Below are 55,978 nucleotides of genomic sequence, written 5' to 3'. Positions count from 1 at the left end.
CGATGGTCGCGTCGGATCGTCATGGGCTCGGAAGGAGTCTGAATCATGGTTGCTCGGATTGCCGTCGTCTACTATTCCGCGACCGGAAACGTGCATGGCATCGCGCGGTCGTTCGCCGAAGGAGCCGCCGAGACAGGCGCCGATGTCCGGCTGCTGCGCGTGGCGGAGACCGCGCCGGCGCATGCCGTCGAGCGCAACCCCGACTGGCGAGCACATTTGGACGCCACCGCCCACCTGCCACTGGCCACACTGGATGACCTGGTGTGGGCCGACGGATACGCCGTCGGCACCCCTACCCGGTTCGGTAACGTTGCCGCCCAATTGAAGAGCTACCTGGACACCACGGGTGGGATCTGGGAGGCCGGCCATCTCGCCGGCAAGCCGTTCACCGCGTTCACCAGTACCGGGGAGCGCCACGGCGGGCAGGAGTCGACGCTCCTCGCGCTCTACAACGTGGCCTATCACTGGGGCTCGGTCATTCTTCCCACCGGCTATGTGGACTACGACATCATTCACGCGGCCGGCGGCAATCCCTACGGGATCAGTAACGTCTCCGGCGACGGCGAGCCGACCAAGGATCAGCTGCGCGCCGCGCACTTCCAGGGTGGTCGGCTCGCCCGCGTCGCCGCCGCACTGGCGCCGCTGCGCGTCGCCTAGGCCAAAGGAGTCTCAATGACCGAGTCAAGCCGGTCGCGTCACCGGTGGGGCGGAGGTGAACGTTCCTCTGTCACGCGGCATCGCCCGCACCACATCGACGCGGCGGCGCGCGAGCGGCATGACCACCTGGTCGTGTACGCGCTCTTCAGAGCGTTTGAGTAGGTAGTCGTTGCGGGCTGCGCCGGGACGCATCCAGGCGGTCTTGGCCGCTTTGAGGAAGAGGCGCCGCTATCGCCGGTCGTAGTTCTTCGGACGGTGCAGACTGCCGTGACGCCGAACCGATTCGCGTGGAGCCGAGGCCAGGTTCTGCGTGGGCGGCCAGACGCCTGCGTCGGGCTACCTCGACAGGTCACCCACGATCGCGATGGACTCGGTCCCCAGGATCGGCCCCATGCCGGGCAGGGAACCGATGATCTCGACGCGCGGGTTGGCGTGGAAGCCCTCACAGGTATGCCCGTCGATGTCCTTGAGCCGCGCGTCCAGGTCCAGCGGACGGGGCGCCGACTCGCGCTCCAACGCCGCAAGCCCGCCTCTGCCCCGGCAGACCGGTGTGCTGGGCTTGGACGACGGCCATGGCCGCGATCCGGGCGCCGCGCTTCGTGCGGCGCTTCAGCCAGGCGCCGTCAGGCACTCGACGCCGACACGGCGCACCCCGGACGGAGTCTGGTACGCGGTCGGCATGATGATCCGCCCTTGGCGACCTAGTGGTCGAAGCGCAGGCTGATGCCCTGCAACCAGCCGGACTTGGTCGGCGATCAGATCGGCGCGGTGACCGGCCACCAGCCGCAGCTGGTGACCGGTTCGGCGGGCGGGGCCAGCGGGTCAAATCAAGGCGCATCTGGGCGGTGTCGGCGATGTCTACCCCTCACCGCAGTTGGCCCTCCGGTTCGCCTTGCGGGCCGGAATCAAGGCCACGCCCGGCCTTGGGCAACCAGCAGCGTGGCGGCCGTGCCAGCGATGTCCGCCGCCCACACCGCCTGGTCGGGCAGTTCGACGGCGGTGCCGATCAGCTCCAGAATCGCGGCCTCGTCATTGACGACCTTGTGCGAAGACACCAGGACGACCGTCCGGTGGTGATACCGGCCCAGACCCGTGTCCTTGCCTCGTGCGAGTGTCCTGCTCCATTCTGCATCGTCGTGGTCTACGGAGCACTCCGCCGCCAAGTCCCTGATCAGCGCTGCCCGCAGCGGTCGAAGCGTTCTGGAAGATCGGGCGGCCATTCCTTGCAAACCGCCGACGGCAAACCGCCATCAGCCGCACCCGGTCCCCGAGACCACCAACCCTTTTAGGGAACATCATGCGAACTAAGCCCCAACACGCCGATGTGTTCTCGCCCCCTGTTCTCTGCCTCGCGGTAAGCGCGTTCGTCATGGGCACCGCCGAGTTCGTCATCACAGGTCTCCTGCCCGACGTCGCGGCCGGCCTCGGCACCTCACTCTCGGCAACGGGCATGCTGATCTCGGCGTACGCGCTGGCGATCGTCGTGGGCGGCCCCGTCTTCGTGGCGATCGGCACGCGACTGCCGCGGCGCCGACTGCTCATGTCCGCCGCGACGGTGTTCGTCATCGGCAACGTGTGCGCGGCACTCGCTCCGAGCTTCCCCGCGCTGGTGGCGAGCCGCGTCCTCAGTGCCCTCGGGCAGGGAGCGTTCCTGCCGATCGCAACGGTGGTCGCCGCGGAACTGGTCGCCCCGCGACATCGATCCCGCGCGATCGCGCTCGTGTTCGCCGGAGGAACGGCGGCCAATGTGGCCGGCACCCCCCTGGGCACACTGCTGGGGCAACAACTCGGCTGGCGGGTCACGTTCTGGGCGGTTGCCGGGCTCGCCGCAGCGGCCCTCGTCCTGAGCCGGGCCACCCTGCCGGTCAGCCCACCACCGGCGACCCCGCCCACCCTGCGCACTGAGCTCGGCGCTTTCGGCCGAGCGCAGGTCTGGTTCACGCTGACGATCGGCATGGCCGCCTTCGGCGGTCTGTTCGCCATGCTGACCTACGTCACGCCGCTGCTCACCTCGGTCAGCGGCTTCACCGAGTCCGCCGTCGCGCCCCTGCTCGCCCTCTTCGGGCTCGGGCTTCTCGTCGGCAACGCGCTCGGCGGGTGGGTCGGCGAGCACGCCCCGCTACGTGCGCTCGGGGTGGCCCTCGCCGTCCTCGCGGCCGGCCTCACCACCCTCGCCGCCGGCGCATCCCACCCCCTGCTCGCGGCATCGGCATTGGCCCTGGTCGGTGCCGCCGCCTTCGCGGTCGTCGCACCGTTCCTGACCAGGCTCGTCGACCAGGCCGTCGAGGCGCCGCTGCTCGCCGCCGCAGCCGGCGGCTCGGCGGTCAATCTCGGAGCCGCGGTCGGCTCCCACCTGGGCGGCATGTCGCTGCCTCACCTTGGTTTTGTCGGGCCGCCCACGGTCGGGGCGGTCATTGCATCGGCCGGGCTGGTCGTCGTTGTCGGCGCCGTGGTCCACTCCCACTGGAAGGAGCGTGAGAACAGCGGCTCTGTCGCTCTTCCGGCAGTAACGGAAAACCAACCTCCGAGAGAAGGACGCGGTGGCACCGAAGGTGAAAACCGGCTCGGCCGTACAACCGTGCGCCCCGGTCAAGCCGCAGACCGCGGATGAACGAGTGCAAACGGGGCAAGTCCCCTCCTTCCACACTGTCCTTACCCGACGAGTACAGGATCACCGCCCTGCGCTACTTCGTGCTCAATGCCACCGGCCACAAGAGCCACGCAACGCCGCTTCGCCCCGACTCGGCAACCCGCAGGTGGACGGGTGGGTCACGACGTCCGTCTCGGCTGTGTACGGGGGTCCGGCGGAAGGCCCAGGACTCCGGCGGCCGGGAGACCAGCGCCGATCATCGCCAGCAGCGCGGCGGCATTGCGAGGTGACTGGCCATGATGCTCCTCCTGTTCGGTTCCAGGGCGAGGCGAAGCGGCGGAGCACGAACACCGCGCACTGGTTCGACATCTCCGCCGCCCGCCGCGACCTGGAGCGGGCGTCGGCGCTGATCTGGTCACGCCCCCGGAACTGGTGTTCACCAGCAGCGCGCGGGCGTGCACCAGCACCAGCGGGTCGTTGTCCACGTGCACGACCTTCGACTCGGGGGACCACGTCCACCAGGTAGTACTCGCCCAGGGTCGTTCGGCTGGCCGATACAACGACCAGCATCGTCGTACCGCCGGCGAGTACCGTGACACGCCACTTGGCGGCCAGGCCCACGCTGATCACGAAGGTGTTGCACGTCACGTGCCCGCTCGGGTAGGCCCAATCCTGGGGGGCACCGGCGGCCCCGGACGCCGAAAGGCCACCTGCAGGCGCAGTGTGGCGAGGCAGACCGCGAGCAACACCCCGCACCGTGGGAGGCCGCCACAACAAGCCGACCACGGTGGCCGTCAAAACGGCGATGTCGGCTAGCGTTCCGACGTCGTCTCAGGCCGCGAGTACAGGTGGCCGACGATCCAGGAGTCCAGTGGAGGAACGCGATCGCCGCGGCGCGAGATCTATCAGGTACCTGCCGGAGGTGTTCACGAGTGGCCCTGACCCAGGGTGATGTGGCCGACTTTGAGTCGCTTCCCGCAGCGGGTGTGATCGTTTCCCAGATCGAGGCATCGGCGAGGTGTCTGGTTATTGCGCGTCTGGTCGAACATCCGGCGGCAGGCGCCATGTGCCCGCTGTGCGGCCGTTTGATAGATCATCAGGGTTGGGCGTCAGTCACTGATGTCGGAGGCGCTTGACCTTGGGCGCGGCGGCCGACGGCGAACTCGCCGCGAGCAGGTCCTCTTTGACGCGTTCGGGGCCGGGCTTTCATGCCAGGTTGAACGTCGGCCAAGCGGTCGGAAGGTCGTGATCGAGGCTCACGTGCCGCTGTGTTCGGGGTCTGCAGGCCTGTGACCCGGTCTTTTGTGTACCGGTCTCTACCGCCATCCAGGTGGCTCGAATGTCCCGATGATGCGGCCGCGGCCCACCGTTTTCTCGGCGATGGCGGCCAGCCCCTCCCGAAGCGGAGCCCCATGTGCCAAGGCGACCCGCTCACTGAGCGCGTAGACCGTGAAGCGATAGCGGTGCCGCTCACCTCTGGGCGGGCACGGCGCGACATAGTCGGTCCCGTCACTGGTGTTCAGTGACTCCACGGCCTTGGCGGGCCTGGCGCCCTCGATGACTTGGCTGGTGTTCCCATCGATGTTGGCGACGACCCAGCTCACGTACCCGCCGGTCGAGGTGTCCAGGACGTCGGCCACGATCGCGAACGCGGTGGTCGTGCCCGGCGGGGCGCCTGACCACCGCAGCGGCGGGGTCTGGCCGGACCCGCCGTACGCAGCGCACGCGTACCGCGCGGGCAGGGCCTGGGTGTCCGCGAACGCCGGACTGGTCACGGTGAGTTCCGCGGTCTCCACACTTCCGAACAGCGCGGAGTCAGTGAGCCCGCATCCACCCGCCAGCATCGCCGCCCACGTCAGGGCGGCCCCCCTCATCAGCGCATGTGGACGCACCCGTCCCCGGCCGGTGACCGGACGAGGTCTCCGCCACGTCATCGGGAACCGATGATCAGGTGCGGTCGCATGTGGTCACCACCTCGGACGTAGGGCATAGTCTCCAAGCGAGGTTATTATTACATTAGTAGTAGCGTAGGGGTTGAGACTCTTGAGGCGGAGAGCGCTTGGACAACTGGAGTCGGAGGTGCTCGCGGCGCTGGCGGCGCTGGGCGGCACGGCCGGAACGGCGGAACTGCAGGCCCGGCTGGAGGGGCATTCCGCGTACACCACGGTCAACACGATCCTGTTCCGGCTTCACGAGAAGGGGCTGGTCACCCGCGCCCGCGTGGGACGCCACTACCGGTACCGGCTCGCCGTCGACGAGTCCGAGCTCGTGGCCGACAGGATGCACGACCATCTGCGGCACGCCAGCGATCCGGGCACCGCGCTGAGCCGGTTCGTCCAGGCGCTCAGCAACGACGAGGCGCGCAAGCTGCGCGAGATCCTCAACCGATCAGGAGATGCGGAGTGAACTGGTTCACCTTCCTTCCCGTCGTCCTCATGGCGGCGCTGAGCATGACCCTCGGCAGGGTGCCGTTACCGCTGCACCCCACCTGGTCGGCGCGGCTGCTGGCCACCACCGGCGCGATGACCGTCATGGCGGTGCTCGGCACCGGCGTCTTCCTCACGGTCAACTACGGCGCGACACTCGCTCCCGGCGCCGCCGCCCACATGCCCGAGTGGGCGTTGTTCGGGGACGACACCCCCGTCCCGGCCATGGCGGGGATACCCGCGACCCTGCTGACCGTCGCCGGCGTCCTGGTCATGACCCATCGGGTGGTCCGGCTGGTGACCGACCTTCGCACCGCCCAGTCGGAGGCGCAGAAGCCGCTGGAGACGGCGGTCCCGATAGCCGTCGCAGTACCCGGACGCCGCGGGGGCGTGCTGCTGTCACGAGGGCTCCTGAACGCCCTGACCCCCAAGGAGCTCCAGGTCGTCTTCGAGCACGAACGCTCCCACCTGCGACATCATCATCATCGTTATCTGGCGGCCGGCGTCATGGCCGCGACGCTCCTCCCTCCCCTGAGGCCGCTTGACGGGAGACTGCGCCTGGTGGTGGAGCGGTGGGCCGACGAGGACGCAGCGGAGGCCATCGGCGACCGCGCCCTCGTCGCCCGCACGATCGCCAAGGTCGCCTTGGCCCAGTCACCGGGGGATGTCTCCGAGCCGACGACCGCCTTCGCCCAGTCCGGTGTCGTCCAGCGTGTGGAGGCACTGCTGGGACGCCCGCCCGCCAAGAACACCGTCAGCGGTCCGCTGCTGTTCGCCGGCAACGGCTTCCTCACCAGTTCGCTGACCGCCGCCACCCTGCATCTCGACCACGCGATCACCTCCACCCTGCTGGCCGTGCTCGCACTCAGGTGAATCCCCACCGCGGCCGGGGGCGTTGAGTCAACGCCGGGCGCGGACTGATCAGCGTTCCAGGACGTGACGACGGTGACGCATCGGCCGAGCGCGGTTCACCGGTCTCACAGGTCGAATTCCGCCGGTTGCAGGCCCACGACGAAGCACGCCTCACGGACGACGGCCTTCTCGGTGTCGTCGAAGTCGCCGTCGGCGCCACCGATGATGATGCCGATCTGGATGACGGCCCTGGCCTCGGACGGGTTCTTCTTCACCCTGCCGATGTCCTGGAGGACCGAGACCTTGCCGAAGGCGAAGTCGGCGGTGAGCTTGGACACGTAATCGTTGAAGCGGTGCTGCAGGTCATCGGCCGGGAAGTTCTGCAGCACCTCGTTGCCGGCGATGAGGGACGCGGTCCGCTGCCTCTCGGAGGGATCGACACTGCCGTCGGCTGCCGCGACCAAGGCGCACATCGCCATGCTGGCATCTCGGAACGCTCCGCTCTTCAGTTCGTTCTTCTTACTGAGAAGCTGCGACTGCATCTGCTGCGTGGACTCGCGCAGTTTCTTCCACAGAGCCATCGGACTCTCCTCCCGTGACGTGTCCGGCTTCCTGGAGCCTAACTGATCTGCTACAAGTGTAGTAGCACATCGGGCGGCCCGGCCGGCACGGCCGGTGAGCCACCGAACAGCCGATACGGAAGGAAACACAGCATGGGCGTCAGCCTGTCCAAGGGCGGCAACGTCTCCCTGACCAAGGAGGCGCCGGGACTCTCGGCGATCACTGTGGGACTCGGCTGGGACGTGCGCAGCACGACCGGCGCCGACTTCGACCTGGACGCCAGCGCACTGCTGCTGGACGAGTCGGGCAAGGTGCCCTCCAACCAGCACTTCGTGTTCTTCAACAACCTGCGCAGCCCGGACGGTTCCGTGGAGCACACCGGCGACAACCTCACCGGGGAAGGAGAAGGGGACGACGAGCAGATCAAGGTGAACCTGACGGCGGTTCCGGCCGAGGTCGCACGCATCACCTTCCCGGTATCGATCCATGAGGCCGACGCACGCGGGCAGAACTTCGGCCAGGTGCGCAACGCCTTCATCCGCGTCGTCAACCAGGCCGACGGCACCGAACTGGCCCGCTACGACCTCACCGAGGACGCTTCCACCGAGACCGCCATGGTCTTCGGCGAGCTCTACCGCAACGGCGCCGAGTGGAAGTTCCGCGCCATCGGCCAGGGGTACGCCTCAGGTCTGTCGGGAGTGGTCAAGGACTTCGGCGTCGACGCCTGATCCCAGCCGCACACCCACGTTCGGCCCGCCGTCCAAGTGCGACGTGGATGCGAAAACACGCACGATCCCCTGCTCAGCGCCTGTTCAGCCCTCACGCGCATGCGCGGGCAGCGACGACGGAGGCACGCCTCCTCCTGGAGGATCGGGACTCTCCAGGAGGAGGCATCGATTCCTACGCGCACGAGCGGGCGGGCGTCCGGACGTCCACGACGTCGCGCCGGTGAAGTGACGGCAGCGGCCATCCTCACCGCTGCGCCGACCGCACGCCTATCCACATCCGGATCGACAACTCACGTCGCCCGCCGCCGCGGCACATGCCACTCAGAACGAGTTCACTCCTCCTCGAAGCTCTCGGTGGCTTCCTCGTAGGCCTGCTCGTAAGCGTCCTCGTAAGCGTCCTCGACCGCTTCCTCCACCGCCTGCTCGTAGACGGCGGCCTGGTAGGCGTTCGCGGCCGCGGCGTCGGCTTCCGCCGCCGCATCCTCGTCGCCGTCCTCATCGTCATCGTCGTCCACCAGTTCGTTGACGACCGCCCCGGCCACGAACCCGGCCGCCACGCCGCCCACGGCACCGGCGGCGACCCCGCCCCAGCCCGGTCCATGACCGTGATCCCCATGACCGTGCTGGTCGTGGTGGTGGACATCGTGGCCCCCATGGTGCCGGCTCGTCACAGCCTGCAGCCAGCGTTCCAGCTCGTGCTCCCATGCCAGGTGCAGGGCCTCCCCGTGTGCTACATGGAACCGCCCGAACACGTCGTCCCCCTCGGAGAACACGGTTTCCGACCGGTCGGCCTCCAGGATCACCGCGAGCTCGTGCGGGCTCGCGACGAAGGTGAGCTCCACCTCCTCGATCCGCCCCGCGTAGTGCGGCGGGGCGAGGAACTCAATCTCCTGGTAGAAGGGGAGTTGCTGGTGGACGCCGGCAATGTGCCCCTGCTCGACGTCGGCGCTCTTGAACGCGAACCCCAGAGCCCCGAAAGCGTCCAAGACCCGCTGCTGGGAGGGCAGCGGGTACACCGAGAGCGAATCAAGGTCACCCGTGTCGGCAGCCCCCGCGACCCGGAGCTCCGTGCGAACCCCGACACCACACCCGTGCAGATGCTGACCGTAGAGGTCGGTGAGAGGCAGCTCCCACGGCAAGGGCATCTGAAAGGGAATCGCCTGGTACTGCCCGGCCCCCAGCAGGAAGGCGTCCGTGATCGCGCCGCGGTGGAACTCGCGGACGCCCTCCCCCTCATGATCCTCGTGCTCGTACTCCACCACGGTGGCGAGGCTCAGATCGAGCCCGTGCACGTGGACGTCGTGCTCTCCGCCCTGAAGGCGCACTTCCCCGGACAGGTACTCGCCTGGGCGGCACATCGAGACCGCCGGCACGGTCTCGATGGAGGGCCCGCCCACACCGAAGGCACCCAGCAACTGCTTGAACACCATGGAGGTTCTCTTCTCATGTTCTGTTGTCAGAGCGCGGCGGCACCGGCGGCACCATGATGAGCCGACGCGCACATTTTCTACTACAGTTGTAGCAGAAACGTTGGTCTCCGACCGTGTCCTCCCCGCGACCGCAGACGACAAGGCCGGCGCTCTCCCCCGCCACGCCAGCGAACTCTGGCCCACTCGCTACGCCGCGGCCGGCTCCGATCCGGCTGGATCCCCCGTCAACGGTCTCCACCGGGGACACGCCCTTCCAGGTACGGAGCGGAGGCGTTGAGCACGAAGCCGGGCCCTCCAGTCAGTGCTCAAGGTCGTGTCACGCAGGCCGGGCGTGGCAGCGCACCGCCTAAAACCCATGCATGGTGCCCTTGCTGCCGACCGCACCGCTGGAGTCCTTGGTGCCTGCGATGGGAAGCTCCGGTAACGAGAGCGCCGGGGGAAAGCAGGCGATCGATAGCGTTAACCAGCCTCAAGGGCGCCTGCCACACGGCCTGGTCGACTGCGTTCGGGAGACCGTCCAAGCCGTGGGCGCGGGCGATGCCGACCAGACCACTGGTATATCCCTGCCCCAGAGCGCGAAAGCGCCAATGCCCTGCCCGCCGGTACACCTGAGCGAAAACCAGGGCGATCTGGGTAGAGAAGTCTTCGCAAAGGTCATAACGCACCATTTCGTCATCCGTGATCGCGTCCAGGACTCGGATGAAGGCGCGGCGGACATCACCGAAGGAGCAGCCACGCCGAGAGGCTTCGTCGAACCACCCCACGAAGTACATTTCGGCAGTGGCCGCCGACAGCGCGTCCAAGCCGACGTGGAACCGCAGCCCCACAGGGAGGCCGACGGCGCCGCCGGGGGTCCCGGCGTACATGGGGCTCATCGGGTGCCATCCGACCGGCGGATCGTCACCGTCTCCGACCACCAGCGCCGCCCCCTCGAACGGGGCATCGCGACCGGGTGCCGCGACCAGCCCACCCATTTCGATCAGCAACGCCCCGGGGGCGGCACCGCCGTACAATTCCACGCTGCGCCCCTTGTGCAGGGTGAGCCCCACCGGCACTCCCAGGCAAATTATTACATGTGTAGTAGTTTGAGGGTAGACCCTCAGGGTCGCAGACGCGATCACCATCCTGATCGCGCGGTGAGATTCAGCGCCGTGTGCCTTCTATCAGCCCACCTCATCGTCAGCCCGAATGCTGTACGCCGCAGGCCACCTGACGCGGTCCCTTCACGGCGGCTCGGATGCGAGGCCATATCGGCAACGGACGCCGTGCGAGCAGGACTTTGTTCGGGACGCGCGCCGTTCCCGATCTCGCCGATCCACCCGTGCGTCGCGACGAGGTGACCGGCCCGGCCGAAGGCGTCATCAACCTGTGCGTCTCCCGCGTATCCGCCTGGTTCGAGGGCGATCAGCGGCGTAATCGCCAGTGGCCTCCGGGATCACTCGCGGATGCGCAGGGAGGCCTTTCACAGGATGGGCAGTCCGAGGGCGTGGTCGAGTTGCCAGGCGGCCGAGGCCAGCAGGCCGGCGCCGAGGCCCGCGCCCATGAGGATGACCGGCCCGGCGACGGAGTTCTTGTCGGGCGCAGCGGTCAGCAGCGCTTGCACACGCTGGACGACGCCCGAATCGGCGAACGTGGGAAGGGGCGGCGTGGCGGAGTCGGCCGAGGAGCGGGCCAGGGCGACCTGGGCGATGGTGCGGGCCACGAGCTTCCGGTCGCCGACGGCTTCGGCGGCGTCCTCGTCGGCCCACCGCTCCAGGGAGAAACGCAGCCGTGCGTTCAGGCGCCGCAGCGGCGGGAGGGTGCCCGCGGCCAGCGCGCCGAGCGCCAGGTACCGGTAGTGGCGGTGGCGCAGGTGGGACGCCTCGTGCTCGAACACCACCCGCAACTGTGACCGGTCCAGCCTGCGTAGCAGGCCGCGCGACACCAGAACCCCGCCATCGCGCCCGGGCACGGCGACCGCCAGCGGGACATCGGACTCCACCACCCCTTGCGAGGTTTGCTGGGCGTGGCGGACCTCGGCCGCCCAGCGGGCCGACAGTTTGGCCACGGTCAGGGCGCTCAGGCACGTCAGGACGATGACCGGAACACCGAGAACCGCGTGCACGGGCTGATCGTCCCCGAACAGCGCCCATTCGGGCAGCCGCTCGGCCGCATGCGGGAACAGCGTCGCGGCGTAGTTGATGGAGATGAAGACCAGGGTCCCGATGGTGGCGGCCATCGCGCTGACCGCGGCGGTCAGCAGCAGCCGGGCCGACCAGGCCGGGTGCAACGGCAGCGGCACCACCCCCAGGGCCACGGCGACCACGAGCGCCATGACCGCGGGCAGGAAGGTCAGCCAGATCACGCGGTCTCTCCAGATCGGGGCTGGGGTTTGTCCAGGACGGCGCGCAGGGCCTCTTCTTCCTCTGCGGTCAGGTTCTGCACGAACCGGCTCAGCACACTGGACAGGTCGCTGGCATGGCGGAGATGGTCTCGCATGCGGTCGGCCACCAGCCGGGACTGGTCCACGGCCAGCCTGTACAGGTAGTGGCGCCCCTGACGCTCACGGGTGACCAGGCGCTTGGCGTGCAATCGGAACAAGATGGTGTTGATGGTGGTGTAGGCGGGCTCGCCCGGAATCTGCTCCCGCAACTCGGCGGCGCTGACGGGGTCGACGGCCGCGGCGAGCGCGGCCAGTACCTCGGCCTCCAGTTGTCCCAGTTGCCGTCGCGTCACCCGACTGCACCTCCATAGTTCCCGATCGCGTCCGCCGCAGCCGGCCTCACAACGGCCACACCGAACACAAGCCTAATCACGCGACGGCGTCACTCGGAGCGCATCATCAGGGACGGTGACGGCGTGAGCAAAGGGCACAGATCAAGGGGGTGTTTCAATCTCGCGGGCCGGGGTGTCAGATGAAGGATGGACTTCGCGCTGGTCGCAGTGCCGGTGTTACTGAAGCGGTGTTCGCAGGCGGCGGGTTCGCTGCGGCAGCTTTCGAGCTCACGGAGGTCGCGCGGAAGCGGCCGACCGCCGAAGCTGAGCCCGTCCCCGGCCTGCCGACCCGACAGAAGTCACGGACTCTGATGGGCCAAGGAGACGGGGGGCGGCAAGCCCGAATGAGGTGCGGGTAGGGGCGGCGGTCCTCAGGAGCCGACCGTCGTACCTGTGCAGGGCGCGGCGTCATGCGGCGGCACCGCCCGCCCCGATGACGAGAGTCAGGTGAGCTCGTCTTCGCTGAGCACACAACGCAGGAGGCGTTCCTCCTCGGGACTCAGGGATCGAACGAAATGGTTCAGTGCGTCCCAGGGATCGCTGGCGTAGCGCAGGTGGCCGCACATCCGATCGGCGACCAGTCCCGGCTCGTCGACCACCGCCTGGTAGACGAAACACCGCCCCCGCCGCGTCCGGGACACCATTCGCTTGCCGTGCAAGCGGGCCAGTACCGTGCTGACGGTGGTGTAGGCAGGTTCGCCGGACACTCGAGCCTGCACGTCGGCCGGCGACAACTCCCCCTCGGCACCGGCGAGCACCGCCAGCACCTCGGCTTCCAGTTGTCCGAGCGGCCTGCGAACCGCAGATGAACTCTTCACTACCAAACCATGCCGCAATGGGGTGGAACCTAACCATAACCCGCTTACGCCCGCCCCCGAAACGTGCATGACAGCCGACGGGCACCGTGATGAGAGAAGGTCGAACCGACCGATCACGCTCAGTTCGACGGCCGACCGGCGATCCGGCAACGACACCGAGGCACAACCGGCGGGCAACCGCCCACCCTCCACCTGGAATGTCAACCGTCCCACCGCCCGGCGATGACGTGCGCAGGCCGCCGCGACGTCCGCGAGCACCATGTGGACCTCACCCGCACGGCGGCCTTACATCACCGGAACCTTTCTGCTACAAGTGTAGTAGCAGGGCGGTCACGGTGGAAGCGAAGGCCTCCGGGCCGGACGGATCCCGCCGGGCGAAAGATCTAGCGTGTCCGGCGCCAAGGCCGGCTCGCCGAAGGTGAGGGGTAGCGACCGTGTCGGTGTCGTTGGTGAAAGGCCAGAAGATCTCGCTGGACAAGTCCGGGAGCGGCCTCAGTCGTGTACGGATGGGCCTGGGCTGGGACGCGATCAAGAAGAAGGGCCTGTTCGGCAAGCGCGACCAGGAGATCGATCTGGACGCCTCCTGCGTGCTGTTCGCCGGCGACGGCATCGCGGACGTGATCTATTTCGGCAAGCTGACCAGCGAGGACGGCTCGGTGCGGCACACCGGGGACAACCTCACCGGAGAGGGCGACGGCGACGACGAGTCGGTGATCGTGGATCTGAGCGCGGTGCCCGCGCACGTGACCTCGCTGGTGTTCACGGTCAGCTCGTTCAGCGGCCAGACCTTCAACGAGGTCGAGAACGCCTTCTGCCGTCTGGTCGACGAGACCACCAATGCCGAGATGGCCCGGTTCACCCTCACGGGCGGCGGCACCCACACCGCCATGGTCATGTCCAGGCTCTACCGGCACGACTCGGCCTGGAAGATGAGCGCCATCGGTGAGCCCTGCGAGGGGCGCACCCTGAAGGACATGCTGCCCGCGATCGCCGCGCACGCCTAGGTCGGCACAGGCCGATCGAAGGGCCGGTCGGGCCGCTCGCGGGCATCGTTCCGCCCGGCCACGGTCAGCTTTCGGCCAGGACGATCACCGCGCCGTCGGCGGCGAGCGTGAGTGGTGCGCTCTTGTCAGGGTTGAGGACCGCCACCGGTCCCCCAGGGCACGTTCGCCGCGGCGGCCGCGGGCTTGAGGTAGATCTCCGAGCCCTCGGAATCGAGCAGGTCCATGTAGACCTCATGCAAGTGCCGGTCCTCGCTGTGCTGGGTCAGCACCTGGTTGATCGGCTTCTCGCTGACGATGCAGTAGGGCTCGGCGCGCTCGGGGATGCCCGGCGTCGGTCGGCACGATGACGTGCCGACCGACGTCCAGGCCCTCCAAGGGCGTGCGGTCGGCGGGATCGCGACGCTGGATCCAGCCAGGATCGCTCGGCCAACTGGGCACCGCCGCTGGTGGACGGGCGGTCTAGGTGACCGTGGGGTGAGATGCCGAGCAGGGTGTTCACCCGGTAGTGGCCGACCGCAGACGGGCACCGGGCGGCGCGCTGCGGTCGCACGTCCCGACAGGCAGTCGCCTGCCCCGTCAGCGGAGTGGCTTCAGAAACGTCGTTTTGATCCAACGCCGCGGGTTGATCGGCTCCGAGGCAGGAGACGGGCTTCGGGGCCGACCTCGGCGATGGCGCGGGCGCCAGGTCTGTGCGGCCAGCAGCAGGCTGCGCGGTTTGGCCCGGTCGTCGAAGCGGCCGTGCGCGCCGTGGTCGCGGTCGGTGTCGCGTGGTTCCCAGAGGTTGCCGGGCTTGTGCGGTGCCTCTGGTTCGCTGGTCTCCTGGGAGCGGTATCCGGCGCGGCCGAGGTAGCGGTCGAGGAGGCCGGGAATGATCTTTTCGGCGAGCAGTGTGGCGACGGTGGAGCCGCCGACCCAGCGTTCGCGGCGGCGCGGGTGGTCGGCGGCGTGGACGATGGCGCGGGCGGCGACCTCGGGCTGGTAGATGGGCGGCACCGGTTGCGCGCGTCGTGGCAGGCGCGAGCGCACCCAGTCGAACTGCGGGGTGTTGAGCGCGGGCAGTTGCACCATGGTCACCTTGACCTTGCTTCCGTCGTGCAGGAGTTCGGTGCGCAGGGATTCGGTGAAGCCCTCGATGGCGTGCTTGGCGCCGCAGTACGCCGATTGCAGCGGGATGCCGCGGTAGGCCAGGGCGGAGCCGACCTGGACGATGACTCCGGTGTCACGCGGTTTCATCCGGGCGAGCGCGGCGCGGGTGCCGTTGACCGTGCCCAGGTAGGTGACCTCGGTGGCCCGGCGGTACTCCTCGGGCGTGACCTGGTCGAAGGGCGCGAAGACGCCGGTGAACGCGTTGTTCACCCAGGCATCGATGGGGCCGAGTTCGCGTTCGACGCGTTCGGCCGCCGACTCCACCTGGGACGGGTCGGCGACGTCCACGGTCAGTGGCAGGGCGGTGCCGCCCAGTTTCTCCACGTCGGCGGCCGCGGCCTCCAGCCCGGCGCGGCCGCGGGCGAGCAGCGCGACGCGGGCCCCGCGCGCGGCGAAGGCGCGGGCGGTGGCCCGCCCGACCCCCGCGCTGGCACCCGTCACGACGACGACCTGATTGCGCACTGTTTCCTCCCTATCTACCTTGATCGATGTCCTGGGCGTGCCCGGTCGCGCCGGGCCCGCCCCCTGGCCGCCCGTCGAGGCGGGCGGCGCATTCCAACAGGAGTGCGTGCACGAAGGCCTGGGGGAGGTTGCCGCGCATCTGCCGTTGCGCCACGTCGTACTCCTCGGCCAGCAGTCCCGCCGGCCCGCACGCGGCGCGGTTGCGCTCGAACCAGCGCAGCGCGGTGGAGACGTCGCCCTGTTGATGTGCGGCGAGCGCGGTGAGGAAGCCGCAGAGCAGGAACGCCCCTTCGGCTTCGCCGAGCGGCCGGTCGCCGTGCCGGAATCGGTAGGCGTACCCGTCGTCGGTGAGTTCGGCGAGGTAGGCCCGCAGCGTGCGTCGGGTGTGCGGGGCGTCGGCGGGAACGGCGCCGCGGATGGCGGGCAGCAGCAGCGCGCCGTCCAGGCGCGGGTCGCCGGGCGCACGCTGCCAACGGCCCGTGCGGTGCGTCGCACGGGCCATCGTGTCGGCCGCGATGGCGTCGGCCAACGCGGTCTTTCCATGGGCGCGCAGTCCGGCCACGCAGTTCAGGCGGCTGTGCGTCCATTGCCGGTTCTCCAGTTCCCAGATGCCGGCGTCCGGCTCCCGCCAGCGCGCCTGGACGGCCGCCGCCGCCGTCCGGGCCGCGCCGCGGCCGTCGGCATCGAGCCGGTCGCGCCGGGCCGCGGTGTCCAGCAGCAGGAGGGCGTCGCCGAAGCAGTCCAGTTGGAACTGCCGGGACACGTGGTTGCCGACCTGGTCGTAGCCTCCGGGGTAGCCGGGGAGGCCCAGGCGGCGCTGATCGGGCACGGGCCTGCCGGTGAGGGTGTACGCGGGCGCCAGGTGCGGCCCGTCCTCGTGCAGCCGCGCCGTCACGAACCGCACCGCGTCGTCCAGGAGGGGGTCCGCTCCCGCGGCGGCCGCCGCCAGGCCCGCGTAGCACTGGTCACGGATCCACACGTAGCGGTAGTCGTAATTGCGGCCGGCCTCGCTGCGTTCGGGCAGGCTCATGGTGGCCGCGGCCACCATCCCGCCGCCGTTGCCGGTCAGGCCGCGCATGACGGCGTAGGCGTGCCGCGCGTCCCGGTCCGCGATCGTGTGCAGGCGCGGCACGACCCGGCTCCACGCCCGCTCGGTGGCGCGCCAGGCATGGTCGGCATCGGGAGGGGCTTCCCGGAGCGGCCGGTCGGCGATCTCCAGGACCAGGTCATGATGTCCCCCCGCGGGGACGGTCAGGTCCAGTTCAATGCCGTCTCCGGCCTTGGCGGCACCCGCGCCGGTCCAGCGGAACCACAGCCCGCCGGCCTCGGCCTCCCACGTACCGGCCCGGTCAGGACGGTCCTCGCCGCCGTCTGGGCGACCGGTTCCGCGGAACCTCGGGCGGTGCGCGCCGAAGCCGGGGCGCGGGTCGCAGACGACGTGGACTCGCGCGTCGCCCTTCTGGGCGAGGATTCGCCGGAGCAGCACCGCGCGGCCGGCGTCGCCCGGGAACGCCAGCGCCTCGCGGCACTCGATGATCGCACCGGTCGTCACCCACCGGTTCCGCCAGATCAGCGAGCCCGGCTCGTAGAAACCGCCCCACACGAATCGCCCCCGCGGCGTGACGGCGTAGATCCCGGCGCCGCCGATCAGGGAGGCGAACACCGCGTCGCTGTCCCAGCGCGGCGCGCACATCCAGGGGAACTCCCCGCGCGGCCCGGCGAGGACGCCGCGCTCGCCGTCGGCGAGGAACGCGTACTCGCGCAGGACCTGCGGCGGATACCGGTCGCCGTTCATGCGACCCGGTACTCCTGCGCGTCGGCCCGGCGGAACTCCAGCCCGAGCCCCGGGGCGTCGTCGCGCGGGCGCACGGTCCCGCCGGACGGGTCGAGAGCGCCGTCGAAGAGCATCGACTCGATGCGGACATGGTCGTGGAACCACTCGATGTGGCGGGCGTTGGGGATGGCCGCCATGGCGGCCGCGTGCAGGTGCGGGGCGCAGTGTGCGGACAGCTCCCTGCCGTGGGCGCGGGCGAGGGCGGCGACGCGCAGGAACTCGGTGATCCCGCCGACCCGGGTCACATCGGCCTGGAGGCAGTCGACCGCGCCGACCAGCCGGGCGAAGTACGGCAGGTCGTAGCCGTACTCACCGGCCGCCACCTCGCAGGACACCGCGTCGCGCACGGTGCGCAGGCCGCCGGTGTCGTCGGAGGACACCGGCTCCTCCAGCCATCGCAGCCCGGGGGCCTCCGCGGCGATGCGCACGGCCTGCTTGGCGTTGTAGGCGCCGTTGGCGTCGGCGTACAGCTCGGCGCCGGCGCCGATGACGCCGCGCGCCAGGTGGAGGCGCTCCAGGTCCCGGTCCTCCCGCGTCCCCCAGGCCTCGCCGATCTTGATCTTCACGCGGGGGATGCCCTGGTCGCCGGTCCAGCGGGCGAGCTGTTCGCGCAGTCGCGTCGCGTCGTACGTCGTGAACCCGCCTGAGCCGTACACGGGCACCTCGTCGCGGACGGCCCCCAGGAGGCGGTGCAGTGGCAGACCGAGCCGGCGCGCCTTCAGATCCCACAGTGCGCAGTCGACGGCAGAGATCGCCATGGCGCACATCCCGGGACGCCCGGCGTTGCGGACGGCGCGACACATCCGCTCGTGCGCCGCGGGCGGGTCCAGGACGCCGGTGCCGCGGACCGCCGGCTGGAGCAGGGAGGCCACCGTCTCGGTGATGGCGGCCGGCCCGTAGGTCCAGCCGATGCCGGTCGTCGCCTCCGCGCTCGCCTCGATCAGGACGAGCGTGGTCGAGGTCCATTCCAGGGTACCGTCGGCCTCGGGGGCGTCGGTGGGGATCGTGTACGCGGCGGCGGCGAGCGTGATCACAGCAGCTCCGCGAGGAGTTCGGCGAGGTGCCGGGCCCGCGCGCCGGTACCGGCCGCGATCTGGGTGCGGCAGGAGAACCCGTCGGCCAGCACGGTCGTGTCCGGGTCCGCCGCCCGCACCGCCGGCCACAGCCCCAACTCGGCCGCGCCGACGGAGACCTCGTAGTGGCCGCGTTCGAAGCCGAAGTTGCCCGCCAGGCCGCAGCAGCCCGCGTCCAGCACATCGGCCTGGACGCCCGCGCGTCTCAGCACCTCGGTGTCGGCGTCGAAGCCCCAGATGGCGTGCTGGTGGCAGTGCGGCTGGGCGAGGGCGGTGCGGCCCGTGCCCGGCGGTGGTGCGGTGATCGCCTGCGGCGCCCGGTCGAGGAGGAACTCCGCCAGCGAACGGGTCTGCCCGGCGAGGCGTTCGACGTCCGGATCGCCCGCCAGCAGCTCGGGGGCGTCGGCGCGGAACACCGCCGTGCAGCTCGGCTCGAGCCCGATCACCGGGACCCCGGCGCGGAGCCGGGGCGCGAGCGCGCGGACGGTGCGGCGCAGCACGCGCTCGGCGGTGGCCAGTTGCCCAGTGGAGATCCAGGTGAGCCCGCAGCACAGCGGAACGGGCGGCATCTCCACCCGGAACCCGGCCGCCTCCAGAACGCGGACGGCGGCCTCGCCGATCCCGGGATGGAAGTTGTTGGTGAAGGTGTCCGGCCACAGCACGACCGGCGGCCCGTCGACCCGGGACCCGGAGAACCGGTCGGTCAGCCGCCGCCGGGCGAAACGTGGCAGCTCCCGGCGCCTGTCGACCCCGCCGGCGCGCTTGACCGCCCGGTCCAGCAGCGGCGCGTGCGTGAGCGCGTTGACGGCGCCGGGCGCCAGCGCCGCGACACGCGCCCAGAGCGGGAGCCAGCCCATCGAGTAGTGCGAGGGCGGGCGGATCCGCCGCCGGTAGTGGTGGGACAGGAACTCCGCCTTGTAGGTCGCCATGTCCACCCCGACCGGGCAGTCGCCGCGGCAGCCCTTGCAGGCCAGGCACAGGTCGAGGGCCTCGTGGACGTCCTTGGAGCGCCACCCGCCGGTGACGACGGCGTCCTCGCCGCCGCCCGGCATGCCGCGCATCATCTCCATCAGGAGCCGGGCACGCCCCCGCGTGGTGTGCTTCTCCTCGCGGGTGACGCGGTAGCTGGGGCACATCACGCCGCCCGATGAGGCGCGGCACTTGCCGATGCCGACGCAGCGCGCCGCCGCGTGGGTGAACCGGTCGTGGTCGCGGGGGTAGGAGAAGCGGGTCCGCGGCTCGGCGGGGTGGTAGCCGAGGTGGTCGAGGTTCTCGCCCAGCCGGTACACGCCGGGCGTCCTGGACGGATCGGCCGCCTCCAGGGGCGAGGCGACCTTGCCGGGGTTCATCCGGTCGCGCGGATCGAAGATCCCCTTGTAGCGTCCGAACAACCGTACGATCTCCTCGCCGAACATGATCGGGAGCAGCTCGCCCCGGGACTGGCCGTCCCCGTGCTCGCCCGACAGCGACCCGCCGTAGGACGCCACCAGGCGGGCGGCCCGCTCGACGAACCGGCGGTAGACCGCGGCGCCCCCGGGGTCCTCCAGGTCGAACGGGATCCGCGTGTGGACGCAGCCCTGCCCGAAATGGCCGTACAGCGACGCCGACCCGTAGCCGAACTCCTCCAGCAGGGCTCGGAAGTCACGCAGATAGTCGCCGAGCCGTGCTGGCGGCACCGCGGCGTCCTCCCAGCCCTCATGGGTGTCGCGGCCGCCGGGCGGGTACGCGGTCGCGCCCAGCCCCGCCTCCCGGACCTTCCACAGCCGCTCCTCCTCGGCCGGGTCGTCGAGGTAGGAGACACGCGTGTCGTGTTCGGAGCGGTGCATGTCCTGGAGGAGGCGTTCGGCGCGTTCGTCGGCCTCCTCGCGGGTGTCGCCGCCGAAGCGCACCATCAGCCAGCCGGACCCCTTCGGCAGTTCCTCCAGCACGCCATGCCCGGCGACGTGCTCGACGCGGGCCAGGTCGATGAGCGTGTCGTCGATCCCTTCCAGGGCCAGCGGATCGTGCCGTGCCACGGCCGGGACGGCGTCGCCCGCGGCCGTCACGTCGGCGAAACCGAGCACTACGAGTGACTGGTACTTCGGCACGGGCACCAGCGAGATGTGGGCCCGCAGGGCCGTCACGAGCGTCGACTCGCTGCCGACGAGCGCGCGGGCGAGGTCGAAGCCGTTCTCGGGCAGGAGCGCGTCCAGGTTGTACCCGGACACCCGCCGGGGGATGTCGGGGTACCGGGTGCGGATCAGCGCCAGATTCTCGTCGACGAGCCCGCGCACGGCACGGTAGATCTCGGCGCGGCGCCCTCCCTCGGCGAGGATACGTTCGTACTCCCCCGCGCTGGTCGGCCCCACCCACATACGAACGCCCTCGTAGGTCAGCACCTCCAGCCCGACCACCGAGTCGGCCATCTTCCCGTACGCCTGGGCGGAGGCACCGCAGGAGTTGTTGCCGACCATCCCGCCGATCGTGCACGTGTCGTGGGTGGACGGCCTGGGGCCCACCATCAGCTCGTGAACCGAGAGTTCCCGATTCAGATCGTCGAGGCAGGCGCCGGGTTCGACGACCGCCCGCCGCCGCCGCGGGTCGACCGACAGCAGCCGGCGGCAGTACTTGGACCAGTCGATCACGATGCCGGTGTTGCAGCACTGGCCGGCCAGGCTGGTCCCGCCGCCCCGGGAGAGCACCGAGGCATCGTGCTCGCGGCACACGGCCACCGCCTCGACCGCCGCGTCCACGTGCCGCGGCACCACCACGCCGATCGGGGCCTGCCGGTAGTTGGAGGCGTCGTGGGCGTAGGCCGCGCGCGACCCGGCGTCGAACCGGACCTCGCCGTCCACCCGCGCTTCGAGATCACGCTGGAGCGCCGTACGCATACGGGTCACCTACCCGGGTCCCCGGTTTCCATCGCGTGGTCCGGGAAAGGGGCCCCAAAGAGCCGCTGTCAGCCCGAAAGGATCTGATCATGGCGCCCACGGTGGGGACTACCTGCTGACACGCCTTCGGCAATGGGACGTGGACCACCTGTTCGGCTACCCCGGCGACGGCATCAACGGGATCGTGGCCGCGCTCGGCCGGGCCGATGACCGCCCCCGGTTCGTCCAGGCCCGGCACGAGGAGATGTCGGCGTTCGAGGCGGTGGGATACGCCAAATTCTCCGGCAAACCCGGGGTGTGCCTGGCCACCAGCGGGCCCGGCGCGATCCACCTGCTCAACGGCCTCTACGACGCCAAACTCGATCACGTCCCGGTGGTGGCGATCGTGGGGCAGACCGCGCGCACCGCGATGGGCGGCAACTACCAGCAGGAGGTCGACCTGCTGAGCCTGTACAAGGACGTCGCCTGCGCCTACGTGCAGATGGCGACCGTCCCGGCGCAACTGCCCAACCTGATCGACCGGGCCATGCGCATCGCCATCGCCGAACACGCCCCCACCGCCGTGATCATCCCCTCCGACCTGCAGGACGAGGACTACCAGCCGCCCGCGCACGCGTTCAAGAACGTGCCGTCCTCGGCCCCCGGCCACACCGCCCCGCTCACCCGCGCACCCGACGAGGAGATCGAGCGCGCGGCCGGGATCCTCAACGCGGGCTCGAAGATCGCGATCCTGGTCGGCCAGGGCGCCCGCGGCGCCGCCGCCGAAGTCATGGAAGTCGCCGAACGCACCGGCGCGGGGGTGGCCAAGGCCCTGCTGGGCAAGGACGTCCTGCCCGACGACCTGCCCTACGTCACCGGCGCGATCGGCCTGCTGGGCACCCGCCCCTCCTACGAGCTCATGCGCGACTGCGACACGCTGCTGATCGTCGGGTCCAACTTCCCCTACACCCAGTTCCTACCGCCCTTCGGCCAGGCCCGCGCAGTGCAGATCGACATCGACGGCCGCATGATCGGCATGCGCTACCCCACCGAGGCCAACCTCGTCGGCGACGCGGCCGAAACACTGCGGGCACTGCTCCCCCGCCTGAACCACCAACAGGACCGCTCCTGGCGCCGCACCATCGAGGACAACATCGCCCGCTGGTGGGGCACGGTCGAACGCCAGGCCAAGGTGGCCGCCGACCCGATCAACCCGATGCTGCTGTTCTGGGAACTCAACCAGCGGCTGCCCGACGACGCCATCGTCACCGCCGACTCCGGCTCGGCCGCCAACTGGTACGCCCGCGACCTGAAGATCCGCGGCGCCGTCCGCGGCTCCCTGTCGGGAACCCTGGCGACCATGGGACCCGGCGTCCCCTACGCCATCGGCGCCAAGTTCGCCCACCCCGACCGCCCCGCCATCGCCTTCGTCGGCGACGGCGCCATGCAGATGAACGGCCTGGCCGAACTCATCACCATCAAACGCTACTTCTCCGACTGGGCCGACCCCCGGCTGATCATCGCCGTCCTGCACAACAACGACCTCAACCAGGTCACCTGGGAACTGCGCGCCATGAGCGGCGCACCCAAGTTCGAGGAATCCCAGACCCTCCCCGACGTGGCCTACGCCGCCTTCGCCCGCTCACTGGACCTGGAAGGCATCGAGGTCGAAAAGCCCGAGGCGATCGGCCCCGCCTGGGACCGCGCCCTGACCGCCGACCGACCCGTCGTCCTGGACGTGCACTGCGACCCCGACATCCCCCCGATCCCGCCCCACGCCGAGTTCGAGCAGATCAAGGACGCCGCCGAGGCCATCATCAAGGGCGACCCCGACGCCGTCGGCGTGGTCAAGAAGGGCCTCAAGACCAAGGCGCAGGAACTGTTCCCGGGGAGTGGAGGCTGACCTCGGACGGTTCAGGCCAGGGCGACCAGCTGGACCGCGATGATGATGTCGACGCCTTGGGCATAGGCGACCTTGTCCAGCTTGAGGTGGACGAAGTCCCAGACTCCGCGCAGGAACCAACCCGCGGCCACGATGTGGCGGGGCGAGGCCCAGACCGGCCAGGCCCAGGGCGGCGATCATGCCCGGCGCCTGAGCCTGGAACGCGGCCGACCGGCGGCGTCCCTGACGAGGATGACCAGCACTGCAGCCGCCACGACAACGTCCAGGCTCCGCAGGTCGGCGAAGGCGCCCAGCAGAACGGCGCGCACCGCCCACGTCGCTCGCCGCCATCGGAACTTCGCGACGACCAGGTACAGGAGGGGCAACAGCGGCAGGTCCCCGGCCAGGGCGACCACCTCCTCGTCCGACCCGCCGCCGCTCAGCCTGGGAGCCGCCAAGGCGACGGCGAGCCCGGCCGGCCACAAGCGCCGGATCGGCATCGGCGCACTCCGGGGCGAGGCGGGCGTTGATCCGCGATCTTCATCATGCCGGCCATGACATACCGGGCTGGCGTATCTGGATGGACTCCCGGGCCGCGCATGCGGGGCTCCGGGCCAGAAGGACGGCTGATGATCTCATGGCCGATGAGGCCGCTGCTCCACAGCCCGAACCTGATCCGCGAGACGAGGCGGCACGTCCCTGGGGCGCTCGCCCGGCAGGCCCGTTGTCCATGATGGTGATGCCCGCCTGGAAGTGGCAGGCCGCCCGGTGGCGGGGACCCGGATCACATAAGTCGACTGTTTCGCTTTCCGTGGCCCTTTGCTTAGTGGATACGGGGTGGCCGATGTTTCCGGCGGGGTTGGCGTGCCCGCTGCGGCATACGGCGAGTACGGCCGCCGCCGAAACCGGGCCGGGCCGTTCAAGATTGCAAGATTCGCGCTGACCGGCCCTGACGGTTCAGAGGTATCGTTGTACGATTTATTAATGGACCGTAAGGGCGGCCAGGGGTCCCACGTGGGGTCGCTGACGCAGCAGGATTTCGTGACGCTGCTGGAGTTCCGTACGAGGCTGCGGCGTTTCCTGGCGTGGAGTGAGCAACACGCCAGGGAGGCCGGAGTGACTCCGCGGCAGCACCAACTGCTGCTGGCGATCAAGGGCCACACCGACCCCCGCGGTCCGACGGTCGGTGAACTGGCGCGCTACCTGCTGCTGCGCCACCACAGCACGGTCGAAATGGTGAACCGGGCGGAGGAAGCGCGGCTGGTCGCCCGGTACCGCGATGTCGACGACGCGCGGGTGATCCGGGTCCGGATGCGGGTCCACGGCGAGCGTATCCTGGCGGCGCTGACACGCCAGCATCTGATCGAACTCGGCGAACTGGCCCCCGTCCTGGACCACCTCGCCGCCCTGCTGGACAACCTCGGCACGCCCAAGCCGCAGGCAGGCGGGCCGAGGTGCCCCGCCCCCGCGACCTGACCCGTGTTCTCCCGGTTCTCCGTGGGACGCCGCGTGTCGCGGCCGGACGTCGGCGATGCGACGCCTAGCCGCGACACGTGTGATCAGTCCGGCGATCACGCTCCCGTGACGGTCATCGGTGCGAACGTGCCGGGAGCGCCGCGGCCCCGATGCCCAGCACCACGATGAGCGCGCCGACGATGACGTTGCTGATGATGGTCCCGCCCTTGGGAGAGGCCCCGGACACCACCCAGGGCGCGATGATCGTCCACACACCGATGAGCGGAACGGTCCACGCCACCCCGTGGGTGCGGCCGAAGGCCGCGGCCAGGCCCATCGCCATCGCGGCCACGGCAAGACCCGTGATCAGGTTGTTCACCTGCAGATCGCCCGTGCCCCCGAAGCGCCCGAACCCCAGGATCCAGGGCGACAGCGCCAGGTACAGGCCACTGAGAATGATCAACCCGTCCAGCGCCCGCGCGGCGGGCTGCTCAGCGGCCATCTCGTAGTGGGAACGCAGTTCTACCAGATCGGGATGTGCTCCGATGCCCGCGGTTCGGGAAGTCATGAGCTCCCTCCATTCCACGATCGAATGGCGTCTTTCACTCGGCGCCCCGCCTGGAGCCCCGGCCCGCTCGCATCACCTGACGATATCCATCTCTATCGCCCAGCGATATAATACACCGCGGGGCCGGGAACCGAGAAGAGCGAAGAAGCCCGTAGACCAATAGCCCCTGACTGTTGACAGAGTGACATGAAATGGCGATGTGCTTTTTGTGGCCGATAATACGCATGTTGCCGACGCAAGTGGGGGTTCCTGGGCCGGGCCCCGCCGAGCAAGGCGCGGATGACGACCGCATTCGTCCTTTGGGGAGGCGGGAGCCTGGGGCCGTCCAGGTCGGCATGCTCCGCGCACTCACCGCCGACGCTTCGACCGCCCCGACAAGAGGGCGTCGAGGAACTGGCGTGCTCGGTCGGCAGCCACGACGTCCACCCGCTGAACCTGCCGCAGACGCTGCACGCGCCGGTGCGCAACCCTGTCCATGCACTGAAAGGGGCCGGGCATCGGCATCGCCAACGGCACCTTCGCCTTCCGCCCGTTCACGCTCACCGAGGCGATGGGGTCGGCCGTCAGAACCACCTGTCCAGTTCCTGACCTGGGCTCATGCGGCGCGGTGGCAATCGTTGATCGCGCCTGTGACCACTGGCCTTCCCGACCGGCGTTCGGACGGCGTTGACGTCGGGGCGGGTTGAGGCCGGCGTGTGGCCTCCAGGCGCCGGCGTCTGGGCAGCATGGTGATGGTCCACAACCCTTCGGCCATGAACACCTCTGCGAAGGCGGCGGTGAAGAACGGGTCTCGGTCGCGGATCAACCCACGCAGCCAGCCGACACTCTCGCCCAGGTCCATGGCCAGTTAACGGGCTTGCCGCACCACCCACACCCCGCTCGCATGTGCGGGTCACTCCGGCCAAGTGCAGCCGCCGGGTGCCGTGCTCGATGAACACCAGCACCCACAGCACGCTTGAGCAGGACGGTCTCCAGTACCTGTACCGCTCGAATATTGAGTTCGGTTTCTACGGGACCGGTTCGGTCTCACCTGCACGGACGTTCCCGGCTCCACACGTCGCCTCACCCAAGGCGACGGCCGCCCCTGGCCTCCGAGACGGCATCAGGGCAGGCCGACGGCGGTTGGAGTCCCGCCCGCGCCCCCAGAGCGGCTCTCTCAAACCACCTTTGCGATCCGGCACTCAATGCCCGCCGGGCCCACCGATGCCTGAGCCGCTGTCGCACCGCTGAACGTCGTGGTGTCACGGACATCGAACGTCCGCTCCCCGATACGCTGCTTGGTCGCGGCATCGAGCACCTCAACGGTCACCTTGAACCGGGAAGAGTCGCCCTTGATGGTGCCGCTGATCGTGACCGTCCCGGCGCCCCCGACGGTGTTCACCTGGCAATCGACCTGGGCGTCGTAGGACTTGCTGCCGAGCCGGGGCGTTCCCTCCCCAGAGAGTGCCGGGACAAGCAGGCCAAGCACAGCGATCAAGCCGGTGACACCCATGATGACCGCGGCGATGATGAGCGCCTTCTTGTTTCTGCGCCGCCCGCCCCGACCGTAGGGATCTTGGGCGAGGGTCCATTCGTGCGTGGGCATCTGACCTCGTTCAAATCGTTCCGAATGATCATATCCCCCCAACCCGGACGAACGGCCGGACACCGAGCCCTCGGAGCTGGGGCAGGGCGTCCGCCGCCTGTGCGAGTACGTTCAACGCGCGGTCTTCGGAACTCGCGGTGCAGTGGAGCGACAATGGCCTCGGACGAAAGCCCGGACGACAACGCACTCGCGGCGGCCATCGACGGCGCGGACGCCCCCGGTTCGACACGCTGGAGGACGCCGAGCGGCTCAACGGCCTCGGCCGGGTGGAGCGCGACCGGGCGGCCGTAACGCAGCGGCGTGTCCTGCTCACCCTGCACGGTGAGCGGGTCCGGCTGCCGAAGGCACGGCCGCGCCATGGCTCAGCAATCCGGGCGCGGACACCAGCAGCTGGCGCGGCCTGCGGGCGGTGCCCTAGGCCCGTTGGCGTGCGCCGCCGCCTCCACGGCGGGGCCGAGCAGCAGCCAAGCGGGACGGCGTCGCGAGGTCGTCCACGTGGAGCCGGAGACCGCCACGCTCCACCGCCGCCTCCCCGATTGAGGGGGGTCATGCGCATCCGCAGCGGCCCGCGACGAGCATGCTGCGCGCCAGCAGGTTCGCCGCGGCCGACCAAAGACCAGCCAACTCGGCCTCGGTCACCTCCCGAAGACGGGCGGGCAATGTGACCAGACCACGATCAGGCTCATCCCCTTGTTCACGATCACCGCCGACAACTCGGCGAACCCTGACAGGCCGATCAGCAGCGGCAATCGGAACTCAGGCCCGCCCGACAACCACACCACCACGCCGCCCACGAACACCTGCGGCGCCGACCGCGTCCTTAGAGCCGGCGCTGCCTCGTCCGTCGCCCCCTGTGCCACCACGGCGTCGAGTTGTTCGGGCCTGGATCACGGTCAGCGCAAGAAGGACATCGGCACACGCCCCGACCTCCAACACACCCCTGACCAGGGGAATTCTCGACCGTCGAACCCCTCGACGGTGTCCGTGGTCACGCGTTCGGAGCCATCTGCGGAATGATGTCCGGGGGCCCGATGACGGAGAGAAGCTGCAGTTTCTCGTGGCTTTCGCTGCCGGGGACGGCGGTGTAGACGAGAAGGATGTGCGACTGCTCGGGGTCGAGAAGTGTCTGGCAGGTCAGTTCCAGAGCGCCGACTTCGGGGTGCATGTAGCGCTTGACGCCGTTGTAGTGGATGCCGATTTCGTGCTTGTTCCAGATGGCACGGAATTCTTCGCTGCGGGCGAGCAGGAGTTCCATGAGGTGAGCGGCCCGTGATTCGGGGCCGCGGAGTGTGACCATCGCGCGCAGTCCGGAGGCGAAGACGCGGGAGTGCAGCGCGTGGTCGTCGGGGTGGTACAGGGCCCGGGTGGCCGGGTCGGTGAACCACCGGTAGCCGATACTGCGGGCCGGGCCGGTGTATCGGGTGGTGTCGCCGGTGAGTGCGACGCCGAGCGGGGTCTGCCGGAGTGTCTCGCCGAGCTCGGTGACGATCTCGGCGGGGGTGTCGGTGAGCCGGTCGAAGATGCGGAGCATGCCGGGACTGATGTGCTCGCTGGTCGCGCCCCTCGCGGGCGGGTTGTGCCCGGCGAGGCGGAACAGGTGGTCGCGCTCGTCGAGGGACAGGTGCAGGCCCTGCGCGATCGAGGCGATCATCTGCTCGGACGGGTGCGGTCCGCGCTCCCGCTCGAGCCGGCTGTAGTAGTCGGTGGAGATGTGGCAGAGCGTGGCGACTTCTTCGCGGCGCAGACCGGCGGTTCTGCGCCGTTGCCCGCGCGGGAGACCGACGTCCTCGGGTTGAAGCGACTCTCGACGGCGGCGCAGGAACTCGGCGAGCCCAGCTCGATCGATCACGGCTGCTTCCTCCCTCGTTCCAGTGCCTTTCATCCTGCCACCGGTGCCGGATGGCTGCCTGGGATTGTGAATCCCCCCTTCGGGTCACGTTCGGCTGGGTCCGGCCTGCCTGGGATCGAGAGGCCGTGGATGTCCCCGTGGATCCGGCGCAGCATGAGATCACATCCACTTCCGGAGAAACCAGGAGCAGCACATGGCACGCACACGACCGGACATCACCGTTCCCGACCTCTCCGGGAAACTCGCCGTCGTCACCGGCGCCAGCGATGGTGTCGGACTGGGCCTGGCGACCCGCCTGGCCGCCGCCGGTGCCGAGGTCGTCATGCCCGTCCGCAACCGTCGCAAGGGCGAAGCGGCGGTCGCGAAGATCAAGCAGCAGCGGCCGGAAGCGAACCTGTCCCTGCGGGACCTCGACCTGTCGTCGCTGGGCTCGGTCGCCGCGCTGGGGGCGACGCTGCTCGGCGAGAACCGTCCGATCCACATCCTCGTCAACAACGCCGGCGTGATGACCCCGCCGGACCGGCAGGCCACCACCGAAGGGTTCGAGCTGCAGTTCGGCAGCAACCACCTGGGGCACTTCGCTCTCGTCGCCCATCTGCTGCCCCTGCTGCGCGCGGGACGCGCGCGCGTGACCTCGCAGATCAGTGTCGCCGCGAACGAGAACGCCATCAACTGGGACGACCTGAACTGGGAGCGGTCCTACCACGGCCGCCGCGCGTACAGCCAGTCCAAGATCGCCTTCGGCCTGTTCGGGCTCGAACTGGATCGGCGCAGCCAGGCCGGAGGCTGGGGGATCACCAGCAACCTCTCCCACCCCGGCATCGCCCCGACCAACCTCCTGGCCGCGCGCCCCGAGGTCGGCCGGGCACGAGACACCACCGCCGTGCGCGCCATCCGCATGCTGTCCCGCCGCGGCATCCTCGCCGGCACGGTCGACACCGCGCTGCTTCCGGCCCTGATGGCCGCCACCTCGCCGGACGCACGCGGCGCCCGCCTGTACGGTCCCAGCGGTCTCGGGCACCTGAGCGGCGCGCCCGCCGAACAGGCCCTCTACTCCCGGCTTCGCAGCGAGGACGAGGCCAGCCGCATCTGGCAGATCTCCGAGAACCTCACCCACACCTCCTTCCCGGTCGACGAGGGTGCCCGGCCCAGCCTGGGATCGAAGAGCCCTGACAGTCGTCGGGCTCGGTGAGAAGGGTGGGCGGCCGAACCATGGGAGATCTCCACGAATCCACGTGACGGCGGCACCATCCGGCAGGCCAGGATCACCGTCGACGGGGTGGGGACCAAACCGTGGCGGCTGATGACACTCGAACGAGCCCTGACCGGCCGTCCCGCCACCGTCGACGCGTTCGTGTCGGCGGTCGGCAACGCCGCGGAAGGCGCCCGGCCGCTGATGCACAACGCGTACAGGCCCGCGCTGCTGCCACGCGCGCCGATCCGGGCCTTCACCGTCCTACGGGAGAGCCGATGAACGATCGGCACGCTCTTGCACGCCGGGCGGACCGGCACCATCGACATCGGAGTGGCCGACAGCTACTACCGAAAGCCGATGCCCCTGCAACACAGCGAGACCGCGAATGCCCGTCTTCGGGGTCATTGATCACGCCGCGGCGGCGCCGACCCCCCTCGGCGGTGATCTTCTGTGACGGGCTGGCCACGCCGGGTAAATCCACGTACGCCGACGAGGTCGTCGTCGACTGGCCGCACCGCTATCCGCGGTCACAAGGTCTCGACGGCCGGACGGTCATCTGCGTACTTACCCACGAGGCGAGCGACCGGCTCGAAGGCGGCGGCACGAGGGCCGTCTCAGCGGAAGGCGCCGATGTGGCGCCGGGCCCAGTCGGCGAAGGTACGCGGCGGGCGGCCGAGAACCTGTTCGATGTGCGGGCTGACCCGCCGCTCCGCCGGGGTCGGCTCGCCCAGGGCGTCGAGGGTGGTCTCCACCACGGGTCCGGGCATGAACTGCAGCATCTCCGCGCGGGCCTCATCGCGGGTCTGCTCGACGAACCGGACCGGCTCGCCGAGCGCGGCCCCGATCGCTCCGGCCCGTTGCCGGGGCGTGGTGCGGGCGGGACCGGTCAGCTCGTAGACCTGCCCGGCGTGGCCGTCCTCGCGCAGGGCCGCGGCGGCGACCTCGGCGATGTCCGCCGGATCGACGGTCGGCAGGCCGACGTCCCCGAACGGCGCGGCGACCGTCCGACGGGCACGGACCGTCTCCGCCCAGGCGTAGGCGTTGGAGTTGAATCCGCCGGGTCGCAGGATGGTCCAGATGAGGCCCGACTGCCGGACGGCGTCCTCGATGGCCCGCATCGTGCCGCCATGGGACGCCGACTGCGGCCGGGTGGCGACTCCTATGGAGGACAGCAGTACGACCCGTTCCACTCCACCGGCCTTCGCGACGTCGAGAATGTCCCACGGGCGCAGCAGAGGGGCACTGGCGCCGCCGTCGTGGAGGAACAGCGCGCCGCCTCCGTCGAGAGCGGGCCGGAGGCTCTCCGGGACGGTCAGGTCGGCCCGCTGGAGCCGCACGCCATCCGGCGCGGCCGCGTCCGAGACTCCCCGGGACACCGCCGTCACCTGCTCACCGGCCGCGGCGAGCGCCTGCACGAGCGGTCGGCCGACGTTGCCGGTCGCTCCCGTAATTACGATCATGAATGGCTCCCGTGTCGTTCCATCGCGGTCATCGACGCCCGAGCGGGCGCGAACGTCGCCGGCCAGAGCGGCCTCGCGACGACCCGGCGACGCTAACACCCTCGATATAGTAGGTACCTAGAGGAAAGTAGCTCTCTGAGAGGAACCCGATATGGAGCGGTCTCGGACGCCCGCGCCGATCGATCCCGAGCAGGCATGCCCGATCGCCCCGGTAGTGGACATCGTGTTCAGCCGGTGGACCACGCCGATCCTGTGGACCCTCAACGAGTACGACCGGCAGCGGTTCGTCGAACTGTCCCGGCGGATCCCCACGATCACGCCGAAGGTGCTGACCCAGCGGCTGCGCCAGCTCGAACGCGACGGCCTGATCGTGCGCAGCTACCACGCCGAGATTCCCCCTCGGGTCGAGTACGAGATCAGCGAACTCGGCCGCAGCCTCGCCCCGATCTTCGCCCACCTCGCCGAATGGGCCACCGCCAACCTCGACAAGGTCGAGCGGGCGCGGCACGACCACGACGCGAGATCCGCCGGTTGACGCGCCGGCGTGCGGCTCCGGCAACATCGCGGCAGGTCATCGACAGTCTCGCGGCCCGGCTGTGAGCGGCACGCCCACTGCCGGCGGACGACCGCCGAGCACTGGAAGACGTCTTGGAAAGGTTCCTGGCGGCCGGTGCCCAGTCGCGATCCTCCACGCGTCCGGCAGCACATGGCCGCGACAGCAGGAGCCCCTGGTCCGCATGAGCACCCAGATGCTGTTCCCGCGCGGGGAGCAGTTGGAGCGAGGGGTGAGGGCGCACCGGGCGATCCTGAAGGTGATCCTCAACGGGGATCAGGACCGCGCCGAGGAACTCGCCCGAGGGCACACCTCCGCGGGACCGATGGGTGCCCGTGCTCCGCGCCGAGGACCGGCCAGGAGACGCCCGGTGGCATCGGCGAGTTCAGCCGCCCGCTGATCCGGTTCCGCCTCGGTGATGTTCTGCATCGGATGGGTGAGCACGATCGTCGGCAGCGGGCGGTCGGTCTCCTGAAACGCGGTGATGTCCTTCACGCGCTGCCCGAACGGTTCGGTGAGGACGGTAAAGCCCGTGACTCCCGCCCGCTGCACCAGGACCGACGCGAGCACGAGCGGGTTGAGCAGCGCGGTGACAGTGGTGCTGTCCAGCAGGCCGAGCTCGCCCGCGATCATGCCTACGAGCTTCGGGGTCAACTGGTTGCAGATCAGAGGTGTCGGCTGAGGGGGAACCTCTCGGTGAGCCCGGCGAACGCGTCCGCATGGTCCCTTCGATAGGACTCCGCCATCTCGGATCGCGGCCGGTCGCTGACCGTCCTGCGATGCGCTTCGACGACGTGCCCTATGTTGGCGCCGGCCTTGCGGAACTCGGCACCCACGAACTCCAGCAGCGGCGGCTGGGGCACGTCGAGGCCCACGACCAGCGCGCCCGCGCCGTCGCCGTACCCCCAGAGTCCCATCGCGGACGGGTCGGCGAAGTCGACGGTCTGCGGCCACCGCTCCGCCGCACGATCGCCGCCGTGCTTCGCGAGCCAGCCGTGGGCGAAGTCGAGGGCCGCGAGCGTGGCGAGGCACCCGGCCATCATGTCCATGCCCAGGGTGCGGTCGCCCAGCCCGCACAGCCGGATGATCTCTGCGGCTACCGAGCACGAGGCCGGATAGTCCCGTGATGCCCCGCAGTAGATGACGAGTTTCAGTTCGTCGGCCCGGATTCCGCTTCCTGCCAGACCCATGCGCAGGCCAGGGCACCCATGCCGCTCGGGTGGTCATCGGCTCCGCCGTGGTACGCGCGCTCCCACCCTTGGTACACGGCGACGAGCGTCCGCACGTCGACAGATGGCGGCAGGTACAGACCCACGGCCAAGACTTCAAGGTTCCGGATCGCCTTCGCATCCACCTCTCGAGGCCCCTGTGTCCGGATAGTCGTCCATGCGCCGGGCCGCCGACGTTGTGCTTCCGTGGACGGGGTCACCGCCCTGGCCGCGTCCGGGTCCGGCGGCAACTCGGTCTTTCCACCCCTTCGGATTCGACTCTCCGCCCCGGGGCGCCCCCCGAACAATCTCCCAAGCGCGAGGGCGCGGGTGCACTGTTCGAGGGGCCCATCGCCGGATGAGGCCGAAGGAGCGTGGTCACTGGCCGCCGAAGGCCGCCTGGCGGAGGCCGTCGTCGGTCATCTTCGCGACCGCGATCGGGGACTTGTAGGTCAGCACTCCCCCGTAGCCGAGGAAGATCTGCTGCATGCGCTCGAGCGTCTCGCCGTTGACGGTGAGCTTGGGATCGAAGGCGTAGAGAGCGCCGTTCCGGATCGTCTGCTCCGGCGCGTCGACGCCCTTGGCGAGCGACGTCACGACCTCCGCGTCCTTGCGGTAGTCGCCCTGCAGCCTCTGTGCGGCGCAGGCGTTCGCCTTCAGGAACGCGGCGCCGGTGTTCCGGTGGTTCTTGAGCAGCGAGGGGCCGAACACCAGACCCGCGAGCGAGTCGTCGCCGTACACCCGCTTGACATCGATGACCGGCTTGGCCGTGCCCGCCGCCTCCACCTGGGCGGTGTACGGCGCGGTCAGGAAGGCGGCGTCGACGCTTCCGTTCTCCAGCGCCGGCACTGTGTCGGCCAGCGACATCGTCACCAGCTGGACGTCCTTCAGGGTGCGGCCGCCCGCGGCGAGCACCCTGGCGATCTGGTACGAACCGGCGGTGCCGACGTCACCGATCGTGCCGATGCGCCGCCCGGCCAGGTCGGCGGGCTTGGTCACCTGACCGGAGTCGACGAGCGCCTTCCGCACGTACACGCCGACCGGTGCCGGTTCGCCGGCCGGGGTGGCGATGGTCCCGAGCCCGGCGACGACGGCCAGCTTGGCGCCGGAGTTCACCTGGTTGAAGACGGCGGCCGACGGCGCGCCGGCGTAGACGTCCAGCTTGCCTTCGGCGACGAGCGCGACGGCGTCGGCGGGCTGCACCGCGCTCAGTTTCACCCGGAGCCCCTGCTGTCGGTAGCAGCCGATCGATTCGGCGAGGAACACCGGTGCGAGGGACACCGAATTGAGGTAGCCCACCGACACCGAGTTCGGGTCGGACTTCGCTCCGTTGTCCCCTCCGCAGGCGCCCAGGGCCGTCGTCAGCACCGAGGCGAGCAGCAGAGTCGTCAGGCGGCGGTGCTTGGATGCTGGCAGTTTCATGGTTCTCCTCGCCTCAGATCCCGGACCGGCGCGCCCACGGGGTCAGCACCCGTTCGGCGAGCCGGATCAGCATGTTCGCGATGACGCCGACCGCGGAGATGGTCACGATGCCGACGTACATCCGTTCGGGGATCGCGATGTTCCAGGCGTTCCACACCAGGTAGCCCAGCCCTTCCTTCGCCGCGACGAACTCGGCGCCCACGATGACGATCACCGCGAGCCCCGCCGACAGGCGCAGCCCGGTGAGCATCTGCGGCAGCGCGGCCGGGGCCGTGATGTGGCGCAGCGTCGCGAGCCGGGACGCGCGGCTGGCGCGTCCCACGTCCAGATAGCGGGGAGAGACTCCGGCGACCGCGTCGATGGTGTTCAGCAGCACGACGAAGAAGCACGTCAGCGCCACCAGAAGCACCTTGCTCGTCTCGCCGATCCCGAAGATGAGCAGCAGCAGCGGCAGAATCGACAGCTTCGGGACCGTGTACAGCGCGACGATCACCGGCTCGAGCCCCGACCGCAGCAGCCGGCTGGGAGCGATGGCGAAGGCCAGCAGGAGTCCGGCCCCCGCCCCCAGTGCGTAGCCGAGGACGATGCGCTGCAGACTCGCCTTCAGCGACGCGATGTACAGCCCGCTCTCGAACATGCGCTGCCACTCGGCGACGATGTCGCTCGGCGGCGGAAAGTAGCGGCTCTCGATGAGCCCGGTCGATCCCGCGATCTGCCAGGCGGCGATCAGCGCGACGGGAACGAGCACGGCCAGTCCCCGCTCGAGGAGACGCCTTCGCCGCTGGTGCCGGCGCGGGTTCTGCTCGGCCGCGCCCGGACGGATCTCTATCCACCGCTGTCCCGGGTTCCCCGGCTCCTGCCGGTCCGGCGTCGCGGCGGCCGTGCCGCCACCGGGCATGCTGGTGCTCATCGGGCGCCCTCCTGCTGGATCTCCCGGCGCAGCTGTTGCCAGATCCGTTCCCGGAGCTCGGTGAACTCGCGCGCCGCCCGGATCTCCGCCGGGTCCCGCGGCCGCTCGAAGGGCACATCGATGATCGTCCCGATCCGGCCGGGGCGCGCGGACATCACCGCGATCCGGTCCCCGAGCAGCAGCGCCTCGTCGATGCTGTGGGTGACGAACACGACCGTGTGCCGGTCGGCCTCCCAGAGTTCGAGCAGCTTCTCCTGCAGCAGCAGGCGCAGCTGGGCGTCGAGTGCGGCGAGGGGTTCGTCCATCAGCAGCAGCTCCGGCCGTACCGCCAGGGCCCGTGCGATCGCCACCCGCTGCTTCATCCCGCCCGACAGGGTCTCGGGGTAGGCGTCCGCGAATCCCCCGAGGTCGAGCAGGTCCAGCCAGTGCGCGGCCTCGTCCCGCGCCGTGCGCCTCGATCGGCCCGCCTGCAGCAGGGCGAAGGTGACGTTGGCGCGCACGGTCTTCCACGGGAACACCGAGTAGTCCTGGAAGACGATCGCGGTGGCCGGTCGCGACCGGTCGTCGTGCCGGATCCGCAGCGTGCCCGTCGAGGAACGTTCCAGACCGCCCATCATCCGCAGCAGGGTGGTCTTGCCGCATCCGGACGGCCCCAGCAGGCACAGGAACTCGCCGTCATGGACGTCGAGGGAGATTCCCGACAGCGCCTGCACCTCCCGGCCGTTGGCGGAAAAGACCTTGCCCACGTCCCGGACCGAGACCTTCGGCAGCACATCGGCCACGGCCGACGATCGCGAAGACGGGTCCGTCAGGGACCGGCCCCTGGGGCCGTTCTGAGCAGGTGGCATCTCGAACCTCCTGTGTCCGGTGAGGTCCCGGCACTGTGACCTCGGATGACGCTCGTGCCGCAGGCCGCGCGTCTGGCAGTTATAGCAATCTTCGATAAGATAGTAAACAGATACCTTGCTCCGATCAGTGCTGCTCAAGCGGCCGGGAGCACGGCACACTTCAGAGGATCCGTTGGGCAGCGCACGCTTCCGCTGGTCGAGCAGGGCGGCTCCGCTGACCGTGGACGACCGTCGCGAGCGTGCCCGCAAGTCCCTGCCGGACATGGTCTGGGCCTACGACGACCACGACGCCGAGAGCGAGACGACGCTGCGGTCCTACCTGCGCCTTCAGCCCGTGGACGCTGCGGCACCACGTGCTTTCCGGCAAGCCGAGCGCCCGGGGGCGCCGCTCGCTACAGCGCCAGGCCAACGCGCTGACTTCCACGCCGCCAGGGCGCGCTGGGGTTTGGCCGAGCGCTGCCCGGGGCCCGCCGCCGGCGGCGCGCAAAGAGCGCGACCTGCCGCCCACGACACTGCGCACGCGGGAGCTGATCAACCTTCCGGTGCTGCTGGCCCCCACCGGCCCGACGGGACTGAGCCCATTGGACCGGAGAGTTGGGGCCGCTCGCACGACCGGGCGGGCCGGCACACGTGCCATCATCAGCACCGCCGCGGCCTACAGACGGCGGAGCGGCATTGCTCCCAGCCGTATCCCTGCTCGGACCACAGCGGCCTGCACGACCCCACGCTCGAACTCATGCGCCGCGCCGAAGGGGCCAGCTACCCAACGCTGGTCGTGACGGTCGACGTGCCTGTACTGGGCAACCGGGAGGCCGAAGGCCGCGTGGGAATGGGCAGTCCGCCGCCCCTGTCGCCGGCCCGTGTGCTCGGCGCGATGCCCCGTCCGGGGTGGTGCTACCGGTTCCTGCGCCATCGACGCGTGTAGGCGCGGAACCTGGTGGACGCTGGCAGCACGAAGGCCGCCGTGCGCTCGATCCGGCGGCATGAACGCCTGGTGAACCCGACGATCAACTGGGACATTGTCGCGCTGGGCGTCGATGGCATCGTGGACTCCACCCACGGTGGCCGCCGACGCCGCGGCCACGCTCGGCGCCTTGTCGGCGATAGCCGACGATGTCGCCGGGCACGCCGAAGTGCTGCTGGACGGCGGCGTCCGGCGAAAATCCGACGTGGTCAAGGCCCTCTGCCCGGGCGCGAACACCGTTTGCACCGGCAGGCCCTACCTGACCGGCAGGAATGGCCTCGGTCCTGCGCATCCTGCGCGCGGAGATCATCGGCACGATGGCTCTGATGAGTGCCGACTCGCCCCGGGACCGGGCGAGCCGGCGCCCGTGCCCGTGACCGACCGCGCCGGCGGGCTGGTGCCGCCTGCGCCACTGTGATCGCGGCGCTGGGCCTGTCGGCGCAGGCGTCCGGCCACGAGGCATTGCCCAGACCGGCCCCTGGGCTGCCCGGCGGGAGGTGACCGATCAGCCGGCGGGCACCACGACGCCTTCGATCACCTCGGTGAACCGGTGCAGGGTCTCGACACGGGCGAAGTCGGTGAACCACACATAGAAGCGGTCAACGCCGGCCGCGTGCAGGCGGCTGAAGTGCTCGGTGAGCTCGGGGGCAGTGCCGACGACGATGTTCTCGGACAGCTTCGTAGCGCCGTAGCGGCGCTGGACCAGCGCCGTCATCTCCTGCCGTTCCTGTTCGGAGGAGACCAGGCCGACCATCGGCTGCATGGAGACCCGCGCCTCGCCCACCCGGTCGCGAAGCTCCCCCAGCCTATGCAGGGCGTGGATCGGGATGTTCCACCAGTCCGCGTGCTCCCGGGCCAGGGCGAGGGTGCGTCGACCGACGCCGCCGATCGTGACCGGGATACGACGCGTGGGGACCGGGCGTTGCAGTGCGCCCCGCAGGGTGAAGTGCCGGCCGTCGTAGTCGAACTTCTCGCCGCTCCACAGGCCGCGGATGATCTCCAATGACTCGGTCAGGCGGTCGACCCGCTCGCGCGGCTCGGTGGACCCCACCCCGAAGGTGCTCAGTTCCGCGGGCACGCTGCCCCAGCCGATGCCGACCTCGAACCGGCCGCCCGAGGCGTGGTCGAGCGAGACCGCCTGGCGGGCGAGCACGGCGGGGTGCCGCAGCGCGTCGCAGAGGACGAGGTGCCCGACGGTGAGCGTGGTGGTCCTGGCCAGGACCCAGGCCGCGATCGACATCGCCTCCCACATCTCGTGCTCGTAGGCCAGCGGGGGCGCGAGGTGGTCCATGAACGCCATGCCCTCGAATCCCGCGGCCTCCGCGGCGAGCGCGCGCTCCACGATCGTCTCGTGCGACATGCGCATCTGCGGAAGGAAAAGGTGGAAGGTCGGACGCACGCTGGGCCTCCTCATGGCAACCGCTGGACTGTCCGGTGTTGTCTTGCAGAACGCTGTAAGCCTGTTCTCGGCCATCTTCTCTGGGGACGCCCTGGTCGGGCAGGAGCCGCAGGGCGAAGCGCCAGGGCCCGTCCTCGCCGACGAACTCATCGACATGGCAGCCGGCGAGGGCCCTCAGGGTTCCCGGTTCGATCGCGGAGGTCGCCGCCCACGCGCATTCACCGATGCGGTGTCCCGATCGTTGGTCGGCATGCTCCTCACTTCCGGCCGGCCTCTTGCCCCTGGAGCAACGCTAGATTACTAATCTTAGGTAAGAAAGGCTGTCGCCCGGACACACCGCCGGAGAGGTGACGATGCGTTTCATGTTCCACTACCCCGAGACCGTCGGCCCCGACGGCGACGTCCTCGATGCCGGATCGCTGCGCGCGGCGGCGGTCGCGGCGGAACACCACGGGTTCGACGGGTTCTCGCTGAGTGAGCATCCGGCACCGGGCGCCGCATGGCTGGCCTCGGGGGGACACCAGGCGCTCGACCCGTTCGTGGCGCTCGGCTACGTGGCGGCGGCTACCGAACGGTTGCGGCTCTTCACCTACCTCGCGGTCGCTCCCTACAGGAACCCGTTCCTGCTGGCCAAGGCGGCGGCGACGCTGGACAAGCTGTCGGAAGGCCGTCTCACGCTCGGGCTCGGCGCGGGATATCAGAAGAGCGAGTTCTACGCCCTCGGCGTGGACGTGAAGGAACGCGGCGCCCTGTTCGACGAGGCGCTCGACGTACTTCCGCTGCACTGGAGCGGTGAGCCGTTCAGCTACCGGGGCCGGCACTTCAGCGCGCGCGATGTGATCGCTCGGCCGCGTCCGGTCCAGGACCCGATCCCGATCTGGATCGGCGGCAACGCCGCGCCCAGCCGCCGCAGGGTCGCGCAGCGAGCACAGGGCTGGATGCCGATGGTGGGTGGAGGGGACCTCGCCACCAGCGCCGGCACGGCCCCCCTCGCCACCGTGACGGAACTCGCCGAGGCCATCGCCGAGGTACGCGAGCAGGCCGCCGCGGCCGGACGCGCCGAGCACATCGACGTGGCGGCCTCCTACCAGGGCGCAGGAACCACAACGCGACTTCTCGAACCTGACCGTCATCGGGAGGTCCTCGCGGAGCTCGAGACGGCGGGAGTCGGCTGGGTGGTGATATCGCACCGCAGCAACGACTCCACGGCCATCGTGGAGTTCATCGAAGCCTTCGGCTCGACCTACCTCGCGTGACGGATCGGCTGCGCAGCACTCGCACCCGCACAGATATCGACCCACAAGAACCTTCAGACGCAACCGGCGCGACACCGGCCGAGCAGGATCGCGAGCGCGGTCGGCGAGGGACGGCGGATCAGTGGGCCGGACGGAGCCGAGGTGAGAACGCGTGACCGATCTACTGCCCCCCGAGGACGCCCCGGGCAGGAGCCCCCGTCCGAAGAAGGAGAAGATTCCCCCGTTCGCCCGGAGGGTGGCGACCGCGGGATTCGCCGGAACGTTCGTCGAGTACTACGACTTCACTCTGTACGGGGTGCTGACCGTGGTGTTCTCGCCGCTGTTCTTCCCGTCCGACGACCCCACGACCTCGTTCCTGGCGGGACTCGCGGTGTTCGGGGCGGGCTTCTTCGCCCGCCCGCTCGGCGGGATCGTCTTCGGGCACATCGGCGACCGGTACGGCCGGCGGGCGGCCCTGATCGGGACGATCATGCTGATGGGGGTGAGCGTGACCCTCATGGGCCTCCTGCCCACCTACGAGCAGATCGGGCTCTGGGCGCCGCTGCTGCTGGTCATGGCGCGGCTCGGGCAGGGCTTCTCGGCCGGCGCCGAGATGCTCGGCTCGGTGACCTACGTACTGGAGTCCTCGCCGCCGTCCCGCAGGTTCCTGCTCGGCTCGCTCACTCCGCTAGGCGCCATCCTCGGCGGGAGCCTCGGCGGCATCTTCTCCGGGGTCCTGCGCGGCGCGCTCGGCCCGGACGCGATGAGCTCCTACGGCTGGCGCATCCCGTTCCTCGTCGGGGCCCCGCTGGCACTGATCTGCCTGTGGATGCGGGCGCGGCTGGAGGACTCCCCCGAGTTCACCGGCATCGTCGCCCGCAAGGAGGTCGTCAGGTCGCCGCTGGGCGCGACACTGCGCGGGCACTGGCGCATCGTGCTGATCGCCGGGATGGTCGCGCTCGCCGCGCACGGGACGGCCGGGATGAACGCCTACTTCGCGACCTTCCTGGCGGGCACCCGGGAACTGCCCCAGGACCAGGTCTTCATCGCCGTTTCGATGGCGGGCCCGTTCGGCCTCATCACCATTCCGCTGGTCGGGCTGCTGACCGACCGGTTCGGCCGCAAGCCGCTGCTGGCCGGTGTGCTGACGGCCTTCGCCGTCACGATCGTCCCGGTGCTGTGGCTGCTGAGCACCACCCGGTCCTTCGTGGGAATGGCCGCCGGCTGCGTCGTCTTCATGTCGCTGGCCGCCCTGATCATGGTGCCGGCGCTCGCGCTGATCGCCGAGATGTTCCCGCCCGAGGTCCGCTACACCGCCGCCAACTTCGGCAACAACATCGGCACCGTGCTCGGATCCGGCCTCGCCCCACTGGCCGCCGCCTCGCTCGCCGCCGCGACCGGCTCGGGCCTGGGACCTGCCATCTGGATCGGCGGCCTGGTTCTGCTCGGATTGCTGGTGCTCCCCCGCGTCAGGACGACTGAACATCGCCCTGGCCGAGCCACCGCCACCGGGGAGGCGGACCTGGCCGGAACGTGAGAACACGGAGCCCTCATCGAGGGCACGACGACAGGAGCGGCATGCCCCGGCAGAAGCCCCTCTTCGACTACCTGGCGCTGGGCGGGGATTCAAATCTGGTCGCGAACGAGTGCGTCGCCTGCGGCGCGCGGTACTTCAACCGATGCAACGCTGCGCCGGGTGCTTCCGCACCGGGTCCCACGCTCGATTGCGAGGTGACGAGTGTGGAGGGGAACCCGGTGGACGTCTCACCCGGTACCAGCACGTGAAGGTGCGGGTGACCAGCCAGTCCATGCGCACGGACATGACCAAGCTGCACCCCGACAAGGACACCGTCGACCTCACGGCCAAGACGGCCCTGGACGACCGCGAACTGAAGCCCCCTGTCCGACTCGTTCAAGCGAAGGAGCGTCAACGACACCGGCTAAGTAGAGCCCTCTTGAGCGGTGCTGGCCGCTACCGAGTCCACCGGACAAAGAGGTGATCGCAACATTCCCCTCACGGAATTGACCGAGCAGCCCGACGGCGACGTGGTGAAGGGCCTCGCTGACGCCTTGGCCGCGGCACGCGATATCGACGGACACCAGCAGCCGAGGGTAATGTTGCCAGGGAGCGAAGATATGCCGAAAAGGGCGCATGATCCCCTCTCCGACCGGCCTGCCCGGGGCCGGTTCGGTCGCTTCCGGCGGTTCTTTAACGCTCTCCTTCATCCAGTGCTGCAGCGCCGCCGCAATCATTTCGTACCGGCGAACGGAAGCCTCGTGGATCGTCCGGGTCGACACATGCGCCGGTGCCGCGACCTCCCGGATCCATACCACCTCATAGCCCGCCATCTCGAGGAAGTCGGTCACCACCCGGAGCACGACCCGCTCGATCCGGGTCCCGGCTGGCGAACCCACTACTTCCTCATCTCGGTCACGGGCCACGGCTCCCCCGGCGGCGTCCCGAGCCGCGTTGCCGGGACGCCGCGGCTCGTACTGGGTCAGTTCGTCCTCTGCCCGTTCGACAAGCTCAGGGTTCCGCCATCGGTCAGCAGCGGCACGGCGGACAGGGCGCCCGTGGCGGTATCTACGCCCATGATCTTGGCCTGGCCCGCAGCGGGCAGCGCGTCGAGCTCGTCGGCGAAAGTGACCAGGGCGACCAGACCCGGTCGGCGCCGATCACCTCCACCAGGCAGATCGCGATGGTGCCCTCGAACGGCGCGTGCCCGCCAGATCTGCCCCTCCCCCTCGTTGAGGCAGCGGGCACACCCGCCCTCGGTGGCGTACAGACCAACGACGATGCCAGCGTCCTGCACCACCATCCAGAGCAGCGGCCCACCCCGCGTTCGAGCAACCACTCAAACTCGCGGATGGCCTCGTCCACGATCACCGGAGTCGGGAAGATCCGGTCCTCGACGTTCGACGCCCAGTGCTCGTGCGTCCAGCGCGCAGCCTACGGATCGTCGGCGAGCCGATCTGCCAGGTGGAAGAACGCCGGGACCTCGATTCATTTCAGCGGGGAGCGACCTCGATGAAGGCGGGTTCAGGAACGTACTCGCTTGACTTCACCAAGCGCGAGAATTCCTTAGGCAGGTACATGGTGAACGCGGTCCTCCAGCCGCCCGGTAACGCCGTTTTCAATTTGACAAGTGGATGGTAACATCGTTTTCCTCAAGTGGAGCCCGACCAAAAGACCTTTGGAGGCATGCTCCGATGCCGATCGACATCCGCACATTGAAGGGCGACCCCGCGGCGTACCAGGCCGAGTTGCGGCGACGCTGGACAGGACTGCTGAGCTACCGGTACATCGGCCGCAACCACAGTTCGATGAACACCGGACCGGTCGACAACACCGTGACGCTGCGCCGCGACATGCGCAATGCCGCCGGAGGCCTCCTGGTGGCCCCACTGTCGATCAGCGCACCCGAGGGTGACGTCGGCTCGGACCTGGAGACGGTCCCCAACCCGGTCATCCACTCCTGCCAGATCCTGGACGACGCACGCGACGTGAAGCGCATCGAGGTGGTGGAGTCAGAGGTACTCCACTCGGGCACGCGCATGGGCTACAGCCGATCGAAGATCGTTGACGCGGACGACCCCGGGCGCGTGATCGCGTTCACCGAAGGGCAAGGCGTACGGATCGGCGCGGTCCCCGAGGGCCTGCACAAGATGGAGGAAGACAAGCTCGACATCGAGGATTCGCCCGACCTGCCGCCCCTGCGGGAGGCGTTCGGCTGCGCCCGCCGCGCCGACGGGCACTGGATCCTGCCCGAGCTCGCGGTCGAACTCGCCTCGCCCGACGCCGCCCTGCACATCGGGCCGCAGCACATCCTGCTCGAGACCGCAGCGATCGACCTCGCCGCCGGCGCCACCGGCACCGACCGGCTCCAAATGCAGACCTGGCACGTCATGTTCCTGGCCCGCGGCAAGGTCGGCCCCTTCCGTGCCGAGGGCGAGGCGGTGCAGGGCACCGACGGCAACGTCGGCGTCCGTCTGACCTTGCACGACGAGGGCAACGGCGACCGCGCGGTGACGTCGGCCTCTGCCGTGATGCGGATCGTCCCCTAGATCATCAATGGCAGAGGGTCGGCGGGCCAGCGGTCCCTACTGCTCAGTCGACACGTCGGCCTCGGCCACCAAGGACGCTGGCAGAGATCGATGGCGATGATGTCGGCCCTCCTCGGCCAGCCGAGCACTTGCCGGTGGCTGGCCCCGGCAAGTGCTCGAATGCACGGTGCTGTGCACCGCCGCCCGCCTGGGCGCGCCGTCCGCCGATGCGCTGGCAGCCGCCGCTGCGCCCGCAATGCCGCCGGGTGGTGGGGCCGCCACCCACCGACCGTGGCGCCGCTGTGCTTGATCGTGGCGGCCCTGGTGCTTTATCGATGCCCGCATCCCGTGGGTCGCGCGCTCAGCAGAGCGGCCGCGGCCTACGCAAGGCCACGCGGCGAGGTACAGCGCACCACCAGCCGCGACAAGACCGCCGCCCGGTGCGGCCGGGGGCCGGCGTCGCGCACGCGACCGCGGCGACCGCGGTCGATACGCCCGGGCCTCTCACGATCCGAGCCAACGCCGGAGCCGCTTCATAGAACGCACCGAGGCGCGAATCGTCGTTGATGTCCAGGGCGACCAAGCGAACCGATTACGCGGTCAGCGGCCATACCTCTGCCGATTTAAGTCGTCCCGGGGTGGAGTCCGCGCTGAGCCCGCTTCCGAAGGGCTGGAGCGCGCCGACGCCGACCGGGCACCTGTGGTTCGCGGACAGGTGCAGCGTCAGCTCGGCGTAGATGAAGCTCCACTTGCCGTGGGACAGCCGAGCGGTGGAAACGTAGTCAACGCGGCGATCGCGGGGTCGGCTCGCCGTCCCACACCTGCCGACGCCCTGACCCAGCCCCGCAGCGGACCTGTCCGAGTGGCACGCCTCCCACTTGGCTCGCCACAAGTGCCCGCGCCACAGTGAGTTGACCGACGCACTACCCCGCTCCAATACCGGAGAGCTCTGCAAACAGCACTTGTGCGAGCGGTTGCCACGGGATACCGGGGGAATGAGGGCAGTGCCCGAAAGGCCGGGGCCCCTGGCCCTGGCGCTCAGCCCAGAAGACGGGCAACTGGCTGCCACGCTCGACGCCGTCCCGCCGTCTGCGTCAGAGCGGCGGGGCAGGTCATCCTGACAGCGAGCAGGGCGGTCGCCATCTCGCGAGCGCGCTCATTGTGGAGAGCCCGGGCATCGCTCCGTCGGTACGGCCCCCGCGGCGAGCCGGACGCCGAACTTGTCCCCAGAGGGTGGCCTATAGAGGGGGACGGCACCGATAGGAGCCTGAACGTACGAGCCAAACCCCGTGGTGGGCTGGCTCGGGCCGATGCCAGCGAACTTCGGATGGTCGCGGACAAGCCCGCTTAGCGAGGTGGCGAACGCCCTTCCAGCACTGGCCGCAGCTCGACCTCGTCTTGAAAGTCCTGGACGAGCCGGAGTTCGAGGGCGGAGTGCATGGCGGTTGAACTGTCCGGGCCGCAGGTGGTGTCCAAAAGGCGGCTCTCACAAGGAGTGGGCAGGGCCCGGTGCGGGGACACGCCGAGGGCGTTCGGACACGGATGCCCGGTTCAGCAGCCACCCGAACGGGGCGGTGCGAGCAACGCCGTTCAGCATCATCCGAGCGAGCGCGCTGGAGGGCTGCCGGTGCACATTCACCGGCGGGAACGGGCATTGGTCTTGGCTACCGCTGGGCGGTGGCGATTCAGCATGACCGCAGTTCCGTGGCCGGGCTGGGTGGCGAGCCCTGAATGGCTTCCCCGTCCCATCATCAATCTTGTCTTGCCATCGTGCGGACATGCCAGCGCAGGTGGGCGCGCATGCGGCTCAGCATGGCCGGATCATTGGGCGGGCGCCTCATGCCCTGGGGGGTCGGCAGACCGGCTTGCGCGTAACACATGATCGACCAGCTGACCGTCCACAGCGCGACCTCCGCGTCCACGTCCGGCCGCACGGCGCTGCGTACGAGCGCAAGCGTTTGCGGCACCATTCGTGCGTAGTTGCGCTCCTCCAAGTCGGTGATGTCACTGGCGTCGGACAACCGGCGATGCTGCCACAGCCTGGGGAGTTCCGGGTGCTCCAGGCAATGCACGAGAAGGCGGTCGAACAGAAAAAAGAGGCCATCGGCGTCCGGAGTGAAACGCGACGTTATCAGCTCCTGTTCGACCAACCACTCATCGGTCGTCCGCTGCATCGCCGCCAGGTACAGGTCGCGTTTGCCGCCATATCGTTCGGTCACCGTGCCGGGGTCGACACCGGCCGCGTCGCTGATCATCTGGGTGGAGACCTCGTCGTAGCCGAGTGCGGCGAACAGATGTCTGGCCACCCCCAGCAACTGGTCGTCCGCCGCGTCGCCACCACTCTCATCGTGTACGGAGTTAGCGGGGGGAGGCGCCTTCGACGGATTGGACTCTGTCATGCCATCACCTCCGGGCGTCTGTCTCGTCCCAAACTACCCGGTGATACCGAACCGCCAGACTCGGAGTGATTCAACAATCTTGGATGCAATTTTACCGGCGCATTGGCCACCTGCTGGCGCAATGACCCTGGGTATAACTGACGCATAGGACCACATGAGAGGAATACGCTGCGTGCGACTATCTACTCGCTTTCCTTCGTCCGTCGGCGGGTGAGGTCTGGACGGGCTCGGCGATGCCGCCCCTCACGAACAGGTCTTCGAGGGCTTCAACCGGCAGGCACCCCTCGGGTTGCGGCTGGTCGTCGTCGCGCTGGTGAACCGGCACGCGCCCATCCGGTTGGGCGATCAGGTTCCGCGGGCTTCCCTACCGCACGGACTTTCCGGGCAACCGCCCTGGACCGGCTGCGGCCGGGACGGGATCGAAGGCAAAGTGCCCACCGCCTGGTGGACGAGCGCGGGACGCACTTCCCCGCCCGAGGACATCGGGCCGCTGAGATGCGAGAGCTGAGCGAAACCCTGACGCCCTTGCCCGCCCTCTGACCGCCGGCCGTCGGCACCACGGGCACGGCGGCATCGACTTCCTGGGACGATCCACCGGTCGATGTCGAGCGCCCCTCGGCGGCTGGTACGACCAACTGCTGAACGCGCACTCGAACACCGCCGTCGTCGCGCGTCACCCGGCGAACGTGGACGCAGGTTGGTCCTATCTGGCCGGCGAGGCTTTCGGGACGTCGAGCGCGGCGGCACTGACCAGGCTCGCCCGGATCGTCTCGTGCTCGCTGGACTGCAGGGTGTTCGTGTGCGAAGCGCTCAGATGGGCGGCGGCCAGGCTGGTGGCCTTCGTGGAGTTGCCCTGCTCGATCTCATTCACCAGCTTCTCGTGGGTGCGGAGGGCGGCGCGCCGTGTCTTGCGTCCCAGCGGCGCCGACGGATCCGCCTCGGTGTCCGCTCCGTCGGCGATCGTCTCCCATACCAGTGAATCGTGAGCGGACCAGATCGCCTGCAGCGCACCGATCACGACGATCATCGGCTCGTTGCCACAGAACGAGACGATGCTGGAATGGAAGTCCCGCGAAAGCCGCAGGTACGCCTCCATGTCCTCCAAGCTCTCCCACTGCTGTTCCACGAGCTCGCGCAGCACAGGGACGACGGTCTCGGCCCGGTCCTCCCGGGAGGCGCACAGACCTGCACAGATCGGCTCTAGATGGCGGAGGGCGATGCTCACCTCCTGGGGCGAGGTCTCCCGTTTCTGGAGGACCATCGCGATCATCTGCGCGGCGCGCTCCGGCGTCGGGCTGTGCACGATCGCCCCGCCGACATTGCCGCGGCGTACGCTGATGAGCCCCTCGGTCTCCAGAATCCGGAGCGTCTCACGCGCGACCGGCGGACTCACCTGGTAACCGTCGAACAAACGCGCCTGACTCGCGAGGAGATCGCCCTCCTTCAACCGGCCGGACAGAATGTCCTCGCGCAACTGCGCCGCGATGATCTCAGCGAGTCGCGGTTGACGCAAGTGGGCCACGTGCTCTCCCATCAGGGTTGCCCGGCGAGCCGAGGTGCGGGTCCCTGGTCCGTACACCCAGCGGCTTCTCTATCTATCGCATATAAGATTACCTGACTGGCTGACCGACAGGCTCGTCATCCGCACCACGCGCGTCCTGTGCCGATCAGCCCGCCGACATCCCAGACGAGGCAGGGGCTCGCGGCGGCCCCTCAACGCTCCATTCCCAGGTCGTCGCCGGGCGGATCCGATCTGGCGCTTCACGCCGAGACTCCCCGCAGCGCATCCCCTGCCGGACTCAAGTCGATCTCGCCTGGCACCGTCCGGGGCGGCTCACGCACAAGGTGAATCTCTCTCGGCATCTCGTATCCGCCCAGCGACCGAGCGGCCTCCTCACCCAGCCGGGTCGGTCGGCATCCCCAGGATGGCCGCCGCGCGGACGTCCGGATGCGCCTCCGGCACGCTCCTGACCTGATCGGGCAGCAGCCTTGCGGCCGCCTCGGATGATCGTCTGGTCGAGGACGTCAAGGCACCCGTCGGCCTCGATGCGCCCGAGGTCGTTCGCATCCACCCCGCATCGGGACCGGGCTGGGTCGGTTTGACCTCCAGCAGACCCAGTTGGCCGGGCCCGAGCACGTCGTGGGTGCGATCGTCCACGATGCGGGGCCGACCCGCTCGTCGCTGCCGCACGCCTCTTCCCGGTACTTCGCGTGATCGCGCAGCGTCCACTCCGCCACGCCTGCGGCGAACTCGGCCACGCTGCAGGACGCCAGCAAGGGCACTCCTGACCAGCCGACGCAGGCGCCCGCGTCCTCCAGCGATGGTGGTGCCGGCCTCGACACGGAGGCTGGAGAGCTCTGCGGAGCCGGGCGCGGGCACGAGGAGCTTGGGAGCCCATGCTGACCGTCTTCGGCTGGCGTGGGAAGCCTCTTCCTCCCACGTGGTCGGTGCACGGGTGACATTGCCAATGTGGCGTCTGGGGGCTCGACGGCCCAGCGTGACGCACCCGTCCGTCATCGACCGCTGAAGTCGGGGTCAGACCGATCGGCGAACGTCTTGGCTCCTGCCTTGAAGTTGCGCGGCAGGCGAGTTCGAACCTCATCGTCTCGTCCGTCACCCCGCCTTCGGAGCTTCTAAGATTAGTAGTATATATATCTTAGAACGGAAACGTACCCACAGATGGAGGTCGGCCATGCCGGACGCGAGGATCCTGCGGGAGTACGGCGAGGAACCCGGCGTCGTCCGGCTGACCATCAACAACCCGCAGAAGAGGAACACCTACGATCCCCAGATGCGCGATCAGCTCGCCGCCTACCTCGGGGAAGCCGCCCAGGACGACGACGTCAAGGTCGTGCACCTCAGGGGTGCGGACGGCATCTTCTCCACCGGGGCCGACATGAACAACGCCTACGCGTGGTACGGGGACGGGAAGGCCAAAGGGCGCAGGCCGAGCCAGCGACGGCGGCTGACCGTCGACCGGCGCACGTTCGCCTTCTACCACGAGTTCATCGGGTTCCCGAAGGTGACCGTGGCCGAGATCAGTGGTTTCGCACTCGGCGGTGGGCTGGAACTCGCCCTCGCGGCGGACATCGCCGTTATCGCACGCGACACCCGGATCGGCATGCCGGCGACGCGTTTCCTGGGACCCGCCCTGGGATCGCTGCACCTGTTCTTTCACCGGCTGGGCCCGGTCCTCACCCGGCGCATGCTCCTGACGGGCGATCTCATCGAGGCGGGTGAACTGGAAGGGCTCGGCGTCTTCACCGAGTTCACCGACGCCGGGTCCGTGGCGGCGCGAGCCGACTACTGGGCGCGCAAGGCCGCTCGCATGCCGGCCGACGGGATCGTGATCGCCAAGGAGATGTTCCGCTTGGTGGAGCAGCTCCAGGCATACCAGGGCGAAGAGGTGCTGAGCTACGTCACCCATGCCTTCGGCACGAACCTGCGGTTCGAGGAGGATGAGTTCAACTTCGTCAAAGCGCGGGCCAAGCACGGAACCAAAGAGGCATTCCGGCTGCGTGACGAGCACTTCGACGTCGACGGCTGACCACACGTCGAAAGGCGTCCCCTCCGCCGCAGCGCTGCGGGCTTGCGGACCCTGAAGGAGTTCAGAACCGCGCGCCCGGCCACCTCGGCCGACTGCCCCGAGGGCCGACGAGCGACTGCCGGACGTGAGGAGGGCACCGCTCGTCAGAGCTCATCAGAGGATCTCCAGCACCGGGGCCGAGCCCATGCCGCCGTCGGCGCACATGGATGCGCAACCCAGTGACGCTCCCCTGCGGTGCAACTCCCCGACCATGCGGGCGCCGGTCGCGGCGATCGGGTGGCCCAGACCGCTGACGATGCCGCGTTCGCGGTCGAGTCCCAACGCTACGGATCTCCCCCGGTGCACCTGCGGCGCCGATGACCTGGAGAGCGTCTTCCTGCACCTGCTCACCGAGCACCACCGGGCGTCTAGGTCCTGCGTTCCTAGGCGCCCTGGGTGACGCTTCTGGCCTTTCTGCTGCCGGTGCTCCTGTCCGGCGTCTTCGTGACGGCCTCCGGCGGAACACCCCTGGACGGCAAGTCCCGGGCGCTCGGGATCTCCCCTGACTGGCCCCGTTTCCGCGCCGCGCTCATGCAGATCGACGCCGCGGGCGATTTCCTGCTCGTCGGCATCGTCGTCACCTGGATGTTCGGCCGCGAGTTCAGCGACCGCACCGTCCTGGACCTGCTCACCCTTCCCAGCTGTTGCCACGGCCTGGCTCGGCGTCCTCAGCGGGTTCCAGACGGTCGTCTGGCTCGCGGCGGGAGCGTTGCTCGGCCTTCCCGGGCCTCTGGGCGCCGCGACCGATGGTCTGCCGTCCCTCCTCCTTCTGCCGGGCATCGGGGCGACCGTCGCCTTTCCTCGTCTCCGGCGTCGCCATCGCCGCGATCGGCGGGAGCGCCTGGTGGCAGAGGGCAGAGCACACCTGACCAACCGCGGGCCTTGCTCGTTCCTCTGCGCTCCCCCACCGCTCCTCTCCCGGCTCCGGCGCCGGGCGGGTGACGTGGCCGGCCCCGACACGAAAACGTCATCGAGTCGGGGCCGACCGTTGAGGTGTTCAGTCCTTGACGGACTCGGCCTTGGCGTCCTCGGGACGTTCGCCGCTGAAGTAGGCGCGCGTCTCGCGGTAGACCAGGGGCGAGAGGATCAGCAGGCCGATCAGGTTGGGCAGGGCCATGAGGCCGTTCATGACATCGGAGAAGGTCCACACCGTGGTGAGGGTGGTGGTGGCGCCGATGTAGGACACCACGATGAACAGCAGCCGGTAGGGCAGCACGACCCTGCGCCCGAACAGGTACTCCACGCACCGCTCGCCGTAGTACGACCAGCCCAGCAGGGTGGAGAAGGCGAAGAAGATCAGGCTGACGGTGACGATGATGCTGCCCCAGTCACCGGGCAGGCCCGCGTCGAAGGCCCAGGCGGTGAACTTGCCCGCGTCCTCCTCGCCGCCGTTCTTCCACACGCCAGTGACCACGATGGTGAGGGCGGTGAAGCTGACCACCACCAGGGTGTCGATGAAGGTCTGCGTCATCGACACCAGCGCCTGCCGGACGGGGTGGGTGGTCTTGGCCGCGGCGGCCGCGATGCCGCCGGTGCCCAGGCCGGACTCGTTGGAGAAGATGCCGCGCGCCACGCCGTAGCGGATGGCGGCGGCGACACCGGCGCCGACGAACCCGCCCGCGGCGGAGGTGCCGGTGAAGGCGTCGCTGAAGATCAGGCCGATGGCCCCGGGGACCTCGTCGATGTTGAGGGCCAGCACGGCCGCGCCGCCGACGACGTACAGCACGATCATCATGGGCACGAACGCGCTGGCGACACGGCCGATGCTCTTGATCCCGCCGAGGATGACGGCGGCGGTGAGCAGGGTGACGATCGCGCCGGTGAGCCAGGTGGGCCAGCCGAACTCCTGGTTGACGTTCTCGGCGACGGCGTTGGCCTGGGTCATGTTGCCGATGCCGAACGCGGCCAGGGCGCCGGCGATGGCGAAGAACCCGCCCAGGAACACCCCCAGCGGTCCCTTGATGCCGTTGCGCAGGTAGTGCATCGGGCCGCCGCTCTGCTCACCGGCGGCGTCGGTGCGGCGGAACCGCACGCCCAGGAACGCCTCGCTGTACTTGGTGGCCATGCCGACCATGCCGGTGAACCACATCCAGAACACCGCGCCCGGCCCGCCCAGGGAGATGGCGGTGGCGACGCCGACGATGTTGCCGACGCCGACGGTGGCCGCGAGCGCGGTGGCCAGGGCCTGGTAGTGGGAGATGTCCCCCTCGGTCTCACCCCCGTCCGACCGTTTGACGAAGGCGAGCCAGAAGGCCAGCCGGAACCGCCGGATCTGCAGACCGCGCAGCAACAAGGTCAGGTACAGGCCGGTCAGCAGCAGCAGGGGAATGAGCAGCCAGGGGCCCCAGATGAAGCCACTGGCATCGTTGAGGAAATCGTCGAAAGCGTTCATCACACCACCGGGTCCAGGAGCGGGCGGAGATCACTCGGACGGTAGGTGATGCCGCGGCCATTTGTGTACTTCTGGTGACCAGACGTTACAAAATCGTCTTGTCGGCGTTTCGCGGGTCGGCGAAGGCCGCCTTCCGGGCCTGCGCCGACCCTTGGTCGGTGGGGTGCAGGGCGCCGTTTGTGCGGTTCCTGTCAGGCCATGTGGCCAGGTGGAATCGTCATGATGGGCGGGCCGGCGGCGGCTCGGAGGGGCGAGGGCGTTCGGTACGCCAGCGTTCGATCAGAGCGGGGAGTTCGCGGAACATGAAGCCGTAGAAGTCGCGCATCTCCTCCAGCCGGCGGGCCGCGGGGCTGCCCGGACCGGCGGCCTCGATGCCCCGGTCGGCGGCCTCGAACATGGCCTGGACCATGCCGTTCTGCGTCGACATCAACGTGGCCCACGCGCCCTCTCGAATCCGGTAGTGCTCGCGCCGGCTGCCGGGAGCGGGGGCGCGTTCGATCAGCCCGACCGTCGAGAGCATCTTGATCGCCCCTGACACGCTGCCGGAGCTGATGCCCAGCCGCTCGGCCAGGTCGGGCGCGGTGACGCTGTCCTCGTCGGCGAACATGAAGGCCGCCAGAACCCGCGCGGTCGCCTTCTGCATGCCGCCCTGGACGAAGCCCAGCGCCATGTGCTCCGCGGCCTCGGCCGTGTCCGCCAAGATCGTCCCCCTCCCCGAGATCTTGATGAAATCCTAACAGCTCGAAATCTTCAATAATCTCTGAAAATTCTATAGCTTCCCGGGTATGAGCGACACCGCGATCGAGCTCACCGGGCTCACCAAGACCTACGGCACCCGCCGCGGCCTCACCGACCTGACGCTCCAGGTCCGCGCGGGCGAGGTGTTCGGCTACCTCGGTCCCAACGGCGCAGGCAAGTCCACCACCATCCGGATGCTCCTGGACCTGATCCGCCCCACCTCCGGCACCGCCCGCGTCCTGGGCCTGGACCCCCGCGCCGACGCGGTCGAACTGCACCGCCGCATCGGCTACCTGGCCGGCGACTTCGTCGTCGACGGCCGCCAGAAGACCGGCGAATGCCTCACCTTCCTGGGCAACCTGCGCGGCGGCGTGCCACCGGCCCGCATCCTCGAACTGGCACAGCGACTGGACCTGGACCTGTCGGCACGCATCAAGAGCCTGTCCAAGGGCAACCGGCAGAAGGTCGGGCTGATCCAGGCGTTCATGCACCACCCCGAACTGCTCATCCTGGACGAGCCCACCTCCGGCCTCGACCCCCTCGTCCAGCAGACCTTCCTCGACATGGTCGGAGAGGCCCGGCGGGCCGGGCAGACGGTGTTCATGTCCAGCCACATCATGAGCGAGGTCGAAGCCGCCGCCGACCGCGTCGCCATCATCCGCGAGGGCCGGCTGGTCGCCCTGGACACCGTCGCCGACCTGCGCGCCCGCTCGTTCCTCCAGGTCCGCGTCACCTTCGACGCCCCCGTACCGGAGGAGGACTTCACCGACCTGCCCGGAGTCACCGGCCTGGCCATCGAGGACCGCACCCTGACCTGCCGCGTCGACGGCCCCCCGGACCCGCTGATCAAGGCCGCCGCCCGGCACACCGTCACCGGCCTGCACGCCGACACACCGGACCTGGAAGAGCTCTTCCACACCTACTACAGCGGCGCGCCGAGCACCGCCTGACCCGGCACCACGACGAAACGGCGGCACCATGACCACCACCGCGACCACCCCGGCCACCGGCTCCGGCGTCCCGGGAACCGCAGGCCCCGGCCGCTTCCTGAACTCCTCGATCTTCGGGAAGACCCTGCACGACAACAGGCACGTCCTCACCGTCTGGGCCCTGGCCACCGGCCTGCTGGCGATGATGTACGGCGGCTTCTACCCGCAGATCTCGGCCGATTCCATGGCCTCGGTCCCCGAAGCCATGCGCGGCTTCGGCTTCGACGACGCCCCCTCCGCGGCCGGCTACCTCCAAGGTGCCGTCTTCGGCCTGCTGGTACCGCTCATGGCCACCTTCTACGGCGCCGCCACCGGAGCCCGGATGATCTCCGCCGACGAGGAATCGGGCTACCTGGACCTCCTCCTGGCCCACCCCGTCGGACGCACCCGGCTGCTCCTGCACCGCTTCGCCGCCCTGACCACCGGCGCAATCGCCATCGCCGCCGTCGTCTGGGCCGCCATGCTCGCCATCCGCGACACCGCCGAACTCGGCACCGTCAGCGTCGGCGGCTTCACCGCCCAGGCCATCAACCTGGCATTGCTGGCGACCCTCTTCGGCGCGCTCGCCACCGGCCTCGGCGCCGCCACCGGCAAAAGCCGCGCCACCGTCTTCGGCACCGCCGCCGGCCTCGGCGTCGCCACCTACGCCCTGCACGGCTTCGCCCCGCAGATCGGCGCCGACTGGCTACGCCACCTGACCCCGTACCACTACTACATCGGCGGCGAACCGCTCAAGCACGGCCTGCAACTCGGCGACGCCACCATCCTGTCCGCCGCCGCGGCCGTCCTGATCGCCGCCGGCAGCCTCCGGCTGAACCGCCGCGATCTCGCCCGCTGAACCTGGCCCGGCACGCCCATGCCGAGCCCAGGCCGACAACGCGCCGGGGCGTCCGTTCCCGCTGGCGCCAGCATGGCGTCGCAGCGGGCGGGACGAGGAAGACGTGCCCAAAACAAGCAAGGCGGTCTTGGCGTGCTGGAGGTCGCGCCGTCACCATCGCCAACGGCGGCGTCCACCCAGGACATCGGCGGCTGCGGGGTCGTGGGCCGTGCCGGGGCGGGCCATGGTCGGGCGCCCGGGCTCTTGATCATGTCGGTGTAGTAGCTGTCGTGGTGGATGAAGAACGCGGTCCGTCCCTCGTCTCCTTCGAGGCGGCGCCGGGGCGAACAGGATCAGGAATTCGACCGGACGGCCGGACGGGTTCCCGAAGGAGTGCAGGCTGCCTGGCGGTACGTAGAACGACTCGGTGGGCGTCGGTGCTCATAGAGGCCGAAGTCGCCACCGGTCGATGTCTTGGGTAGTCGGTCCGGCCCTCGGACGGTGTGACCAGATCGGCCGATGTGCCAGCGGGACGGAAGCGTGCACTGCCGTGGTAGTGGGCTGGGGGGTCGTCGGCGTCCGACCAGGACATTTCACCTCCTTAGCGAGCGAGTACGCGACCGGACATGTCGCCGAACACTGACGGTTCGACCTCGGTGATGAAGTCGGTGGGGAATCCGGGGGCGAATCCGGTAGCGGTTTCGAGTCGCTCGATCGCGTCGGCGGGGAGGGTGAGGTCGAGTGCGGACAGAGTGTCGTCGAGTTCCTCGACCGTGCGCGGCCCGGTGAGGGGGTGCACGGCTCGGGACCGTGTCCTGGTCCAGGCCAGCGCGACCTGAGCCGGGCTCGCTCCGAGTTCGCCCGCGACCTCACGTACGACCACCGTCACAGGGGATTCCGGATCGTCCGGACTGGCCGCACCGGCTGGAACGGGTGGGCGCGCGAGAGCGCCGTGCCCGAGTGGTCCCCATGCGGCCACGGTGAGGCCGAACGCCTCGGCCATGGGCAGTAGTTCGCGTTCGATGTCCCGTCGCAGCAGGCTGTAGGGGGCCTGCAGGCCGGCGAAGGGCGTCCAGCCGCGCCAGTCGGCGAGGGTGTTGGCCTGCGCGACGATCCAGGCGGGGGCGTCGGAGATGCCGATGTAGCGGACCTTGCCGGCGCGCACCGCGTCGTCGAGGGCACGCATGGTCTCGGCGAGAGGTGTGTGCCGGTCCCATATGTGCACCCAGTACACGTCGATGTAGTCCGTGCGGAGGCGGCGCAGGCTCTCCTCCAGTGAGGGCACGAGGTTCTTG

The 55,978-nt window shown here is 69.6% G+C and carries 54 protein-coding genes and 2 pseudogenes (1 of these 56 running past the window's edge); 19 read left to right on the top strand and 37 right to left on the bottom strand.

What is annotated here, in order from left to right; genetic code table 11:
* The first annotated feature begins 45 nt into the window (after window positions 1-45).
* Window positions 46-657 (top strand): NAD(P)H:quinone oxidoreductase, encoded by a 612-nt coding sequence (gene wrbA / locus ACZ466_RS40685; RefSeq protein WP_378292451.1) that lies wholly within the window; start codon window positions 46-48, stop codon window positions 655-657.
* 336 nt (window positions 658-993) lie between these two features.
* On the opposite strand, the gene ACZ466_RS40680 is transcribed toward wrbA, so the two are convergent.
* Both ACZ466_RS40680 and ACZ466_RS40675 read right to left on the bottom strand, forming a co-directional pair.
* Window positions 994-1,173: a hypothetical protein gene (locus ACZ466_RS40680; RefSeq protein WP_378292453.1), complete on the bottom strand. Its 180-nt coding sequence runs from the start codon at window positions 1,171-1,173 to the stop codon at window positions 994-996.
* 389 nt (window positions 1,174-1,562) lie between these two features.
* Window positions 1,563-1,712: a hypothetical protein gene (locus tag ACZ466_RS40675; protein WP_378292456.1), complete on the bottom strand. Its 150-nt coding sequence runs from the start codon at window positions 1,710-1,712 to the stop codon at window positions 1,563-1,565.
* A 242-nt stretch (window positions 1,713-1,954) separates the two neighbouring features.
* On the opposite strand from ACZ466_RS40675, the gene ACZ466_RS40670 reads away from it, so the two are divergent.
* Complete coding sequence (locus ACZ466_RS40670) at window positions 1,955-3,268, top strand: MFS transporter (protein WP_378292458.1); 1,314 nt, start codon at window positions 1,955-1,957, stop codon at window positions 3,266-3,268.
* Between the two features lie 401 nt (window positions 3,269-3,669).
* On the opposite strand, the pseudogene ACZ466_RS40665 reads toward ACZ466_RS40670, so the two are convergent.
* Window positions 3,670-3,756 (bottom strand): annotated as a pseudogene (locus ACZ466_RS40665) (SAM-dependent methyltransferase); the annotation flags it as partial.
* Window positions 3,757-4,563: 807 nt separating this feature from the next.
* On the bottom strand, window positions 4,564-5,121 hold the full coding sequence (locus ACZ466_RS40660) for a YbhB/YbcL family Raf kinase inhibitor-like protein (protein WP_378292460.1): 558 nt from the start codon (window positions 5,119-5,121) through the stop codon (window positions 4,564-4,566).
* 205 nt (window positions 5,122-5,326) lie between these two features.
* Between ACZ466_RS40660 and ACZ466_RS40655 the strand changes: the two genes are divergently transcribed.
* Both ACZ466_RS40655 and ACZ466_RS40650 read left to right on the top strand, forming a co-directional pair.
* Window positions 5,327-5,653: a BlaI/MecI/CopY family transcriptional regulator gene (locus ACZ466_RS40655; protein WP_378292462.1), complete on the top strand. Its 327-nt coding sequence runs from the start codon at window positions 5,327-5,329 to the stop codon at window positions 5,651-5,653.
* Window positions 5,650-6,546, top strand: a complete 897-nt coding sequence (locus ACZ466_RS40650; RefSeq protein ID WP_378292464.1) for a M48 family metalloprotease — start codon at window positions 5,650-5,652, stop codon at window positions 6,544-6,546. Before ACZ466_RS40655 ends, ACZ466_RS40650 begins: the two co-directional genes overlap by 4 nt.
* A 104-nt stretch (window positions 6,547-6,650) precedes the next feature.
* Here the strand turns inward: ACZ466_RS40650 and ACZ466_RS40645 are convergent, their stop codons facing one another.
* On the bottom strand, window positions 6,651-7,106 hold the full coding sequence (locus ACZ466_RS40645) for a tellurite resistance TerB family protein (protein ID WP_378292466.1): 456 nt from the start codon (window positions 7,104-7,106) through the stop codon (window positions 6,651-6,653).
* A 132-nt stretch (window positions 7,107-7,238) separates the two neighbouring features.
* Between ACZ466_RS40645 and ACZ466_RS40640 the strand changes: the two genes are divergently transcribed.
* A complete protein-coding gene (locus ACZ466_RS40640; protein WP_378292469.1) occupies window positions 7,239-7,814 on the top strand; it encodes a TerD family protein in 576 nt (191 codons plus the stop codon).
* Window positions 7,815-8,146: 332 nt separating this feature from the next.
* On the opposite strand, the gene ACZ466_RS40635 is transcribed toward ACZ466_RS40640, so the two are convergent.
* The 5 genes from ACZ466_RS40635 to ACZ466_RS40615 form a co-directional block, all read right to left on the bottom strand.
* Window positions 8,147-9,244 carry a sporulation protein gene (locus ACZ466_RS40635; RefSeq protein WP_378292471.1) on the bottom strand — a complete coding sequence of 366 codons (1,098 nt, stop codon included), beginning with the start codon at window positions 9,242-9,244 and terminating at the stop codon, window positions 8,147-8,149.
* A 305-nt stretch (window positions 9,245-9,549) separates the two neighbouring features.
* Window positions 9,550-10,293, bottom strand: a complete 744-nt coding sequence (locus ACZ466_RS40630) for a TerD family protein (RefSeq protein ID WP_378292473.1) — start codon at window positions 10,291-10,293, stop codon at window positions 9,550-9,552.
* A gap of 413 nt (window positions 10,294-10,706) precedes the next feature.
* The gene (locus tag ACZ466_RS40625; RefSeq protein WP_378292475.1) at window positions 10,707-11,588 is read right to left on the bottom strand and encodes a M56 family metallopeptidase; all 882 of its coding nucleotides are present in this window, start codon (window positions 11,586-11,588) and stop codon (window positions 10,707-10,709) included.
* Window positions 11,585-11,959: a BlaI/MecI/CopY family transcriptional regulator gene (locus ACZ466_RS40620; protein ID WP_378292477.1), complete on the bottom strand. Its 375-nt coding sequence runs from the start codon at window positions 11,957-11,959 to the stop codon at window positions 11,585-11,587. The genes ACZ466_RS40625 and ACZ466_RS40620 overlap by 4 nt, the downstream gene beginning before the upstream one ends.
* Window positions 11,960-12,441: 482 nt before the next feature.
* On the bottom strand, window positions 12,442-13,077 hold the full coding sequence (locus tag ACZ466_RS40615; protein ID WP_378292479.1) for a BlaI/MecI/CopY family transcriptional regulator: 636 nt from the start codon (window positions 13,075-13,077) through the stop codon (window positions 12,442-12,444).
* A gap of 173 nt (window positions 13,078-13,250) precedes the next feature.
* On the opposite strand from ACZ466_RS40615, the gene ACZ466_RS40610 reads away from it, so the two are divergent.
* On the top strand, window positions 13,251-13,820 hold the full coding sequence (locus tag ACZ466_RS40610; RefSeq protein ID WP_378292481.1) for a TerD family protein: 570 nt from the start codon (window positions 13,251-13,253) through the stop codon (window positions 13,818-13,820).
* Between the two features lie 576 nt (window positions 13,821-14,396).
* On the opposite strand, the gene ACZ466_RS40605 is transcribed toward ACZ466_RS40610, so the two are convergent.
* From ACZ466_RS40605 to ACZ466_RS40590, 4 genes are read right to left on the bottom strand one after another with little or no spacing between them, the layout of a single operon-like run.
* A complete protein-coding gene (locus tag ACZ466_RS40605) occupies window positions 14,397-15,428 on the bottom strand; it encodes an SDR family oxidoreductase (protein WP_464041873.1) in 1,032 nt (343 codons plus the stop codon).
* A gap of 10 nt (window positions 15,429-15,438) precedes the next feature.
* Window positions 15,439-17,223: a glycoside hydrolase family 15 protein gene (locus ACZ466_RS40600; RefSeq protein ID WP_378287492.1), complete on the bottom strand. Its 1,785-nt coding sequence runs from the start codon at window positions 17,221-17,223 to the stop codon at window positions 15,439-15,441.
* Window positions 17,220-18,296: an enolase C-terminal domain-like protein gene (locus ACZ466_RS40595; RefSeq protein WP_378287493.1), complete on the bottom strand. Its 1,077-nt coding sequence runs from the start codon at window positions 18,294-18,296 to the stop codon at window positions 17,220-17,222. Before ACZ466_RS40595 ends, ACZ466_RS40600 begins: the two co-directional genes overlap by 4 nt.
* Window positions 18,293-21,205 carry an FAD-binding and (Fe-S)-binding domain-containing protein gene (locus tag ACZ466_RS40590; protein WP_378287494.1) on the bottom strand — a complete coding sequence of 971 codons (2,913 nt, stop codon included), beginning with the start codon at window positions 21,203-21,205 and terminating at the stop codon, window positions 18,293-18,295. The genes ACZ466_RS40595 and ACZ466_RS40590 overlap by 4 nt, the downstream gene beginning before the upstream one ends.
* 106 nt (window positions 21,206-21,311) lie before the next feature.
* Between ACZ466_RS40590 and ACZ466_RS40585 the strand changes: the two are divergent.
* Window positions 21,312-23,087 (top strand): annotated as a pseudogene (locus tag ACZ466_RS40585) (thiamine pyrophosphate-requiring protein); the annotation flags it as partial.
* A 176-nt stretch (window positions 23,088-23,263) separates the two neighbouring features.
* On the opposite strand, the gene ACZ466_RS40580 reads toward ACZ466_RS40585, so the two are convergent.
* Entirely contained in the window at window positions 23,264-23,566 is a 303-nt protein-coding gene (locus ACZ466_RS40580; RefSeq protein WP_378287495.1) for a hypothetical protein, read from the bottom strand.
* Between the two features lie 484 nt (window positions 23,567-24,050).
* Between ACZ466_RS40580 and ACZ466_RS40575 the strand changes: the two genes are divergently transcribed.
* Entirely contained in the window at window positions 24,051-24,542 is a 492-nt protein-coding gene (locus tag ACZ466_RS40575) for a MarR family winged helix-turn-helix transcriptional regulator (RefSeq protein WP_378287496.1), read from the top strand.
* A gap of 112 nt (window positions 24,543-24,654) precedes the next feature.
* On the opposite strand, the gene ACZ466_RS40570 is transcribed toward ACZ466_RS40575, so the two are convergent.
* The 6 genes from ACZ466_RS40570 to ACZ466_RS40545 form a co-directional block, all read right to left on the bottom strand.
* Window positions 24,655-25,089 (bottom strand): SPW repeat protein, encoded by a 435-nt coding sequence (locus ACZ466_RS40570; protein ID WP_378287498.1) that lies wholly within the window; start codon window positions 25,087-25,089, stop codon window positions 24,655-24,657.
* Window positions 25,090-25,437: 348 nt separating this feature from the next.
* Window positions 25,438-25,662 carry a hypothetical protein gene (locus tag ACZ466_RS40565; protein ID WP_464041872.1) on the bottom strand — a complete coding sequence of 75 codons (225 nt, stop codon included), beginning with the start codon at window positions 25,660-25,662 and terminating at the stop codon, window positions 25,438-25,440.
* A 22-nt stretch (window positions 25,663-25,684) separates the two neighbouring features.
* Entirely contained in the window at window positions 25,685-25,930 is a 246-nt protein-coding gene (locus ACZ466_RS40560) for a hypothetical protein (protein WP_378287499.1), read from the bottom strand.
* 315 nt (window positions 25,931-26,245) lie between these two features.
* Complete coding sequence (locus tag ACZ466_RS40555) at window positions 26,246-26,674, bottom strand: hypothetical protein (protein ID WP_378287500.1); 429 nt, start codon at window positions 26,672-26,674, stop codon at window positions 26,246-26,248.
* Window positions 26,675-27,309: 635 nt separating this feature from the next.
* Window positions 27,310-27,468: a hypothetical protein gene (locus tag ACZ466_RS40550; protein ID WP_378287501.1), complete on the bottom strand. Its 159-nt coding sequence runs from the start codon at window positions 27,466-27,468 to the stop codon at window positions 27,310-27,312.
* 194 nt (window positions 27,469-27,662) lie between these two features.
* On the bottom strand, window positions 27,663-28,523 hold the full coding sequence (locus tag ACZ466_RS40545) for a helix-turn-helix transcriptional regulator (protein WP_378287502.1): 861 nt from the start codon (window positions 28,521-28,523) through the stop codon (window positions 27,663-27,665).
* A gap of 193 nt (window positions 28,524-28,716) precedes the next feature.
* Here ACZ466_RS40545 and ACZ466_RS40540 point away from each other — a divergent pair, with 193 nt between their 5' ends.
* Window positions 28,717-29,715, top strand: a complete 999-nt coding sequence (locus ACZ466_RS40540) for an SDR family oxidoreductase (RefSeq protein WP_378287503.1) — start codon at window positions 28,717-28,719, stop codon at window positions 29,713-29,715.
* A 27-nt stretch (window positions 29,716-29,742) separates the two neighbouring features.
* Window positions 29,743-29,997 (top strand): hypothetical protein, encoded by a 255-nt coding sequence (locus ACZ466_RS40535; RefSeq protein WP_464044040.1) that lies wholly within the window; start codon window positions 29,743-29,745, stop codon window positions 29,995-29,997.
* Window positions 29,998-30,332: 335 nt separating this feature from the next.
* Here the strand turns inward: ACZ466_RS40535 and ACZ466_RS40530 are convergent, their stop codons facing one another.
* Complete coding sequence (locus ACZ466_RS40530; protein ID WP_378287504.1) at window positions 30,333-31,178, bottom strand: NAD(P)H-binding protein; 846 nt, start codon at window positions 31,176-31,178, stop codon at window positions 30,333-30,335.
* Window positions 31,179-31,329: 151 nt separating this feature from the next.
* On the opposite strand from ACZ466_RS40530, the gene ACZ466_RS40525 reads away from it, so the two are divergent.
* Window positions 31,330-31,713: a winged helix-turn-helix transcriptional regulator gene (locus ACZ466_RS40525; protein WP_378287506.1), complete on the top strand. Its 384-nt coding sequence runs from the start codon at window positions 31,330-31,332 to the stop codon at window positions 31,711-31,713.
* A 294-nt stretch (window positions 31,714-32,007) separates the two neighbouring features.
* On the opposite strand, the gene ACZ466_RS40520 is transcribed toward ACZ466_RS40525, so the two are convergent.
* The 5 genes from ACZ466_RS40520 to ACZ466_RS40500 all read right to left on the bottom strand — a co-directional run bounded on the left by ACZ466_RS40520 (window position 32,008) and on the right by ACZ466_RS40500 (window position 36,053).
* Window positions 32,008-32,364 (bottom strand): hypothetical protein, encoded by a 357-nt coding sequence (locus ACZ466_RS40520; protein ID WP_378287508.1) that lies wholly within the window; start codon window positions 32,362-32,364, stop codon window positions 32,008-32,010.
* A gap of 32 nt (window positions 32,365-32,396) precedes the next feature.
* On the bottom strand, window positions 32,397-32,921 hold the full coding sequence (locus ACZ466_RS40515) for a hypothetical protein (protein ID WP_378287509.1): 525 nt from the start codon (window positions 32,919-32,921) through the stop codon (window positions 32,397-32,399).
* A gap of 396 nt (window positions 32,922-33,317) precedes the next feature.
* The gene (locus tag ACZ466_RS40510) at window positions 33,318-34,361 is read right to left on the bottom strand and encodes an ABC transporter substrate-binding protein (RefSeq protein ID WP_378287510.1); all 1,044 of its coding nucleotides are present in this window, start codon (window positions 34,359-34,361) and stop codon (window positions 33,318-33,320) included.
* 13 nt (window positions 34,362-34,374) lie between these two features.
* Complete coding sequence (locus ACZ466_RS40505; RefSeq protein ID WP_378287511.1) at window positions 34,375-35,271, bottom strand: ABC transporter permease; 897 nt, start codon at window positions 35,269-35,271, stop codon at window positions 34,375-34,377.
* Window positions 35,268-36,053, bottom strand: a complete 786-nt coding sequence (locus ACZ466_RS40500; protein WP_378287512.1) for an ABC transporter ATP-binding protein — start codon at window positions 36,051-36,053, stop codon at window positions 35,268-35,270. The genes ACZ466_RS40505 and ACZ466_RS40500 overlap by 4 nt, the downstream gene beginning before the upstream one ends.
* A 328-nt stretch (window positions 36,054-36,381) precedes the next feature.
* Between ACZ466_RS40500 and ACZ466_RS40495 the strand changes: the two genes are divergently transcribed.
* Both ACZ466_RS40495 and ACZ466_RS40490 read left to right on the top strand, forming a co-directional pair.
* The gene (locus ACZ466_RS40495) at window positions 36,382-37,044 is read left to right on the top strand and encodes an alpha-hydroxy-acid oxidizing protein (protein ID WP_378287553.1); all 663 of its coding nucleotides are present in this window, start codon (window positions 36,382-36,384) and stop codon (window positions 37,042-37,044) included.
* 136 nt (window positions 37,045-37,180) lie between these two features.
* Window positions 37,181-37,501: an alpha-hydroxy-acid oxidizing protein gene (locus tag ACZ466_RS40490; RefSeq protein ID WP_378287513.1), complete on the top strand. Its 321-nt coding sequence runs from the start codon at window positions 37,181-37,183 to the stop codon at window positions 37,499-37,501.
* Between the two features lie 87 nt (window positions 37,502-37,588).
* On the opposite strand, the gene ACZ466_RS40485 is transcribed toward ACZ466_RS40490, so the two are convergent.
* Window positions 37,589-38,482, bottom strand: coding sequence for an LLM class flavin-dependent oxidoreductase (locus ACZ466_RS40485; RefSeq protein WP_378287514.1), 894 nt, complete (start codon window positions 38,480-38,482; stop codon window positions 37,589-37,591).
* 353 nt (window positions 38,483-38,835) lie between these two features.
* Between ACZ466_RS40485 and ACZ466_RS40480 the strand changes: the two genes are divergently transcribed.
* Both ACZ466_RS40480 and ACZ466_RS40475 read left to right on the top strand, forming a co-directional pair.
* Entirely contained in the window at window positions 38,836-39,738 is a 903-nt protein-coding gene (locus tag ACZ466_RS40480) for an LLM class F420-dependent oxidoreductase (RefSeq protein WP_378287554.1), read from the top strand.
* A gap of 151 nt (window positions 39,739-39,889) precedes the next feature.
* Complete coding sequence (locus ACZ466_RS40475) at window positions 39,890-41,254, top strand: MFS transporter (protein WP_378287515.1); 1,365 nt, start codon at window positions 39,890-39,892, stop codon at window positions 41,252-41,254.
* Window positions 41,255-41,574: 320 nt separating this feature from the next.
* Here the strand turns inward: ACZ466_RS40475 and ACZ466_RS40470 are convergent, their stop codons facing one another.
* Together ACZ466_RS40470 and ACZ466_RS40465 are read right to left on the bottom strand one after the other, a co-directional pair.
* Entirely contained in the window at window positions 41,575-42,084 is a 510-nt protein-coding gene (locus tag ACZ466_RS40470; RefSeq protein ID WP_378287516.1) for a hypothetical protein, read from the bottom strand.
* Window positions 42,085-42,215: 131 nt separating this feature from the next.
* Complete coding sequence (locus ACZ466_RS40465; RefSeq protein WP_378287517.1) at window positions 42,216-42,536, bottom strand: hypothetical protein; 321 nt, start codon at window positions 42,534-42,536, stop codon at window positions 42,216-42,218.
* A 391-nt stretch (window positions 42,537-42,927) separates the two neighbouring features.
* On the opposite strand from ACZ466_RS40465, the gene ACZ466_RS40460 reads away from it, so the two are divergent.
* Window positions 42,928-43,782: a hypothetical protein gene (locus ACZ466_RS40460; protein ID WP_378287518.1), complete on the top strand. Its 855-nt coding sequence runs from the start codon at window positions 42,928-42,930 to the stop codon at window positions 43,780-43,782.
* A 1,730-nt stretch (window positions 43,783-45,512) separates the two neighbouring features.
* Here the strand turns inward: ACZ466_RS40460 and ACZ466_RS40455 are convergent.
* The 3 genes from ACZ466_RS40455 to ACZ466_RS40445 form a co-directional block, all read right to left on the bottom strand.
* Window positions 45,513-46,160 (bottom strand): TetR/AcrR family transcriptional regulator, encoded by a 648-nt coding sequence (locus tag ACZ466_RS40455; RefSeq protein ID WP_378287519.1) that lies wholly within the window; start codon window positions 46,158-46,160, stop codon window positions 45,513-45,515.
* 703 nt (window positions 46,161-46,863) lie between these two features.
* Window positions 46,864-47,682 carry a FadR/GntR family transcriptional regulator gene (locus tag ACZ466_RS40450; RefSeq protein WP_378287520.1) on the bottom strand — a complete coding sequence of 273 codons (819 nt, stop codon included), beginning with the start codon at window positions 47,680-47,682 and terminating at the stop codon, window positions 46,864-46,866.
* A gap of 372 nt (window positions 47,683-48,054) precedes the next feature.
* Window positions 48,055-48,318, bottom strand: a complete 264-nt coding sequence (locus ACZ466_RS40445; RefSeq protein ID WP_464041871.1) for a hypothetical protein — start codon at window positions 48,316-48,318, stop codon at window positions 48,055-48,057.
* A gap of 535 nt (window positions 48,319-48,853) precedes the next feature.
* Between ACZ466_RS40445 and ACZ466_RS40440 the strand changes: the two genes are divergently transcribed.
* Complete coding sequence (locus ACZ466_RS40440; protein WP_378287521.1) at window positions 48,854-49,708, top strand: enoyl-CoA hydratase/isomerase family protein; 855 nt, start codon at window positions 48,854-48,856, stop codon at window positions 49,706-49,708.
* Window positions 49,709-49,861: 153 nt separating this feature from the next.
* On the opposite strand, the gene ACZ466_RS40435 is transcribed toward ACZ466_RS40440, so the two are convergent.
* The 3 genes from ACZ466_RS40435 to ACZ466_RS40425 form a co-directional block, all read right to left on the bottom strand.
* Window positions 49,862-50,029 carry a hypothetical protein gene (locus tag ACZ466_RS40435; RefSeq protein WP_378287522.1) on the bottom strand — a complete coding sequence of 56 codons (168 nt, stop codon included), beginning with the start codon at window positions 50,027-50,029 and terminating at the stop codon, window positions 49,862-49,864.
* Between the two features lie 715 nt (window positions 50,030-50,744).
* A complete protein-coding gene (locus ACZ466_RS40430) occupies window positions 50,745-52,139 on the bottom strand; it encodes an alanine/glycine:cation symporter family protein (protein ID WP_378287523.1) in 1,395 nt (464 codons plus the stop codon).
* A gap of 217 nt (window positions 52,140-52,356) precedes the next feature.
* A complete protein-coding gene (locus tag ACZ466_RS40425) occupies window positions 52,357-52,839 on the bottom strand; it encodes a GbsR/MarR family transcriptional regulator (RefSeq protein ID WP_378287524.1) in 483 nt (160 codons plus the stop codon).
* Window positions 52,840-52,924: 85 nt separating this feature from the next.
* On the opposite strand from ACZ466_RS40425, the gene ACZ466_RS40420 reads away from it, so the two are divergent.
* Both ACZ466_RS40420 and ACZ466_RS40415 read left to right on the top strand, forming a co-directional pair.
* A complete protein-coding gene (locus ACZ466_RS40420; protein WP_378287525.1) occupies window positions 52,925-53,827 on the top strand; it encodes an ABC transporter ATP-binding protein in 903 nt (300 codons plus the stop codon).
* A gap of 28 nt (window positions 53,828-53,855) precedes the next feature.
* The gene (locus tag ACZ466_RS40415) at window positions 53,856-54,704 is read left to right on the top strand and encodes an ABC transporter permease subunit (protein ID WP_378287526.1); all 849 of its coding nucleotides are present in this window, start codon (window positions 53,856-53,858) and stop codon (window positions 54,702-54,704) included.
* 580 nt (window positions 54,705-55,284) lie between these two features.
* On the opposite strand, the gene ACZ466_RS40410 is transcribed toward ACZ466_RS40415, so the two are convergent.
* Window positions 55,285-55,978: the 3' portion of an aldo/keto reductase gene (locus ACZ466_RS40410; RefSeq protein WP_378287528.1), read on the bottom strand. 293 nt of this gene lie beyond the right edge of the window; only the last 694 of its 987 coding nucleotides appear in the window; its start codon lies off the right edge, out of view; it ends in the stop codon at window positions 55,285-55,287.

This window comes from Actinomadura rugatobispora (genome assembly GCF_055379765.1).
The sequence above is the reverse complement of the archived record's forward strand: the minus strand, read 5'-3'. Positions and strand labels throughout refer to the sequence as shown.

What these genes read in the sequence shown, in the direction of transcription:
- ACZ466_RS40640 (WP_378292469.1), top strand. Translation starts at nt 7,239, where the DNA reads ATGGGCGTCAGCCTGTCCAAGGGCGGCAACGTCTCCCTGACCAAGGAG.
- ACZ466_RS40480 (WP_378287554.1), top strand. Translation starts at nt 38,836, where the DNA reads ATGCGTTTCATGTTCCACTACCCCGAGACCGTCGGCCCCGACGGCGAC.
- ACZ466_RS40495 (WP_378287553.1), top strand. Translation starts at nt 36,382, where the DNA reads ATGGTCTGGGCCTACGACGACCACGACGCCGAGAGCGAGACGACGCTG.
- wrbA (WP_378292451.1), top strand. Translation starts at nt 46, where the DNA reads ATGGTTGCTCGGATTGCCGTCGTCTACTATTCCGCGACCGGAAACGTG.
- ACZ466_RS40570 (WP_378287498.1), bottom strand. Translation starts at nt 25,089, where the DNA reads ATGACTTCCCGAACCGCGGGCATCGGAGCACATCCCGATCTGGTAGAA.
- ACZ466_RS40440 (WP_378287521.1), top strand. Translation starts at nt 48,854, where the DNA reads ATGCCGGACGCGAGGATCCTGCGGGAGTACGGCGAGGAACCCGGCGTC.
- ACZ466_RS40580 (WP_378287495.1), bottom strand. Translation starts at nt 23,566, where the DNA reads ATGCCGATCCGGCGCTTGTGGCCGGCCGGGCTCGCCGTCGCCTTGGCG.
- ACZ466_RS40455 (WP_378287519.1), bottom strand. Translation starts at nt 46,160, where the DNA reads ATGACAGAGTCCAATCCGTCGAAGGCGCCTCCCCCCGCTAACTCCGTA.
- ACZ466_RS40670 (WP_378292458.1), top strand. Translation starts at nt 1,955, where the DNA reads ATGCGAACTAAGCCCCAACACGCCGATGTGTTCTCGCCCCCTGTTCTC.
- ACZ466_RS40645 (WP_378292466.1), bottom strand. Translation starts at nt 7,106, where the DNA reads ATGGCTCTGTGGAAGAAACTGCGCGAGTCCACGCAGCAGATGCAGTCG.
- ACZ466_RS40510 (WP_378287510.1), bottom strand. Translation starts at nt 34,361, where the DNA reads ATGAAACTGCCAGCATCCAAGCACCGCCGCCTGACGACTCTGCTGCTC.
- ACZ466_RS40465 (WP_378287517.1), bottom strand. Translation starts at nt 42,536, where the DNA reads ATGGTGGTGCAGGACGCTGGCATCGTCGTTGGTCTGTACGCCACCGAG.
- ACZ466_RS40530 (WP_378287504.1), bottom strand. Translation starts at nt 31,178, where the DNA reads ATGATCGTAATTACGGGAGCGACCGGCAACGTCGGCCGACCGCTCGTG.
- ACZ466_RS40615 (WP_378292479.1), bottom strand. Translation starts at nt 13,077, where the DNA reads ATGGTGCTCGCGGACGTCGCGGCGGCCTGCGCACGTCATCGCCGGGCG.
- ACZ466_RS40540 (WP_378287503.1), top strand. Translation starts at nt 28,717, where the DNA reads ATGGCACGCACACGACCGGACATCACCGTTCCCGACCTCTCCGGGAAA.
- ACZ466_RS40505 (WP_378287511.1), bottom strand. Translation starts at nt 35,271, where the DNA reads ATGAGCACCAGCATGCCCGGTGGCGGCACGGCCGCCGCGACGCCGGAC.
- ACZ466_RS40460 (WP_378287518.1), top strand. Translation starts at nt 42,928, where the DNA reads ATGCCGATCGACATCCGCACATTGAAGGGCGACCCCGCGGCGTACCAG.
- ACZ466_RS40525 (WP_378287506.1), top strand. Translation starts at nt 31,330, where the DNA reads ATGGAGCGGTCTCGGACGCCCGCGCCGATCGATCCCGAGCAGGCATGC.
- ACZ466_RS40555 (WP_378287500.1), bottom strand. Translation starts at nt 26,674, where the DNA reads ATGCCCACGCACGAATGGACCCTCGCCCAAGATCCCTACGGTCGGGGC.
- ACZ466_RS40600 (WP_378287492.1), bottom strand. Translation starts at nt 17,223, where the DNA reads ATGAACGGCGACCGGTATCCGCCGCAGGTCCTGCGCGAGTACGCGTTC.
- ACZ466_RS40560 (WP_378287499.1), bottom strand. Translation starts at nt 25,930, where the DNA reads ATGGACCTGGGCGAGAGTGTCGGCTGGCTGCGTGGGTTGATCCGCGAC.
- ACZ466_RS40660 (WP_378292460.1), bottom strand. Translation starts at nt 5,121, where the DNA reads ATGAGGGGGGCCGCCCTGACGTGGGCGGCGATGCTGGCGGGTGGATGC.
- ACZ466_RS40590 (WP_378287494.1), bottom strand. Translation starts at nt 21,205, where the DNA reads ATGCGTACGGCGCTCCAGCGTGATCTCGAAGCGCGGGTGGACGGCGAG.
- ACZ466_RS40520 (WP_378287508.1), bottom strand. Translation starts at nt 32,364, where the DNA reads ATGATCGCGGGCGAGCTCGGCCTGCTGGACAGCACCACTGTCACCGCG.
- ACZ466_RS40415 (WP_378287526.1), top strand. Translation starts at nt 53,856, where the DNA reads ATGACCACCACCGCGACCACCCCGGCCACCGGCTCCGGCGTCCCGGGA.
- ACZ466_RS40430 (WP_378287523.1), bottom strand. Translation starts at nt 52,139, where the DNA reads ATGAACGCTTTCGACGATTTCCTCAACGATGCCAGTGGCTTCATCTGG.
- ACZ466_RS40515 (WP_378287509.1), bottom strand. Translation starts at nt 32,921, where the DNA reads ATGGGTCTGGCAGGAAGCGGAATCCGGGCCGACGAACTGAAACTCGTC.
- ACZ466_RS40420 (WP_378287525.1), top strand. Translation starts at nt 52,925, where the DNA reads ATGAGCGACACCGCGATCGAGCTCACCGGGCTCACCAAGACCTACGGC.
- ACZ466_RS40575 (WP_378287496.1), top strand. Translation starts at nt 24,051, where the DNA reads ATGGACCGTAAGGGCGGCCAGGGGTCCCACGTGGGGTCGCTGACGCAG.
- ACZ466_RS40635 (WP_378292471.1), bottom strand. Translation starts at nt 9,244, where the DNA reads ATGGTGTTCAAGCAGTTGCTGGGTGCCTTCGGTGTGGGCGGGCCCTCC.